32 protein-coding genes (1 of these 32 running past the window's edge) are annotated in these 57,671 nt (G+C 44.7%); 28 read left to right on the top strand and 4 right to left on the bottom strand.

What is annotated here, in order from left to right:
* From NLX73_RS24055 to NLX73_RS23985, 15 genes are all read left to right on the top strand, one after another.
* On the top strand, window positions 1–698 hold the end of the coding sequence (locus tag NLX73_RS24055; protein WP_254327561.1) for a sensor histidine kinase. Its footprint begins 1,111 nt before the window's first position; the window shows 698 of its 1,809 coding nt (coding positions 1,112–1,809); its start codon lies beyond the left edge, outside the window; it ends in the stop codon at window positions 696–698.
* Window positions 691–1,797 (top strand): response regulator transcription factor, encoded by a 1,107-nt coding sequence (locus tag NLX73_RS24050; RefSeq protein WP_254327560.1) that lies wholly within the window; start codon window positions 691–693, stop codon window positions 1,795–1,797. The genes NLX73_RS24055 and NLX73_RS24050 overlap by 8 nt, the downstream gene beginning before the upstream one ends.
* Window positions 1,798–1,995: 198 nt before the next feature.
* On the top strand, window positions 1,996–3,297 hold the full coding sequence (locus NLX73_RS24045) for an ABC transporter substrate-binding protein (protein ID WP_254327559.1): 1,302 nt from the start codon (window positions 1,996–1,998) through the stop codon (window positions 3,295–3,297).
* Between the two features lie 78 nt (window positions 3,298–3,375).
* Window positions 3,376–4,254: a carbohydrate ABC transporter permease gene (locus NLX73_RS24040; RefSeq protein WP_061830977.1), complete on the top strand. Its 879-nt coding sequence runs from the start codon at window positions 3,376–3,378 to the stop codon at window positions 4,252–4,254.
* A gap of 28 nt (window positions 4,255–4,282) precedes the next feature.
* On the top strand, window positions 4,283–5,125 hold the full coding sequence (locus NLX73_RS24035) for a carbohydrate ABC transporter permease (protein WP_165179850.1): 843 nt from the start codon (window positions 4,283–4,285) through the stop codon (window positions 5,123–5,125).
* 488 nt (window positions 5,126–5,613) lie between these two features.
* On the top strand, window positions 5,614–6,315 hold the full coding sequence (locus NLX73_RS24030) for a response regulator transcription factor (RefSeq protein ID WP_254327558.1): 702 nt from the start codon (window positions 5,614–5,616) through the stop codon (window positions 6,313–6,315).
* Window positions 6,312–7,298, top strand: coding sequence for a sensor histidine kinase (locus NLX73_RS24025; protein WP_254327557.1), 987 nt, complete (start codon window positions 6,312–6,314; stop codon window positions 7,296–7,298). The genes NLX73_RS24030 and NLX73_RS24025 overlap by 4 nt, the downstream gene beginning before the upstream one ends.
* A 100-nt stretch (window positions 7,299–7,398) precedes the next feature.
* Entirely contained in the window at window positions 7,399–8,178 is a 780-nt protein-coding gene (locus NLX73_RS24020) for an ABC transporter ATP-binding protein (protein WP_254327556.1), read from the top strand.
* A complete protein-coding gene (locus tag NLX73_RS24015) occupies window positions 8,144–10,156 on the top strand; it encodes an ABC transporter permease (protein ID WP_254327555.1) in 2,013 nt (670 codons plus the stop codon). The genes NLX73_RS24020 and NLX73_RS24015 overlap by 35 nt, the downstream gene beginning before the upstream one ends.
* A 210-nt stretch (window positions 10,157–10,366) precedes the next feature.
* Window positions 10,367–11,473, top strand: a complete 1,107-nt coding sequence (locus NLX73_RS24010) for a TolC family protein (protein WP_254327554.1) — start codon at window positions 10,367–10,369, stop codon at window positions 11,471–11,473.
* A 35-nt stretch (window positions 11,474–11,508) separates the two neighbouring features.
* Window positions 11,509–12,981 carry an efflux RND transporter periplasmic adaptor subunit gene (locus NLX73_RS24005; RefSeq protein WP_254327553.1) on the top strand — a complete coding sequence of 491 codons (1,473 nt, stop codon included), beginning with the start codon at window positions 11,509–11,511 and terminating at the stop codon, window positions 12,979–12,981.
* The gene (locus tag NLX73_RS24000; RefSeq protein WP_254327552.1) at window positions 12,978–13,715 is read left to right on the top strand and encodes an ABC transporter ATP-binding protein; all 738 of its coding nucleotides are present in this window, start codon (window positions 12,978–12,980) and stop codon (window positions 13,713–13,715) included. The genes NLX73_RS24005 and NLX73_RS24000 overlap by 4 nt, the downstream gene beginning before the upstream one ends.
* Window positions 13,712–14,926, top strand: coding sequence for an ABC transporter permease (locus tag NLX73_RS23995; protein WP_069291922.1), 1,215 nt, complete (start codon window positions 13,712–13,714; stop codon window positions 14,924–14,926). The genes NLX73_RS24000 and NLX73_RS23995 overlap by 4 nt, the downstream gene beginning before the upstream one ends.
* Before the next feature lie 74 nt (window positions 14,927–15,000).
* Window positions 15,001–15,477 carry an RNA polymerase sigma factor gene (locus NLX73_RS23990; protein ID WP_061830957.1) on the top strand — a complete coding sequence of 159 codons (477 nt, stop codon included), beginning with the start codon at window positions 15,001–15,003 and terminating at the stop codon, window positions 15,475–15,477.
* 178 nt (window positions 15,478–15,655) lie between these two features.
* Window positions 15,656–17,257, top strand: coding sequence for an alpha-amylase family glycosyl hydrolase (locus tag NLX73_RS23985; RefSeq protein ID WP_254327550.1), 1,602 nt, complete (start codon window positions 15,656–15,658; stop codon window positions 17,255–17,257).
* Window positions 17,258–17,620: 363 nt separating this feature from the next.
* On the opposite strand, the gene NLX73_RS23980 is transcribed toward NLX73_RS23985, so the two are convergent.
* The 4 genes from NLX73_RS23980 to NLX73_RS23965 all read right to left on the bottom strand — a co-directional run bounded on the left by NLX73_RS23980 (window position 17,621) and on the right by NLX73_RS23965 (window position 22,051).
* On the bottom strand, window positions 17,621–18,373 hold the full coding sequence (locus NLX73_RS23980) for an HAD family hydrolase (RefSeq protein WP_254327549.1): 753 nt from the start codon (window positions 18,371–18,373) through the stop codon (window positions 17,621–17,623).
* Window positions 18,374–18,403: 30 nt separating this feature from the next.
* Window positions 18,404–19,453, bottom strand: coding sequence for a 2-amino-2-deoxy-D-mannitol dehydrogenase GutB1 (gene gutB1 / locus NLX73_RS23975; RefSeq protein ID WP_069291925.1), 1,050 nt, complete (start codon window positions 19,451–19,453; stop codon window positions 18,404–18,406).
* Between the two features lie 34 nt (window positions 19,454–19,487).
* A complete protein-coding gene (locus NLX73_RS23970) occupies window positions 19,488–20,729 on the bottom strand; it encodes an aspartate aminotransferase family protein (protein ID WP_254327548.1) in 1,242 nt (413 codons plus the stop codon).
* A gap of 113 nt (window positions 20,730–20,842) precedes the next feature.
* Window positions 20,843–22,051 (bottom strand): MFS transporter, encoded by a 1,209-nt coding sequence (locus NLX73_RS23965; RefSeq protein WP_069291927.1) that lies wholly within the window; start codon window positions 22,049–22,051, stop codon window positions 20,843–20,845.
* Window positions 22,052–22,542: 491 nt separating this feature from the next.
* On the opposite strand from NLX73_RS23965, the gene NLX73_RS23960 reads away from it, so the two are divergent.
* From NLX73_RS23960 to NLX73_RS23900, 13 genes are all read left to right on the top strand, one after another.
* Window positions 22,543–23,451, top strand: a complete 909-nt coding sequence (locus NLX73_RS23960) for an AraC family transcriptional regulator (RefSeq protein WP_254327547.1) — start codon at window positions 22,543–22,545, stop codon at window positions 23,449–23,451.
* Window positions 23,452–23,568: 117 nt separating this feature from the next.
* Window positions 23,569–24,633, top strand: coding sequence for a Gfo/Idh/MocA family protein (locus NLX73_RS23955; RefSeq protein WP_069291929.1), 1,065 nt, complete (start codon window positions 23,569–23,571; stop codon window positions 24,631–24,633).
* Window positions 24,634–25,797: 1,164 nt separating this feature from the next.
* Window positions 25,798–26,826, top strand: a complete 1,029-nt coding sequence (locus NLX73_RS23950; protein WP_254327546.1) for a helix-turn-helix transcriptional regulator — start codon at window positions 25,798–25,800, stop codon at window positions 26,824–26,826.
* Window positions 26,827–26,963: 137 nt separating this feature from the next.
* Window positions 26,964–27,758, top strand: coding sequence for an SDR family NAD(P)-dependent oxidoreductase (locus tag NLX73_RS23945; RefSeq protein WP_254327545.1), 795 nt, complete (start codon window positions 26,964–26,966; stop codon window positions 27,756–27,758).
* Window positions 27,759–27,851: 93 nt separating this feature from the next.
* Window positions 27,852–28,154, top strand: a complete 303-nt coding sequence (locus NLX73_RS23940) for a putative quinol monooxygenase (protein WP_254327544.1) — start codon at window positions 27,852–27,854, stop codon at window positions 28,152–28,154.
* Between the two features lie 526 nt (window positions 28,155–28,680).
* Complete coding sequence (locus NLX73_RS23935) at window positions 28,681–29,208, top strand: GNAT family N-acetyltransferase (RefSeq protein ID WP_254327543.1); 528 nt, start codon at window positions 28,681–28,683, stop codon at window positions 29,206–29,208.
* Entirely contained in the window at window positions 29,205–29,600 is a 396-nt protein-coding gene (locus tag NLX73_RS23930; RefSeq protein ID WP_254327542.1) for an SAM-dependent methyltransferase, read from the top strand. Before NLX73_RS23935 ends, NLX73_RS23930 begins: the two co-directional genes overlap by 4 nt.
* A gap of 270 nt (window positions 29,601–29,870) precedes the next feature.
* On the top strand, window positions 29,871–30,656 hold the full coding sequence (locus tag NLX73_RS23925) for an S-layer homology domain-containing protein (RefSeq protein ID WP_254327541.1): 786 nt from the start codon (window positions 29,871–29,873) through the stop codon (window positions 30,654–30,656).
* Between the two features lie 627 nt (window positions 30,657–31,283).
* Window positions 31,284–32,504 (top strand): ACP S-malonyltransferase, encoded by a 1,221-nt coding sequence (gene fabD / locus NLX73_RS23920; protein ID WP_254327540.1) that lies wholly within the window; start codon window positions 31,284–31,286, stop codon window positions 32,502–32,504.
* Complete coding sequence (locus tag NLX73_RS23915; protein WP_254327539.1) at window positions 32,479–38,571, top strand: aminotransferase class III-fold pyridoxal phosphate-dependent enzyme; 6,093 nt, start codon at window positions 32,479–32,481, stop codon at window positions 38,569–38,571. Before fabD ends, NLX73_RS23915 begins: the two co-directional genes overlap by 26 nt.
* A gap of 704 nt (window positions 38,572–39,275) precedes the next feature.
* Entirely contained in the window at window positions 39,276–48,149 is an 8,874-nt protein-coding gene (locus NLX73_RS23910; RefSeq protein ID WP_483311713.1) for an amino acid adenylation domain-containing protein, read from the top strand.
* Between the two features lie 23 nt (window positions 48,150–48,172).
* A complete protein-coding gene (locus NLX73_RS23905; RefSeq protein WP_254327537.1) occupies window positions 48,173–52,798 on the top strand; it encodes a non-ribosomal peptide synthetase in 4,626 nt (1,541 codons plus the stop codon).
* 14 nt (window positions 52,799–52,812) lie between these two features.
* Window positions 52,813–57,671 (top strand): non-ribosomal peptide synthetase (locus NLX73_RS23900; RefSeq protein ID WP_254327536.1); only part of this gene is annotated, 4,859 nt, incomplete at its 3' end.

Genomic DNA, 57,671 nt, shown 5'->3' with positions numbered 1-57,671 from the left:
TGATAAGACGAGTTCGGGAGCTGCTGGATGAGGTAAGGCAGGAACAGAACCGTAAGCGTGAATATGAACTTGCACTGATAAGTGCCCAAATTAAACCGCATTTTCTGTACAACACTTTGGATACCATTTATGCACTCAATGAGTTAGATCGTAATGAGGAGGCTAGAGATACTACAAAAGCGCTGGCAGATTTTTATCGAATGGTGCTAAACAAGGGACGGGAATTAATCACTTTAGAAAAGGAAGCCCAGATTACTGATGATTACCTGACGATTCTGCAAATCCGTTATCCCGATGTGTTTCGCTATGAAGTGGATATCCCTCCCGAGCTTGCAGGTACACCGATCCCGAAGCTCTCGCTTCAGCCGCTTGTCGAGAATTCGATTTACCATGGTCTTAAGAAGAAAGAAACAAAAGGTTTTATCCGTATTTTTGCCTTTAAACAGGGTGATAAGGTGGTCGTTCGGGTGCAGGACAACGGTGTGGGGATGGACGAATTCCAAGTTCAGACTATCATGTCCAGACATTTACCGAAAGAAGGAATACGATCAATCGGTACCTACAGTGTTCAGCAACGACTGAGCCTCTATTTTGGCGAAGAGTATTTGATATCCGTGCATAGTGTGCTCACGGAGGGAACAACTGTTGACCTGTTGCTGCCGATGCTGCCAAAGGGGAGTGAACACCAAGATGTATAAAGTGATGATTGTCGATGATGAACCGCTGTTCCGAGACTTTCTGCGTATTAAGATAGATTGGGAAAGTCATGGCTTTAGGGTTTGCTGCGAAGCAAGGAACGGCCAGGAAGCACTTCAGGAAGCCGAGCGGCATCAGCCGCATCTCGCCCTCGTAGATATCAATATGCCCTTTATTGACGGAATTGAATTAGCCGAGAGGTTGAAAGTCAAGTTCGAACGCATCGTTATTGTATTCATATCCGGACATAACGAATTTGAATACCTACAGAAGGCGGTTCGAACCGGAGTACAGGATTATTTGTTGAAGCCGTTCAATGCAGAAGAAATGCTCTCGATGTTGGAACGTATTAAGCCGAAACTACCGGTGTTTCCACAAGAGAGCGAAAGTACCGAGTGGGGTAAGCATGGTAGCGAAGCGTTGCACGGCAGATCAGGTATGCCTGATTTGGGCCATCTGCGTGATGCGGTCGTGCTAGACCTCCGAATGAAAGACAGTGAAACGTTAGAGGAGATCCGTAAGGCAATCCGGCAGCTTAGTATATACAAGTGGGGGGATGAGTACGCAGATGCGATGCTTATGGGAATCGTATCTCTAGCACTTTCCTTTGCAAGTGAACGCGGCATTCCTTATGATCGGCTATGGGATGAAGGAGGGAACAAATCTCCTTACGACCGGCTGCGGGAGTTGGATTCCTGGGAGGCTGCTGAAGGTTGGATGCTCGCCCTATACCGCAAGCTGATCCAGCTGATGGAGAATATGCGTCCTACGAAGGCTTCCAATTTGTTTGCGGCGGCGATCAATTATATCGAGGAACATTATGCAGACACAGAGTTGTCTGCTGAGCAGGTTTCGTGCGGAGTTTTCGTCGATCCCAGCTATCTCCGCCGCGTTTTTCGCAAGGAGTCTGGCTTCTCCATAGTGGATCATATTACACACATCCGGATGAAGAAGGCCAAGGAGCTTTTGCTGTATGGAAATCGGAAGCTGTCAGAAATCGCTGAAAGTGTTGGATACAGTGACCCTAATTATTTTGGCAAATGCTTCAAGAAACGCTTTGGCATGACACCGACTGAATATGAGCAACTCAAAAAAAGGTAGCGCCTTTCCTAAGAGGCAGGACAAATCGATTTAAGCCTGGCGGTTTTCCTATATATGGAGAACCGCTACTCTATTTGTCCCGTTTTTTACTGATTAAGCCCGTTTTATTCCTTAATCAAAAAAAGAAGCGGCAGTATACTGTAGTCATGCAAATGAAAGCGTAATCATAAAACACACTGCATGAGGGGGATTAAACACATGAAAAAAACTTACAGAAGTTGGAGTGCAGCTTTGCTAGTACTCACCATGTCTATTGGATTGGTCGCTTGTGGCGAAGATACCTCGACCTCTTCCAAGAGCGAGGCAGGGGACAGTACGATCAAATTGAAGGTGTATGCGCAGCATTTTGATGACGATACCATAAAGCCGTTCGATTATGCGGTGGAAGAGCTCAAAAAGAAGATGCCAAACGTAGAGATTGAACTGGATCCTGCCGTGCAGGATGGAGGCCAGAAGCTGAAAACCTATGCGGCAACGGGAAACATGCCAGACATCTATTTAGCGGATTGGTCTGTCCTGCAAACTTTCGCAAAATCGAAAAATGTTGAGGTGCTGGACAACTATGACACAACGGCCGAATTCAAGAAGAATCTTAACCCGGGTGTTGAATCGCGTTTGGTAGCTCCAGACAATCATGTATATGCTTATCCCGAAACCGGTATAGAATTCCAAATGATCTATTATAACAAGTCAATTTTTGAGAAGGTCGGAATCAAAACACCGCTTAAGACGATTGACCAGATGGCCGATGCAGCGAAAAAGTTGAAAGCCGCAGGTTATGTACCTATGTCAATCTTTGCCAAGGAAAAATGGATAACGACCGCTTTTTATAATGGACTGGTTACAAGGGAGCAGCCACATGGATTCGGAGCACTTGATCAGAAAGGTGTAATAGCATTGCCGAAAGCATTTGTAACAGCGGCTCAGCAGATGAAGCAATTGCAGAGAGCCGGATTGTTCGATGCCAACGCCACGAATACCAATTATGATCAGGCATCGTCCTTATTTTATCAAGGGAAGGCTGCTATGTTTGTGAACGGACAATGGGAAATTTACAGTTCACAAGAAAAGCTGGGCGACCAGGTTGACTGGATGTACTGGCCTGCAAAGGATGAAGCAACCTACGAGAATTCCAAATATTTCATAGACGGCTCGGGTTCACCACAAGGTTACGCAGTATCACCGAGTAGCAAGAACAAGGAAACAGCTGTAAAGATAGCGGCCTTCCTTGCCACAAAGTCAGCCGAGTACAGATACACCCAACTTGGAAGTCCAATTGTTTCGCAGAAAGTGGATAAGCCAATGGCCTCTAATGTCCCAGCAATGATGCAGCGAGTCGTCAAAGAGTTGCTGCCAAACGCGCAGGAATATGCTCAACTTCTGAGCAATACAAAAATTCAGAACACCATTAATGACAATACTCAAAATTTAATGGTAGATAATTTCTCTGAACAGGATTTTGTGAACAATCTGAATAGTACATTGGAAAAAGAAAACTGAGAATTCAGGGATTCGGCAACCCTTGGCGGATAAGTCGCTGGGGGATGCTGTTCCAAAGATAAGGGGTGGAAGCAAGACATGAATAAATATTTGGGGAACAAATCGGCGCTCGCACTGTTTCTCCTCCCTGCTTTGATACTGTATAGCGTGATACTGATATATCCCGTTCTGCAAACTGTTCTTCGCAGCTTTTATGATTGGGATGGCCTGAGTACGCTGACCTTTTCGGGACTGAGTAATTATCGGGAACTGTTCTCCGATCCTCTACTTGCTACTTCGCTTAAGAACGGATTAATCTTTGCCATTGTGCTGGCGGTCTTTCAGATCGGACTGGGAACACTATTAGCGCTAATCTGTGCGGACCCGCGCACACGGGGGCGAAAAATACTGAAAACGTCTTATTTTATCCCAGTTGTCTTATCGGTAACCGTGGTGTGCCAGCTGTGGATCGCAATCTATGACCCAACTAACGGATTGATCAACCGGCTGTTTGATCTCTTGAACATCCCTTATCAGCAAAATTGGCTAAGCTCCCCGACAGCATCGATTATTGCCATCGCCTTCGTTAATGCCTGGCAGTTTATGGGGTATCAATTCGCGCTGCTATATGCAGGAGTTAAGTCAGTGCCCGAAGACTACTTTGAAGCCGCCACGATTGACGGCTGCAGCAAATGGAGAGCGCACTGGCATGTCACACTTCCTCTGATGAGGGAAACTTACAAATTCTGCTTTATTATTGCGATTACCTCTGGAATTGGGGCCTTTGTGCAGATGCTGATTATGACAAATGGTGGCCCCGGCACTACAAACTATACAATGACATTCATGATTTACCGCTATGCTTTCATGGAAAGCAACTATGGGTATGCATGTGCTGTATCCGTGCTGCTTGTACTAATTTCACTATTGGCAACTGTAGTCATCAATAAGCTGTTCGACCGCGGACAAACCGCCTGATAAGGCGTGTATCGAAAAGGAGAACGAAATGAGTAAAACCGCTTTGAGCAAGTTCAGACAAGCTGTTCTGCAGATACCGCTGTGGTTGTATTTTATTGTTTCGGTCTACCCGTTGTTCTGGATGGTTTCCTACTCGTTCAAGAACAACGATGAGATCTTTGTCTCTAATCCATTTGGACTGCCGACGCATTTTCGTTACGAAAATTACATTAATGCCTGGACGCAGTTTAATATTCCCCGTTACTTTCTGAACAGTCTGGTCGTATCAACGATTTCGACTCTGTTCATCCTTTTACTGGCTCTGATGTTTGCCTTCGCAGTGGCTCGTATGAGATGGAGGTTTCGTTCTGCCGTTCGGACTTATATGATCATAGGAATGTTTATGCCACTGCAGGTTATCATGATACCGCTGGCGATTCTGGTTCGCGATTTTCATCTTACCAATACGTATGGAGCTCTTATTCTTCCTTATATCGCAATTGGCCTTCCTTTCTCGTCCATGATTTTTTACGGGTTTCTTATAGCAATTCCTAAGGAGATTGAAGAGGCGGCATGCATGGATGGAGCTAATATTTATAGACTGTTCCTGAAAATCATTTTGCCACTTGCATTGCCCGCAATTGCGACGGTGGCCATTTTTCAATTCTTGAACAACTGGAATGAGTTCACTTTGGCCTATATTTTAATTTCTGATGAAAATATGAAGACATTGCCACTCGGCTTGCTTTTCTTCCAAGGCTCTTACAGCACAGATTGGGGAGCCATGGGGGCTGTTATGACTATGGCTTCCTTACCGATGGTACTCGTCTACCTGTTTTTGAGTGAACAAGTGGAGCGGGCGATGACGGTAGGTTCGGCTGTAAAAGGATAGAAAGGATAAACTGCCCGGGGTTGAGAATCAGAAAAAGATTCTCAACCCCGGGCAGTTTTGTTATGTACATACGTTAGTTCAATCCGACGATGGTCTGTAGGTAATCAGAAACCTTACAGCAAAGAAATGTTTTTGTAAGATTCAACTGTTGTTCGTTATGTAGAAACTAATTATGCTGGTAAATAGCTAGGTAAAGGAAAGAAGTGAGCAGACTTGAAAGATCCAATGCAAAGTTTCAATGAAATATTAAAAAATCGTAAAAAAACCATTATAACAGTAATAGTTGTCGTTACTATAATTATATTGTTAATCACTCTGGTATTTGGCACCATGCATATTATCCGGGGTTCTATATACACCACCACGAAAACCTCCTAAATCTACAACCAAAGGGGATTAGATTGTTGTTATTGCTTGAATGATCAAATAAAGGCATTATAGAGAAATCAGTTGTTAAAAATTCAAGCACTAAGAAGGTAGAAAACATAATGCAAAAGATATTAATAGTAGAGGATGACCCTCAAATCAGCTCCTTGCTCCAATCCTATCTTGAAAAATATGGTTATCAAGGAGTTATTATTTCAAATTTTGATCAAGTTTTAGTTGCCTTTCAAAAGGTGGAGCCTGATTTGGTACTACTTGATGTGAATCTTCCTCGTTTCGATGGATTTTATTGGTGTAGACAAATACGGACTCAATCTACATGTCCCATCCTTTTTGTGTCTGCACGCGATGATAAAATGGATCAGGTCATTGCTTTGCAAAATGGAGCAGATGATTACATTACGAAACCATTTTATCCCGAAGTACTGTTAGCCAAAGTAGAAAGTAATCTGCGACGTGCCTATGGTTCTTATGCCGTTGCTCCAAAATCACGTTCCTTAAAAGTGTCAGCTTTGACGCTATATCCCGATATTATGGAACTTGTGTTCCATGACAAGCAGGTCGAAATTAGCCAGAAAGAAGCAGCACTGCTAGAGCTATTAATGACGTATCCTAAACAGGTTGTGGGTAGAGTTCATCTCTTAGAGGCTTTATGGGATGATCACCAATATGTGGGTGAGAACACATTGAATGTTTATGTCACTCGTGTCCGTAAAAAGCTGAGCGAGCTGGGACTGGGGGATATCATAGAGACGGTTAGAGGGGCTGGCTATCGGCTTCACTTGACTGAGGAGGATGAACGGTGAAGCTTTTTTGGCGTGACCATTTTTCGCTGGTGATTTTTAATATCATCCAACTTTTTCTTGTGTTAAGTATCTATTGGTTGGATGGTTACCGTAACTGGTCGACGGCCCTGTATTCCGTCTTTTTTGGGGCTTCCATATTGCTGGTTTATTTGCTCTTCCGATATGTCCTGTACTCTGGTTTATATCGAATATTATCCACTGCAAACCTAAGAGATTTAGATGAGCTTATTCAGATGAAGGTACTTAATCCGTTAGCCTCTTCATTGCAACACTTGCTTTTACAATATTACCGATTGTATCAGTCTCGAATTCATCAGTTAGAGCATCAGCAGCGTGATCATATTACATTTATCAATCAGTGGGTTCACCAGATGAAAACTCCTCTTGCTGTTATTCATTTAATCCTCAAAGGAAAAATAGATCCTGAATCTGATCAGATTTACGATGAAATTGATCGAATGGGAAAAGGACTAGACATGATTTTATATATGTCACGGTTGGAATCCTTTGAACCTGATTTTCATGTGGAGCCTGTTGTATTACGAAAACTGGTTAGTGATGTGATCTATGATAACAAAAGACTATTGATTCGTAACGAAATTTATCCTTCCAATGAAGTGGACGAGCAGTTGTGTGTGATAACCGATGCCAAGTGGCTAAGATTCATAATTAACCAATTGATGACCAATGCGGTGAAGTATTCTTCAGGTCATGCCCACAGTCTGAAACTGATGTCTCACGTAAGAGATCATGTCATTGTGTTGGAAGTACAGGATGAGGGGATTGGTATCCCTAAAAAAGACGTAGAACGGGTATTTGAGGCTTATTACACAGGTGAAAATGGGCGGAAGTATCGTGAATCAACCGGGATGGGACTCTATTTGGTGTCTGAAATCTGCAAAAGACTGAATCATAACATTCAGTTAAAATCGACGGTTGGTGAAGGGACGACGGTTCAAATCCTGTTTCCAATTTGCAAATGAGAAACCTTACAACAGATTTAAGGTTTTTGTAATGTTAATCGATCGCTTCACTTGTCTGGATGGATTATGATCATGACATAGGAAAAGAAAGGAATGAATTATGGAGATTGTACGAATGGATCAAGTCACCAAAATATACTATGGCAAGGTTCCCTACCGAGCCCTTAACAACATCCATTTAACGATCAAACAAGGCGAGTTTGTTGGCATTATGGGGCCGTCTGGTAGTGGGAAGACTACATTATTAAACATGATTTCAACCATTGATATGCCGACTTCTGGCGAGGTTTGCATTAAAGGGGAAAATCCACATCAGCTCAAGAAGGATAAGCTGGCTTTATTTCGTCGTAAAGAGCTGGGACTTGTATTTCAGGACTATAATTTGCTGGAAACTCTCACTTTGGGAGAGAACATACTGTTTCCTCTGATGCTGAATAAAAAAGGATTAAAGGAAATGGAGCACAAACTGGAAGAGGTAGCGAAGAAACTGGATATTATTGATATTTTGGATAAACGACCTTATGAGGTGTCAGGGGGACAAAAGCAAAGGGCAGCTATAGGCAGGGCTATTATTCACTCTCCTTCACTCTTGCTCGCAGATGAGCCCACTGGAAATCTCGATTCCATGTCTTCACGTGTTGTGATGGAAATGCTGGGGCTTATCAGTCGTGTGGATCATTCAACAATCGTGCTGGTAACACACGGAGCCGTGGAAGCCAGTTATTGCGATCGGGTTATTTTTATAAAAGATGGTGAGTTATATAATGAAATCCATCGTAGTCATAGTCAGCAATTATTTTTTCAAGAAATTATAGATATACTCTCCTTTTTGGGGGGAAGTAGACATGCGCATGAGCTTTCGTCTGTTAGCATGGAATAATCTCAAGCACAATGTGCGTGCTTATGTACCTTACTATGTAAGCAGCTCATTGATGATTTCGATTTTTTTCGTATATGCGATATTTATTTTTCACCCGGATGTCTCAGATGCAATCACAGCAGCTAATGTAAAAAAGGGATTACAAGTTGCTGATCTGTTGATTTTTGTGTTTTCCTTTTTCTTCGTATTATACACAAACCATATTTTTGTTGCTGCACGAAAAAAAGAATTTGGTATACTGACCATTTTAGGGACACATCACAGACAAATTTATTTTTTGGTCGCATATGAAAATCTAATTATAGGCTTTTTATCCTTAATTACCGGGATTATCGGAGGATTTGTTTCATCGAAATTCTTTCTACTTTTGGGCTCCAATGTCATAGGAATGTATTTAACGTTTTATTTTCCTTGGAAAGCACTGGCTTTCACCGTGGTGGGCTTTATGTTTTTGTTTATATTGATCTCATTTGTGTCTGTTTTCTTCATACGCCATTTTAAATTACAGCAGCCTTTTAGCAAGGTTTCACAGCTAAAAAAGGATTTAAAAGCTTCATGGAGCCTGTCCTTTCTTGCCATAGTATTAATAGGAGCGGCTGTATATTTGATGAGGATTGATTTTCCACCCTACATTTATCTGGCACCGTATCGTTTGGGGACTCTTTCTTTTTATATATTACACTATTCAGTTGGAGACACATTTAAATATACAATTGTAATGGGATTTATTGGTGTTTACTTATTTTACACTCAATTATGTGTACTATTCATTCAATTACTTAGAGCTAACAGGAAATGGTCTTGGAGCGGAATACGCTTATTATGGTTATCTGAAATCACATACAAAATCAGGAATAATGCCGGGCTGTTTTCATTAATTACCCTAATTTCTATCATTTCCTGTGTAGGAGCAGCGTCAACGTTTGACTCCATGCAGCAGCAAAAAAGATTTCTTAAGGAGCAATCTTATTCATTTGCACTTACTTCTGATGTTGTAAGTTCTATAGAGCTTGAAAAAGAGATTGACCAAAATCTTCATACGGCTGGGGTAGATTATTCGAAAGGTGAAGTGTTGATCTTTCCCTTTCATGAACAGCTCGCGCCAGTGATGAAACAATCCAATTATGAGGCTCTTGCTTCCAGGTTTAAGGAGCTAAAACAGGCAGTAGCGCTTCGGGATCATCAAGGCTTTTTCATTTTTGATTCAAACGGGATGTCTTTAGAAGAACAGAAAACCTTTTTTGAAAAAAAGCTAACTTACAATCAAGGAAAATCTCAGATTATGAATATTCAGATTATGGATACTCAGAAGTTGGACCATAACTTAAAGTCTGATGAAAACATCATCTCTGAACTAGCACGGTTACTTGTTGTTCCAGATCGAACTTACGACCATTTAATTGAACAACGGTATTTCAATGATCCATTGGCATACAAATCTGTTTACTACTTTGTGCCAAAATGGAAGAATGGTCAACTTTCTTTAGATACTTCAGAAACTCAACAGGAGATATGGTTGTATTCCGTGTTGGCCCACAAGGTGAATAAAGGGGTGCTTAATTCTAGAGCAGTGGATTATTTGACATCGGAGATGGATCTGAATATTAGCGAATTTATTGGCGGATTTATCGCCATTATTATGTTGGCAAGCACTGTAAGTCTATTGTATTTCAGATTGTATGTAGATCTTCAACGGGATGAGGAAATATACCGAGCTTTATCGAAAATCGGACTAAACTCAAGAGAAATGAGACGAGCTGCCTCCAGACAAATTGCTTTCTTATTTCTTCTGCCATTAGTCGTATCATCCATAGGAATAGTGCTTTGTTTAGTTATGTCAGAACCATCTGGAATATATGTAGTACCCTTTCGCATTACGCTTATTCAGATTATGCTGTGCTTTTGGGCAATCCAATTCTTTTCCTTTCTTATTGTACGGTTCCTGTACCTTCGTCAATTGGATTTGAAGATGTTATAAGGAACGATAAGCTGTGTGTAAAAAAGTTGCAGAAGGGGAGGAGTGGTTCCTCCTTTCTGGAATCTCCGCGGATTATAGACGATGCAGCTCTCAATTCGCGATTTCCTTGATGGGGAGTCATACAAAGAAATTGTAGTGTAGAGGAAGAATTGTAATTCATATAACAACGTATTTATTAGACTTAATAAGCTTAGAAAGAGGGGGATATCTATGAAAAAAAGTGTGTTTATTTTATTGTTGTTGGCCTTATCAACCAGTTCTTTTTCAGGGTCCTTTGTTCAAGCAGAGGGGCAGCAATTGGCTTCCAATGCAAGTGTGAAACTAACATTGAGTCAAGCCCAGCAATGGGCACGGTCTAATAGCTTTAGTTTGAAAGAAGCCCAGCAAACGATAGATCGTAACCGCATTAACCTAAAAAATGCAGGTAAGAATCTGGATTTCATTCCAGCAGGTGCAGGCAACGGTGAAGAGGACGCGGCTAGTAGTTCTGCTTGGAAGGGGTATGCCTCATCGACGGTTTCTTATTTGGAATCCAAGAAGCAAATCGAACTTGCTCAAGATCAGACAGACTACACCACAATGAAGGACTATTACGACGTACTTTTGGCTGACAACAAAGTGAAGAGTAGTGAGGATGCACTTTCGCTTGCGTTATTGGAGGAAAAAGCTGCTGAGGCGAAAGCGAACCGTGGAAAAATTTCTCCAGGTGAACAAAGCACCATTATTCAGACTCGTTTAGAAGCAGAAAAGAATGTAGAGATTGTAAAATCTGCGCTGCAAAAAGCGTTAGAGGTGCTAAACACCCAAATGGGGCAACCGCAAGGTACGGTATATGAACTGGTTGATCGACCCGCTTACCGGAAAATGGATAACACGAATTTAGATACGCTTGTGACGCGTGCAATCTCGGCGAGTCCTTCGGTATGGAGACAGGAGGAGGCTGTCAAGCTGGCAAAAATGGAAGTTAAATATTACACATGGAACTCGGGAACGGACGATTATGAAATTAAACAGATTGATGTAGACTCAGCGGAAGGTGGACTCAAAAATACCAAGGATCAATTGGCAGAATCACTAAAGAGTATCTACTTTAACTTACAGCAAAATGATGAACAATACGAACAAATGCAAAGTAATTTACAGAACGCTATTAAAATGTTGGACATATCTCGTAAAAAAAGGGAACGTGGATTTGCCACAGGTACGGAGGTCGCCACGAATCAGTTAAAAGTAAAACAAATTGAACGAAATAAGGATGAACTCATTATTCAAATGACAATGCTGCAACATGCTTTAAACAAACCGTGGAGCGTATAGGTTTTAGAAAAAATACATTTTAAGGGGATATAACATTGTCGGAAACAGAAAAGAAAGATGCATTGCAAGTGTTAAGAAGGAAAAAAAGATTGAAAGGGATCATAGGTATTCTTGTCTTGATTATTATAGCGGGAATTGGCAGTACTGTTTATATGAATAGAAGTCAGGAAAAGCCCGTGGAGGGTCCTGCGAACCAGATCGTACAGGTACAGAAAACAAACATGACCGAATCGCTTAAAGTAACTGGAACCGTTCAGGCTTCTAAGGAAGTCAATATCAATTTTACAAATGTTGAGGGTGCCAAGCTCATTGCCGTCAATGTTAAAGCAGGAGATAGTGTCAAAGCGGGTCAGGTGTTGGCTCGTTTGGATGATTCGGATTCCAAGTTACAAATTAAAAATGCTGAATCCAATGTAGCGACTGCCCGAGCCAAGGTGGAGGAAGCCAAGCGTGGACCGAAGTCTAGTGATATTGAGCTCCAGAAGGCAAATGTCCTAAAGGCGCAGATGGCGATTAAAACAGCCAAGGATTCCATGGAGCTGGAAGAAGTTGCTGCACAAAAAGTGGCGGCCAAGATGATTTTGGATAAAGCCCAGAAGGATTATGATGACCAGACTTATCTAGTTCAGAATGATGCAGCTGCAGAAAGTGACCTGGCGACGGCCAAGCAAAACCTGGATAAGGCAAAATTGGATATGAATAATGTCGAACTTCAATACAAGAAGGCAAAGAATCGACAAGTTCAGGCGATTGAGGATGCGGAAATGGGCTATAAAACAGCTTTAATACAATTAAAGGCAGCACAGTCCCCGCCTGATGCTTCCAATATTCAATCCGCACAGGCTTCTTTACAACAGGCTGAAACGGAATTGGAACAGAAGAAAAGTGTTCTGAACAAATTACAGGTTACGGCACCGTGGGATGGAATTATTTTGAAGGTTAATGGCGATGTGGGTACCAGTCCTACAGCACCTTTCATTGTTATGAACAATTCTAATACAGGCGTTATGAAGGTTAGTGCCAAGGTTAACGAAAGTGACATTGCTAAAATGAGGACTGGGCTCCAGGCTACGTTACACACGAATTCATTCCCGGACAAACAATTTAAAGGCGAAGTCCTCTTTGTTTCTCCAGAGCCGGTTACGGAATCCAATGTGACTACATACAAAATTGAATTGTCTTTGGATAGTCAAAAGATAAGACTACAACCAGGGATGAACATGGATGTATCACTCCTCTTGGCTGAACATAAAGATGCGTTGTCTGTTCCATTGTTCGCATTGAGATCCGAAGGTGGAGTGGATGGAGTATATGTAGCGAAGAACCCGGCTAACCCTGCAGATTATGAATTCAGACCAGTGAAGCTGGGGGTCTATACAGCGGATCAGGCCGAAATCAAGTCCGGTGTCAAGGAAGGCGAAACCATAGTTATTCCGCCTCAGGGTGGTAGTGCTGGTCCGAATGGCAGTCAAGAGGGTCAGGACCCTGATGGAGGTCAGGCACAATGAACGAAGCTCGTTTGAATAAAAGCGTTATTGAAATTAAAGAACTTAAAAAAATATATGAGGTGGGCGGTCAGGAGATTCAGGCTCTACGTGGTGTTGATTTATCTATTAGCGAAGGTGAGTTTGTTGCCATAATGGGCCCCTCTGGTTCGGGTAAGTCCACTATGATGAATGTCATTGGTTGCCTCGATCATCCTGATACGGGGAAGTATTATTTGGATGGGTATTCCATTTTGGATGCTCGTGAGAACGAGCTTTCCGAGATTCGAAATCAGAAACTGGGTTTTGTATTTCAGAAATTTTATCTACTTCCCCGAACTACAGCATTAGCCAATGTAGAGCTACCTATGATGTATGCAGGTATACCTGCCAAGGAACGCCGGGAACGAGCTGTGGAGGCGCTTCGAAGCGTAGGGCTTGCAGAACGGATGTACAACAAGCCTAATGAGCTATCTGGTGGTCAGCAGCAACGTGTCTCCATTGCGCGTGCGTTGGTGAATAATCCTGTTATTCTGCTGGCGGATGAGCCTACGGGGGCACTAGATACAAAGACGAGTGTCGAGATTATGGAGCTGTTTCAAGGTTTGAATGAACAGGGGAGAACCATTGTCTTGGTTACTCATGAGCTGGAAATTGCCGAATATGCCAAGCGCCTGATCAGCTTTCGTGATGGGAATATTGAGCGGGATGAGAGCATTATGAATAGAAGAATTTCATCAAGGATGGCAAGCCTATGAATTTAATGGAAACGATCCGTGTATCAATTAACAGTTTAACAACCAATAAGCTACGCTCCTTTTTAACAATACTCGGTATTATTATCGGCGTGGCAGCGGTTATTGCCATTATGGCGATTGGAAACGGCTCTACAACCCGCATAAAGGCGGAAATTAATAAATTAGGGAATAACGTATTGATGGTTGCGCCAGCTATGACAATGGTCGATGGTGAAATAGATTATGACAACACTCCATCGTTTACTTGGGCTGATGTCGAGGCGTTGGAACAAAAGAATTCCATAGATGCATTGATGCCAAATATAACGAGCAATTCAAAAGCTACGTGGGGGCGATATAACTATAACGCCACTATTGTAGGGACTTCCGCTTCATTCTATAAAGTCAAAAAGTTTTCCTTTGCCGAGGGCAGAACATTTACCAACGATGAGATGGATAAACGCATGAATGTCGCCATTCTTGAAAGTCAGGCGGTTCAACGTCTTTTTGGTGGAGATACCCAAAATGTATTGGGACGAACGTTTCAAATTAAACAGATCCCTTTCAAGGTAATTGGAGTATTAAATACTCAGCCAGTAACGAAATTAAGCTACAGCACTAATGAACAAATTTACATCCCTGCTACAACCATAATGAACCGTCTGGGTGAGAAGAACATTACAGGATTGGACGTATCCGCCAAGTCACCAGCTTTGATGGATCAGGCACGTTCAGACATATTGGAAAGCTTGCGTTTAACGCACCAGCTAAAACCCTCGGAACCAGATCAATTTCAAATTATGAGTCTGTCAGAAGCAGCAGGTGCTGCTTCAGGTGTAGATAATATCATGACCAGCTTGCTAGGAGGTGTAGCCGCGATATCGCTCGTAGTAGGGGGAATCGGAATTATGAACATTATGATGGTGTCGGTTATAGAGCGTACAAGAGAAATCGGTATTCGAAAAGCTATTGGCGCCAAGCCGAGAGATATTATGATTCAATTCCTATCTGAAGCGGTCATCTTTGGTCTATTAGGAGGTACAATCGGGGTTGTAACAGGCATAGGGGCATCCAAAATACTTGAGGCAACTGCACATATGACCATTGAATTTACGATCTCGCCTATCATATATTCGTTTCTTAGCTCTGCGGGCACAGGCATCCTATTTGGAGTATACCCGGCTTATAAAGCAGCAAGTTTGAAGCCTATAGATGCATTGAGATACGAATAATAAGCAGGGATATGAATTTAAAACTATCAAGTAACGTACCGATTTCAATCAAAACAGAAGGGAAAAGCAATAATATGGATATTAAAGATGTGGAGGATCTATATTTATCTTGCAAATCAGATCTCTTGGGATATCTATTGAGGATATTGCAAAACAAACAGGATGCCGAAGATTTGTTGCATGAGTGCTTTATTCGGTTTATAAGAGCTTCACCTGACTTGCCTCAAGATCGTATTCGATTTTATCTTCTGAGAATTGCCAAAAATTTAGCTATAGATTTAATAAGAAAACGAAAAAAGATGGATGAATACAACTTACGTAAGGAGCTGCTTTACTACCACTGGGATACCGTCGATTTTGAAATTCAGGAGGAGGTCAATCGAATTCTTTTGATGGCAAGTAATACCGAGCAAAGGACGGTACTTGAATTGCGTGTAGTCCGAGGATACTCCATAAAAGAAACGGCTAGAATCTTAAACAAGAGTGAAAATTCAGTAAAGTCTTCGCTGCACAGAGCTTCAAAACGCATTAAATTAAGATATATTTCCTGAACTGATTTGGATGAAAAGCGGAGTAGACATAGAGTCTGCTCCTTTTTTTGCTTGATACAGAGATATAACAATAAGATCGATATTTTCCACCATAATAGATAATAAATATCCCCTTTTTTTGGATTGTTTCTATTTATAATGAAAGCGCACCCATAACAATCAAAGGAGCTGATTTGTTTTGACACGTAACAAACGCTTAAGAAGATTGTCCACTGCCATGTTAACGGTGCCTATGCTCACGATGTTCGCTTCAGGTGCAATGGCAGAGCAGGAATTGAACAGACATAAGCCTCCGGTTTCTACTGGAAGCGGTGTATTTTATGAAATTTATATCAATTCTTTTTATGATTCGAATGGAGACGGACACGGTGATATGAAAGGAATCACACAAAAATTTGATTACTTAAACGATGGCAAACCCCATTCGGGTAAGGATTTGCAGGTCAGCGGCCTCTGGCTTATGCCCCTAAATCCATCTCCAAGCTACCATAAATATGATGTAACTGATTACTATCAGGTGGACCCGCAGTATGGGAGTCTAAATGATTTTCGCACCTTGATGAAAGAAGCGGACCGAAAGGGCGTCAAGGTGATCATGGACCTTGTTATCAATCATTCGAGCAGCGAGCACCCATGGTTTAAGGAGGCCAGTGCCAACCCACAAAGCAAATACCACAACTATTACGTATGGGCGGATGAGAACACAGATCTGGATGAAAAGGGCTCGTGGGGTCAGCAGGTATGGCATAAGAATCCGAACGGCGAAGGATATTTCTACGGTACATTCTGGTCGGGCATGCCGGATCTGAACTTTGACAATCCCGAAGTCCGCAAAGAAATGATCAAAGTCGGCAAGTATTGGCTGCAGCAGGGTGCAGACGGGTTCCGGCTTGACGCGGCGATGCATATTTTTAGAGGACAGACGAAGGATGGTGCGGATAAGAACATCGCCTGGTGGAATGAATTCCGTTCCGAGATGGAGAAGGTGAATCCAAATGTATATCTGGCAGGAGAGGTATGGGACAAACCGGAGACCATAGCTCCTTATTTCGGACCACTCCACTCCCTATTTAATTTTGACCTGGGTGGAACGATTTTGAACTCCGTGAAAAACGGCCGAGATCAGGGTATCGCGACATTCGCCGAGAAAACGCTGCAACTGTACAAATCGTATAATAAGGCAGCACTCGATGCTCCGTTCTTGAGCAACCATGACCAGACCCGTGTCATGAGCGAACTGGGCGGGGATGTGCGAAAAGCCAAGCTGGCCGCTTCCATTCTTTTGACGCTTCCGGGTCAGCCTTTCCTGTATTACGGGGAAGAAATCGGCATGAAGGGAGAGAAGCCTGATGAGTATCTTCGTGAGCCTATGCGCTGGTACAAGGGAGATGGCCCTGGTCAAACGACGTGGGAGAAACCCAAATACAACACAGGCGAGGTATCGGTGGAAGCGCAGCTGAGGGACGATGATTCCTTACTGGAAAGCTATCGTACACTCATCCGTCTGAGGGAAGAACATGAAGCTTTACGCAGCGACAGTCTGCAACCTATACAAGCAGGTTCTGCCAGCGTGACCGCGTTTAAACGTACTTCAGGCAAAGAAACAATGTATGTATATCATAACCTGTCTGGAGAGCCGGTTACCTTGCAGATAAAAGATTTCGATAAGGGTAAATGGAAAGTGATCTTTTCCACCTCAAAGGATGTAAAGGTGAAGAAAGGAACAGTTACAATTCCGGCTTACAGTTCTCTAATTACCGAAGAAGACAGAAAGAGCTGAATATAGGGCAAAATTACCGTTCAGATGAAGCAGGATATATATCGATGAATCCAGTTTGGGGTGTTAACAGCACCCCATTTTTCTATATAAGTTTTGCTGCATACGAATAGAGGATTTAAAACCGTCAGGAGATCAGTTATATGTCAAAAAGACAGTTTTTACGACAGTTGTGTGTTGAACCGGGAAATTACTCGTTTCAACTAGACCACTTGGATACAAAGCACGCCCCTTAGAGTACACACAGGGAAGGATAAATGACATTCTCCCGTGTATATTCCAAGGGGCATTATTTAATACCCTCAATCATAGTAAAGATCGGACGATTCCATATGATTATAAAGGGGGTATACCTTCCGGTACCTTTCAGCTCTTGCTCTTAGCAAGCAACTGCTCATCGAACGGTAGATTCTCTTTGATCGCCCACAGGTCGTCATAGCTGAGAATCGAGCGATCGGCTCTGGACAGATCCTGCCGGCCGGAGCCGGGGTTGTGAAAGCCGATGCAGTGCATTCCTGCACTTTTGGCTGCCTGGACCCCGTTCTGTGAATCCTCAATAACGATGCAATGGGCCGGTGCAATGCCTAGCTGCTCGGCGGCGTATAAGAAGATGTCCGGTGCCGGCTTACCCTGCAATACCTCTTCACCGGTGATCCGAATGTCAAAGTAACGGCCAAGTCCTGTCTTTTCCATAATGAGATCAATCAGCGCCCGTGGAGAGGAAGAGGCCACCGCGACCGGAATCCCTTTCTCTTGCAGCCAGTTCAGCCACCGCTCCAGTCCGTCGATCGCCACAAGGCCCTCGTGTGCAATCATCGTCTGCATCACATTTTTTCGGTGATAGGACAAGGCCTCTTCCACCGTATTGGTGAGCTGATGCCTGTCCAGTACCTGACGCCACATAGATTCAAGTGTCACTCCAACATAGGTATGGTGCTCTTCTTCCGTCATGGACGCACCAAAATGGGCAAAGGAGCTGCGTTCGACCTCAAAGTAAATCGGTTCGCTGTCTACTAACACACCGTCCATGTCGAAAATGACCGCTTTGACCGGAACGGACGCTGATAGGTCTCCTGTGCATTCATTATTGGTCGGTGTAACATGAGGGATGCTCGTCATGTCCATTCTCTCCCTTGTTAGTAGCTAAATTTAGTTGCCGGAGCCATTAGATTGCAGTACAATCTTGATCGCCTGAGACGAAGGCTGAAGTGTCCGCTCGCTGATATTGCATCCAAGCGTCTTAAAGGCTTCATGGTAGTCATCAAGCGGATACGAGTGGGTTATGATTTTTTTGGCGGGAATGATTTGTTGCTCAATCAGGTAATGCGCCGTGGAAAACGTGCCCAGAGAATCAATCGAGCCGATGATTTTAAGGCTACGGTCAACTACCTCTTTCGGATTAAACGAACTTATCCCATCTCTCAGCCCCACCAGCATCAAATACCCGCCGCTCGCAAGCTGGCTTAGTACCTCAGTGCCGACCACTCCTGTGGTATCCACAATCATGTCCACCTGATTTTTTAACGGAGCCAGCTCATGAATGGCCGACTCCAGTGTGGCGTGCGCGGACCACCGTTCGGGAGCAATAGAATCCGCTATAGCGAGCCGTTCCTCCGAGATGTCAACAAGGCAACCAGTTATGCCTTTCGAAGCAAGAGCATAACTGTACAGAATCCCGATCGGACCTGCGCCTAAAATAACGGTTGTGAAGTTCGGCAGCAGGTGAATCTGGTTGATTCCGGTCAGCATACAGCTCAGCGGTTCGGTCAGCGTCGCTTCTTCGTAGCTGATATGGTCCTTCAGCTTGTACAAAAAACGGTCCTCAGTCACATAATAATCGGTGAACGTACCGTCGGCGCTGACTCCGGTCTCGGTTACGGATTTGTGTGTGCAATGATTCTGTCTTCCTGTCCGGCACATTTCGCATTGGCCGCAGTAGTATGTTGGATCAATCACCACCCGGTCCCCAGGCTGCAGTGAACTGACGGCTGATCCTACAGCGATCACATCCCCCGCTGATTCGTGGCCCAAGATAGTGGACGGAACGGCATGATATTTGCCACTAATGATACCTAGGTCCGTACCGCATACGCCTGTCGCCCGAATTCGGACGAGTACATCGTTATCTTTTTTTATCTCCGGGATAGGTCTTTCCTCAAGTGCGACATCCCAAGCCGATTTGTATACCAGTGCAAGCATGAATAATTCCTCCCTTTGCCTATTGGGCAGATCGTTAGTGAAGGGTAGCAAGAACGGCATCAAGCCGTTTAACAATTTCGACAATCTCATCTTCTGTAGCCGTGAGAGAAGGTCTCACTTTGACCACATTGCCATAACCGTAACGGGAGCCTCTGAGAATAAGCTGCTGTTCGGCAAAAGCGCGGTCGATAATCGCATTGCTCTTAACTGCGTCTGGGGCATCATCCTCGTCGACAATTTCCAGTCCCCACATCAAGCCGACGCCGCGAGCCTCACCAATGATGCAATCGTGCTTGTCGGCCATCTCCGTCAGCAGGGTTCCGAGCAGGCTTCCTTTGGACCGAACGGCTTCCAGAAAACCGGGTTCAGATACAACCTCTAGCGTGGCTTTGGCTGCCGTAACCGAGATTAGATTGCTACCTGAGGTAAAGGAGTGCTCGTGCTTCTCGAGGACATTAAGACGAGACTGCATCAATACCGCTGCTACTGGTACACCAATGCCACCGAGACCCTTAGCGAGAGTAATGATATCTGGTTGGATATCAAATAGCTCACTTGCGAACATGTAGCCTGTCCGCCCAATCCCGGTCTGAACCTCATCAGCGATTAGGATCAGCCCGTACTCGTTGCACAGCTGACGGAGACGCTTAAAATATCCTGCAGGTGGGATGATATTGCCTCCGTTGCCCAGGATGGGTTCAATAATCATGCAGGCCACAGAACCTGAGCTTGCATACTCAATGGCATCCGATATGGCTTCGACGCATTGATAGCCACACTTGTCAGGCGAAGAATTAAACGGGCAACGATAGCAGTAGGGAGCAGGTACATGCAGGGAATTTGCTGCAGCCGAGTTGGGAAACTTCCTCCGTCGGAAGGCGTTGCCGGATATGCCTGTTGCGAACTGGGTCTGCCCATGATGGGATAGATACAGGCTGATTATATCGAGCGCTCCCGTATATTTCTGGGCTAGCTTCACAGCGCATTCGTTCGCCGTAGAGCCGGTAATATCTCTCATCCATCCCGCGTCAATGCCGTTCGGCGTATACTGGATCAAATGATCCAGTACTTCCTCGACATAGGGCTCGGTAAAGGATGAGGACATGTGGGCAAGATTGGCGACTTGTTCCTGTACTTTGGTGACGACATGAGGGTGATTGTAACCGAGTGAGAGATTGAAGGTGCCAGATACGCCATCTAAATATTCCTTACCCGAATCGTCAATCAGAGTAATGCCTTTTCCGTATCTGAAGCGTTCTTTGGTTAAGGTATGCACGATGTTCCCCTCCATATCAGAATATACATTCTCATTAAGTACATCCTTAAAAAATGTACTGCCCTGCTACTACATAAAGCGGTGGGCCTCACCTCCCCCAAGAATAAAGAATCTCATCCTTCCTTGCCCTGATGGACAAGGGAGTCAACTACCCGTCTGCTCCTGCCATTCCACAGATGCGAGAAAATGACCGCTAGCAGCAAAATTAGGCTGAAAGCCGCCAAAATCCAAAGGGTAGCCGTCACCGACCATTCGCTCATGCTCCAGCCTGTTACATATTGAAGCACTGCTCCGCCAATTCCGCCTGACGCAATTAGAATGCTGGTCGTTCTCTCGGTCATTCCCGGAATCAGCACGTTCGCATAGACGAGGGCAATACAGAAGAGACCGGACATGAATAACCCTGCACCAAAAATCAGAAGGTATGTAGCCCACTGACTGGAGACAAACGCCATTGCGACCAGAAAGCAGAAAGTTCCGATTCCGCTCCAAAGCAGGAAAGGAATATATCCTGCGGACTCTGCAATCTTCCCTGAGAACATGCGGCCGATGATCATCGCAATCCATAGTATGCTAACACCCAACGAAGCTACGGATTCCCGAATCTGCAGGGTCTCGATCAGAATAGAGGGCAGGAAGTTCATGAGCCCCAGTTCAAGCCCCATGTAAACAAAGAAGAATACAATGAATATTCCCAGTAACACACGGTGCTGTACAGAGTACCGGGCTTGTTCGACCGATCGCTCAGAGGTTTGGAGATCTGCTTGGATAAGGTGGGAAGAGGAGGAAGTAGGCATGGTAATCCAGAATAGCCCCAGAATAAACGTCAGAAGGGAGATGGTGTAGAAGGTCAAATACCACATTCCAAGCCAGATATACAGGCTTACCACTGCGGGAATGAGCAGTGCACCAAGTGCAAAATAGACATCCAGCTTGGACATGGCTACGGCTTTCTGCTCTTCGGTGAACTCAATCGTGAACGCTCCGATGGATGACTCAATGATGCCTGAGCCGAAGCCAACCCAGATGGTCATCACGATAACCCAGGTCCATGAGGGGAGTACCCCCAAGATGGCATACCCTGCTACGATACTAACCAGGGCAATGGACAGCATAGACTTGCGACCGATGTGTAGAGCCATGAAGGGGGAGAACAGAACACCGACAAGAAATCCGAAAAACTGAAGGAACAACAATAATCCGCCATCGCTGTACCCCAGTCCATAGTAAGGCAGTAGGACCGGCAGTAATGCTCCAAGCACCACACTAGTAATGCCGATTAACAGATAGAAAGCACAACTTAAAGCGAATAGTCTCTTCAAGGTCCGTCCCTCCATAAGTCTATATTTTTTATATGGATTCTGTTGCTTTACTAGATTATACCTTTTTCTTGGAAATGTACATACGTATTTATATAAAAAATGTAAAAATAATCGTTCGATAATTTTACACGTATTTGCTTAATCCAGTTAAGGTGAAACCTGTTTATCTGAAGAAACTGCATGCGGAAGGGAGAAATAAGATCAGCCCAAATTGTTTTCGGGCGCCAAACCGCTCATAATTGAGGCATAACTTTGTGTTTGCAAAATTAGGTTAGTAAGGATACCTAATAGTTGTTTTACTTAATACAACTATGATTGATAGGGTAGGAAAAAGAATGTTAACCGCTTACAATTTAAAAGGGAGAGGGAATTTTATTGGAAAGTCGAGAAGGAGAAAAATGAAAAAGAGAAGAAGGAATGCAGTGCAGCATAATTATCAATAGTCATGTGTACGGCTTTTTTGAACTTTACAACAAAAGGAGTCTACCAAAATGAATTTTTATTTAGAAATCCCGGAGCTTGACCGACATTTTCCTTTCCGGAGTTTTATTAATAAAGGCGACGTGCTTTGCTATCCTCATTGGCATAAAGAAATTGAAATTATTTATGTGACCCAGGGAACCTTGGATCTGGGAATTAACGATATTTCGATACGTATGAAACAAGGTGAAGTTCAGTTTATAAATGGGGGTGATGTTCATTATTTCTTGGCTTCTCCCGACAGCGAACGGGTGGTTATTCAATTTGATCTGAGCTTTTTTCAAGAGGTTTCCACATTAAGTGATCAGAAACGCCCTCTTAGATATATATTTACGGAGATGGAGCAATCAAGCTGGAACTGGCCAGAAGAAACAGCAGCTAAAATGCTTCCTCTGATTCAAAGCATTTATGATGAGAACGTCAACCACCACGAAGGTCATGCCTATATGATCAAAGCGAAGTTGTTTGAGATGTTGACTCTTATTATGCGTGAAGTGCCGAGAAGCATGACGCCAAGGCTTCCTGAAATCTCTGAAAGACCCTTAACACAATCAAAGGACACCCTTTATAAACTGGAACGTATTTTTGAGTATGTGGAATGTCATTATCATGAAACCATTTCGCTGAAGAATGTCGCTGATTATATGGGGTTCAGTCCCTATTATTTCGCTAGGCTATTTAAGAAGAATACGGGGATGACCTTTGTAGCATTTTTGAATGATTACAGACTGAATAAGGCAAAATGGATTTTGTTGAATGAAAACAATCCGATCACTGAGGTCGCAGAGGCAGCAGGGTTCAGTAGTGTAAAGACGTTTCATCATCTCTTTAAAGAAGCAACAGGAACATCACCATTGAAATACCGCAGGACAATATTCGGGAATAAAACAGCAAGAAATGAGGAGGAAAGCTTTTCATGAGATTTGTATGATAGAGCTATCCGACGAAGTGAAGGGAGAGTTACGAGGACATTAAAATTTATTGATCTATGAGCAACCACTTGATATGCGGTGGGCTTAAATCAGGAGTGGAGGAAGATGAAAATGGGCAATCGTATATACAATGTAGTCATTATCGGTTATGGAGGCATGGGAAGCTACCATGTTCAATTGATCGAATCTAATCAGCAACTTGCCGTTGGCGGTGTATATGATATTGTCGATTACCGAATGGAACTGGCTGCGGCTGCCGGCTATAAAACTTATGCCAGCCTGGATGCCGTCCTTGCCGATCAGGCCGTGGATATTGTTTTGATAGCAACACCTAATGATGTTCATAAGGAAATCGCGATCCAGGCACTGCAAGCCGGAAAACATGTCATTTGTGAAAAGCCGGTTACGATAACGAGCGCGGATTTATTGGACATTGTTGAGGTGGCGAAGAAAGAAAATCGTGTGTTTACAGTACATCAGAACCGTAGATGGGATGAAGACTTCCGAATTATTAAAGATATAATTGGCAATAAGACCGTGGGTGATCTTTTCCACTTGGAATCGCGAGTTCAGGGGGCTAATGGCATCCCAGGTGACTGGCGGCAACTAAAGGCGTATGGAGGAGGAATGCTACTGGATTGGGGAGTACATCTGTTGGACCAGCTGCTTCAGATTACGGACAGCAAAATAGAAAGCGTAGCTGCTACCCTTAGCTATATTTTGGGGACTGAAGTGGATGACGGCTTTACCAGCTTTATTGAGTTCAAGGACGGTCTGACCGCAGTCATTGAAGTGGGTACAACCAATTACGTAAAGCTGCCGCGCTGGTATATTAAAGGAACTGAAGGAACCGCAATGATTAGAGATTGGGATTTGAGTGGAGAGATCGTCACCCGAAATCCAGATGTTGCTCACGTGGAACCCAAGCCGATTCAAGCAGGTCAAGGATTGACGAAAACGATGGCGCCGCCGTCTGAGGAATCCACCCTTAGGTTCCCGATTGAGAAAATACCTGCTGCTGCAGAAAGCTTTTATGAGAATTTTGTCTCTACCATCGAAGGAAAAGCGGAGATTGCGATCAAAAATGAAGAAGTACACCGTGTATTGGTGCTGATTGAGACGATTTTTGAGGCGGCAGCAACCAAAAGCGTGATTCGAAGAACTATTTAAATCCGCTCTATTTTTCGATCCGTCATAAGAGAGAGATATAGGATCCTGGAGAGAACCAAACAGTATTGATCTAATGAAATTTTGGGATGCATTTAAGTAATCAGTAAACCTTTGAAATGGTGAGCAAAATAATTTTGCCCACCATAAAACCAAGCGGGTATCGCTCCACAACCGAATTCTATTGCTTGATCATTTTTAAGTTGCTGAGATTTCGAATAGGTTTAATTTACACGTAAAGAGAAAAGAAGTTTTTACATAAAATCCGCTATTTCCTCCTTATAAATCAACATATTCTACTCTGAATTCTTCCATAAAAACATAAAATAATCCATGAGAGTGATAGAATAATCATTTTGTACGAGAAAAGAGGAAGGGAGAGATCGTTTAATGTAGTGTGCGACCAGAAGAATATAGATGAAGGGACGTAGAGAATGAGGAGTTATAAACGAAGATCCTGGAAACGCTAATTTTCACTCATGATTACGGGGATACTTGTATTAACATCTGTAATTGTTGTAACGCCGATCAATGCTGATCAATGCAAAAAACGTTGATGCGGACCCTTCGAACAACCGAGGTGGTGCGAATCATGTTTCAAGCGGCAATGCAGCCAACAGTGATCCAATGAGAGTCACCAGGTGCAACCTACCAGGATTTGATTAATGTTGCACACGATAAAGATATAAAATCATACAGGATGTTGTGTAACATCTACTCTAGCCGCTGGGGTGCAAAAGGTTTATTGTACTTGATCTCCCGGATAATCCTGCCTCCGGTAAGATCGGTGAAAACGGGCCTTTCTTGAAGCCTTAATTTTTAAATATAAGAAGCATGAAGGAATGACATTCCTAGGAGTGTCGTGATTTGGGGTTTTAAAAACACACTTTTAAAAACACACTCATAAACATATGGGTGTGTTTTTTGGTGTTGAGGATGAGTCGTTCATGCCATTAACAGAATTTTATTATGATTAAGTAATTCGCCATATTCCTCTTCATTGATTGAAAGTAGCACAGATAACAAGAAGATGTAGCATTTTCTGCAGCTTATTACGTTAATGTAGACACCTTAACATACTTAAGAGTATTCTTATGTGTACTTAAGAGGGACCCCATCGCAACCAAAACTAATGAATATGCAAGTAGATAAAGGAGGCCCTTATATATGAAGTCTCATACCTCTGACCGTATTAAAATCCCGCTAGGATTGTGGGCAGGATTATGTCAGTTAGGGTTTGGCGCCCACGACGTAGCTCGCAAAGCACGATTGCCGATCACCATTAGTACTGAAACAGTAGTCACCACCGCTCAATATTTCGCGATCTGGCAGGCATATTCTGATCTCATTGGTGACACTGCACAAGGAATCATCAAGCTTGCGACCGTCTTTGATACAGCGAAGTACCCACCGACTGTCTTAGCGACTTACCACGCTCGGGACTACCGCGACGCTCTAAACCGAATGGCTCGGTACAAACAACTGTGTCCCCCGGAAAACCTACACATCACTGAGAAGGGCGAGCACTGTACAATTGATCTGGAATGGCTGTCTCCCGAGCAATCTGGCCCGCCGATGCTGGTGGGTATTACGCTGGCTTGTCTTCTGGAGATTGGACGCCGGGGGACAGGTCAACCTTTGACAGCGCAGCTTGTTGAATTTTCGCACTCCATGGGCGATGTACAAGCCCTTGAAGCATACTTCGGCTGTCGCATTCGAATTGGTGCAAAATGTAACCGATTGACGCTACATCGAAGAGATCTGGATCGTCCCTTTGTCTCGTACAACAAAGAGTTGCTGGAAATCCTGACTCCTGCTCTGGACCGATCGTTGGATGAGCAGCAGCGCAGCCGCTCAATTACTGAGATGGTCAAATGGATCCTGAAACGTAGCCTTACAGGAGGGCGTCCTGACATTCAGGCTGTGGCGAAGGAGCTCAGTATGAGCGATCGTACCTTGCAGCGCCGGCTTACTGACGAAAATACGAGCTTCAAGTTTCTATTGACACAAGCTAGGCATGAGCAGGCACGAGAGTACTTGGCAGACCCCTCGCTCGATATTAAAGAGGTGGCATTTTTGATTGGATATGAAGACCAGAATTCGTTTTACCGCGCCTTCCGCCAATGGGAGGGTGATACACCTTCAAATTGGCGGACTGAACACTTAGGTACAAACTCGATATCAGGAGCACGTTAGGACTGCCTAATGAGTTTTATCATTTGGCGTGTTAAACAAGAACTTTGGCGCAATATGCTAGTTACTGGACAATCCAGACAAGATAATATAATCACTATCCAGAGCACAAGACTGTTTTAAAAAAGGAGAAGTGTATTATGGATATGGGATTAAAATATAAAATAGCTTTAATTACAGGATCAACGAAAGGCATAGGTAAAGCAATTGCCATTGAACTAGCCAAAGAAGGTGTTAATGTACTAATTAATGGACGAAATTATGAAGAGGTAGAACGAACTGTAAATGAAATTAAGTCAGATTTCCCAGCGACCTCCCCTCAAAATGCGACAGCCGATATTGTGGATATTGGACAAAGAGAAGCTTTATTTGAAAAATACCCTAGTATTGATATTTTGATTAACAATACGGGCATTTATGAAATTATGCAATATGAGGACATAGACGATGAAGTATGGGAAAAATACTTCCGTACTAACGTTCTTGCTGCAAATGGATTATCAAAATTTTATTTACCTAAAATGTTGAAAAATGATTATGGCCGCATTATTTTTATTGCGAGTGAAGAAGCAATTATGCCTTCAGGACAAATGCCGCAGTATTGTATGACAAAATCTATGTTGTTATCATTGTCAAAAAGCTTATCTAAATTAACAATAGGGACAGAAGTTACAGTCAATACGATCATGCCAGGACCAACACTCTCTGAGAATGTGCACCAAATCATTGAGAGTATGTATCCTCATGAAGATATGACTTTTTCAGAAAAAGAGAAAGATTTTATGGTTACAAACCTGCCTCAATCTGAAATACAGCGATTTATCAAGCCTATTGAAATAGGTAGACTAGCTACATTTGTATGTAGTCCTTATGCATCTGCATTTAAAGGTTCTCCAATCCGTATGGATGGGGGAATGGTACCGACTATTTTTTAGCACTTGTGGAGAAGCTTGCTGAAATTAGCGCTGACATTGCGGAACATTATAATAAGATGAAGTCAAATATCACTCGATGGTAGGATGAGGATCATGAACCATTTTGCTATGTATGGAAAGTTGACGGCACGTCCAGGGCAAAGGGACGATCTTGCAGACATCTTGCTAGAAGCGGCCGATCTGTTGAAGTCGAATAATGACTGCTATTTGTATATAGTCAATGTGTCAGACGACGACCCGAATGCGGTGTATGTGACCGAACTGTGGAAAGATGCAGATGCCCATGCAGCCAGCCTTAAGAACGAAGAGGTACTGGCGTCGATACAACGCGGCCGACCGTTGATTATTGGAGCGGAGCCCATTAAACTGCGTGCTCTAGGGGGAAAAGGCCTGTAGGGTCATGATGCAGTTGCTGCTACCACTGCAGCCGATCACTCGGTTGCTTTTAAGCTAACCAGCAGGATAGTCCTAATGAAACACTTTTGAAACATGTGAAAGGTTGGCAGATAAAATTGGCCCTGATATAATCAGGGTAATTCACTAAGGAGAGATTTTTTTGTCTGGAGCTGTTCTTTACTAATCCAATTCCATAAAAAGAGGTTTTCATGCACCTACTATTCGTCTGCCCAATTTTTGTATTACGGGAGGGGAGTTGAAAGCTTCGGAATTAGTTAAGAACAACGGATACTACCAGATCCTTAGGGATACCTGTTATAATGAGTCCAATCCGTGCTGGTTCAGCGCGGATTTTTTTGTGGCTAAATAGCAGGTGATATGAGGGTAGGAATGACGTATGTTCATTCCTGCCCTTTTCTAATTTTTAGCAAAGGGGGATAGAAGAGAATTACTCCAATTTGGTCCAATACAACCAGACTTCTTGAATGAAAGATTCAATCTAAGTAAATAGAAAGGTGGACAATACATGAAACTTCAAACGAATCGGCTCCTATTAAAAACACTTGATCTTAATTTAATTGAAGCAGCAGCCCGACGTGATATAGGTGCTATTGAAGCTTTGGGTTATAAAACCAGTGATGAATGGCCGGGTCCTGATTTCTTTGAAGCTTTACCTTATTTTCGAGAACTTTTGATAAAAAATAATGGCACTAGAGGTTTTGATTCTTGGATCATTGTGGAGAAGGATACCCAAGAAATTGTTGGAGGGATTGGCTTTTTAGGAGATCCTGATCAGAATGGTAAGATTGAGATCGGTTTTGCAACGAATGAAAGTCATCGCCGCAAAGGCTATTGCTATGAAGCCGCTCAAAAATTAATAGAATGGTCCTTAAATCATGAAGAAGTCCAAATCGTAACGGCAAGATGCGTACCTGACAATATCAGCTCTAAGAATTTGTTAATGAAGTTAGGATTCGAAATTGATCACAAAGATGAAGAATTGCTTTATTGGAAATATCAAATGAAGAAAGTAGGAGGGGGTCAGCAGAAATGATCCGTCGAGATCTAGATGACGTAGATTTCATAAGAGCAAATTTAATGGGGCCTAGTTCGATTACCATGCTCGAGGAGCTATCGAAAAATTTGACTTTGCAGAAAGGAATGAGAGTGCTGGATTTGGGCTGTGGGACCGGACTTACTTCTATCTATCTGGCGCAAAAGTTTGACATAACCATATTTGCTGTCGATTTATGGATTAGTGCAACTGAAAACTATAGAAGATTCAGAGAGTTTGGTTTGGAAAGCCAAATTATCCCCATCCATGCAGATGCCTGCCACTTGCCTTTTGCGGAACAATACTTCGATGCAGTTATAAGCGTAGATGCGTATCAATATTTTGGAGCGAATGAGCTTCCCAGTCCTATGGGGTGGAATTCGCTAAACTAACTAAAAATGATAGTTCAACGCTACCAAAAACAGCCGAGCACTCGGCTGTTTTTTAACTAACGGGCAGATTACACTAATGCAGATTCCTCATCGCATGAAGCGGTTAATCGATGCTAGGGTCGAACGTACAGGCTTAGGTCAAAAGAGTAAAAAGCGTTTAACAGTGCTTTTTTCTCTCTAATATCATCATTTTCTTTTGAAATGCCGATATAAAATTGAGTCTAGAGAACTATTTTATACATAAATTTTACCTAAAGGAAGTGGAAAGAGATGTTGAAAAAGAAATGGCTTATCACCCCGTTGGTTGCGACGACACTGTTTTTCGGTCAATCTGCATTCGCGGCAAACACGTTTCCTGATGTGGAAGGAACAAAATATGAATGGGCTGCCGAATCGATTCATTCCATGGTCGACAAGGGCGTTGTCAAGGGCTATGCAGATGGGACCTTCAAGCCAAGCAAAACCATAACGAAAGCGGAATTTGTACATATGTTTCACAAGCTTTTTCCAGAAATCGATCATTCTTCCGGCGAACCTTCCGACTTTGTGGATGCGCGTAAACACTGGGCGAATAAAGATTTTGCAGCAATATTCAACGGGGACTACGTTTGGCCGTATGCTGAAAGTGTTGGCGGGAAATATCCAAACTATCAATTCTATGTAAAACCTGACAAACCATTGACCCGCTGGGATGTGATGATGATCGCCTCTCTTCGGACGGATTATACCAATCAGACGCTTCATCCTGAGATTGAGGAAGTGATTTCCGCAGCTGCGCAGTACAAGGATATGAAAGTTCGTCAGGCCAATTACAATGACAATTTCTCGGCCTACTATCCGGTGCTGTACATCGACAAGACTGGAGAAGAGTACAGCTATGATGGAGATTCCCAGGATCAAAAGGCAGAAGCATTCTACACCCTAACCAAGATGGGAGTCCTTACTGCTAATAAAGGATACCTTCACCCAAAAGCGCTAGTCACACGGGCTGAAGCTGTTACCATTTTACAGCGTTTGTACGAAGCTACAACGAAGTCAGTGGAGGATCGACACTAGCCGCTTGCGCATTGTAGCCATCAAGGACTGTATAAGGAGATAAACCGCTTTGGAGTTTTCTACTTAATTAGTTACGTATCTATGACGACGCCTAACCGTCGATTACTGTCGAATGAAACAATGTATAAAAGTCGCGAAATTGGCGGCTTTTTTGTTTTAACGATAGATGCCAGTCAATAGTTTAGAATATGAAATTTTCATGTAAATTCATTAAAAAGCTGAAAACAATTCCTTTTTTTAAACAAAAGAGGGTATTGTTTTGTTTATAAAATATATGTATTATATATCACTGTACTTTAATTCATTTTAATGTTTATAATAAATTAATAGCCTTAATCTATGTTTTACTACACTCATCTATGATGCTGAAGTTTCTAAGTATCAAGCCTGAACTTCCAGCACTCTCCATTTTTTTTACACTTCCAAGTCTACTTACACACTTTTTATTTCTAACTACATCATGAAACTCAAAAACGATTTACTTTAACATGTCGATTACTGTTTGTTTGTGGCAAGACATTTTGTTGTTTTTGCTGTATCTATTTTAAATACATAGGAATGTGAACATCTGGATCCCATAAAACATTTGTTTTACCGCTTTTTTTATGGTGAGGAAAGGGGTTGGACATGAACCGCATGACTTTGCTTTTTTCGGGACAAGGGTCTCAATATGTCGGGATGGGAGCGACATGGCATGATGGTTTTTCAGAGGCAGGTCACATTTTTGAAGAGGCTGCTGATATTTTGGGGTATGATTTGAAAACTTTATGTATGGAAGGACCCATCTCTCAATTATCGAGAACATCCTACACCCAGCCGGCACTTCTCACGATCAGTGTAATCGCATTCAGACGTTACATGCACGATGTTGGGATTATTCCCGAATTTTCGGCAGGGCATAGTTTGGGTGAGTATTCTGCATTGGTAAGCAGCGAAGTCTTGTCGTTTGGCGATGCTTTGCGGGTGGTGCAAGAACGAGGACGCTTTATGGAAGAAGCCTCAGAGGCCGGAGTGGGTTGCATGGTTGCTGTTCGTGGGGCTGATTTAAATCTGCTAGAAGAACTGTGCGATCATTATGCCGTTACCAGTCAGCCTATTACCATCGCATGTTATAACTCTTCCTATCAATACGTCGTTTCTGGTCATCATTCCTCTGTTGCTGCGGTGGCGGAACAATTAGAGCAACGCGGGTTCCAAATTACCCGTTTGCAGGTAAGCGGCCCTTTTCACAGCCCGCTTATGCAGCATGCTGCTGACCGATTAGCATTGGAACTGCAAAAATATACGTTTCATGAACCACTGTGGCCTGTCATTTCTAATGTTACAGCACTACCATATACGGATGCCAACAGCATTCGTCAAGGTTTGCATTTGCAAATGATCCGTCCAGTGCGGTGGATACAAACGATGCAGTATATGGAGAAACAGGGGGTGCAGCAGGGGATTGAATTAGGACCGCGAACGGTGCTGAAAAACTTGGCAAAGGAAACAAACACCGCTTTTGAGGTGCTTTCCTTGGACAGAGACTTGGATCGGATTGAACTGGAACGTCGTTTTTCGATCCGTGATTGGTTGGTCAAACCGCTGGCGGTGGCGGTGTCTACACCCAATGCCAATTGGAATGAGGATGAGTATCATAAGGGGGTTATTTTACCTATTCGCAGGTTGGAAGAGTTACTCAAAAGCATAGAATCGGGCAACTCTTCTTCTGCTTATGAACTAAGACGCGAAGCGCTGGAGTGTATTCGCCTGATATTGCAAACCAAACAAGTATCTGCAGGAGAGCAGGAGGAAGTTTTAGACCTTTTGAGGAGGGACCAGGATGGAACAGTTTCAAACTTTAATTGAAATCATACAGGACCGAGCCAGTAGAGCTGAAAATGGGATTATTTTCATTTCGGGTGATACACAGGAGGAGTATGTAAGCTACAGTCAACTTCTGGAGCAAGCACTGCAGGTGCTTCATCAATTGCAGGAAAAAGGAGTACAGCCTGGTAATAAACTAATTATGCAAATTGAAGACAATCATACCTTTGTGAATGTGTTTTGGGGCTGTCTGCTCGGAGGAATCGTCCCGGTACCTGTAAGTATCGGGAATAATGATGAACATAAAATGAAGCTGTTTAAAATCTGGAGTACCCTTACTTGCCCTTATATGATTGCGGATCATAAAGTACTAGAGCAGCTAGAAAAGTATTCTCACCAGCATGAGATGCTGGATTTCTTTGATTCTGTAAAAAAAGCGACCTTTTCTAGTCATGATTTTGATTATTCCGATCAGAACAAAGGGGCCATACATGAATCCAGACCGGAGGATTTGGCGTTTATTCAATTTTCCTCTGGTTCGACAGGTGATCCTAAGGGAGTCATGCTGACGCATGAGAATCTCGTATACAATATTCGGGATATCGCCAGTCAAACGGGAATGACTTCAAGTGATGCGTATCTGGGCTGGATGCCACTCACACATGATTTGGGGTTGATCGCTTTTCATTTAACTTGTGTCATCGCCCATGCCAAGCAACTCATTATGCCAACAGCTCTTTTTATAAGACGTCCTTCATTATGGCTAAAAAAGGTGTCGGAGCATAAGGTGACTCAAATCTGTTCTCCTAACTTCGGCTATAAATTTTTCCTTGATCAATATAAATCCAAAACAGCGGATAACTGGGATTTGTCAAGTGTTCGTATGATTTTAAATGGGGCTGAGCCCATATCGGTGGAGCTTTGCCATGTATTTATGGAAGCCATGAGTGTACATGGATTAAATAAAAATATCATGTATCCTGTATACGGCTTGGCAGAGGCCAGCGTAGGTGTTTCCACTCCACCTTTGGATAAAGATAATTTTGTTACCATTCATTTAAATCGGCAGCAGTTGCATGTAGGTGAACCTATAGAAGAAGTAGATTCATCCGATAAGCGTTGTCTTACGTTTGCGGATTTGGGCTACCCCATGGCCAGCACTTCCGTTCGCATTTGTGATGAGCAAAATCAGGTGCTAAAGGACAATGTAATCGGATACACCCAAATTCGCGGCAAAAATGTGACTGCCGGGTACTATAACAATCCCGAGGCTACCGCAAAGGTCAAGACAGAGGATGGCTGGCTTATTACCGGAGATTTGGGTTTTATGAGAAACGGACGACTGGTGATTACAGGCAGAGCCAAGGATATTATTTTCGTGAACGGCCAGAACATTTATCCGCATGATATTGAAAGGATTGCAGAGGAACTGGACGGGGTGGATCTGGGGAAAGTAGCTGTCTGCGGTGTACATGATGCACAAACTAGACAGGACCGTATTGTTGTTTTTGTGATGCACACGAAAAAAATAGAGTTATTTTTGCCACTAGTCCAAAGGCTGAAAAGCCATTTGAATTATCGGGGAGGATGGCATATTCAAGATGTAGTTCCAATCCGCCGTATTCCCAAAACTACTAGTGGAAAGGTTCAGCGCTACAAGCTGGCTCAGAGCTACGAGCAGGGAGAATTTGATGTAGTTTTGGCATCCCTGACCGAGGCCGCTCGAAATATACAGGAAGCGAACCATGCCCCTGTGCCTCAAGGTGAGATCGAGCAAAAACTGATTGGGATTTGCCAAGCTATTTTAAATGTACAGTCAATTGGGACGGAAGACAGCTACTTTGATATCGGCGTAACTTCCTTACAACTCGTTCAGATCGTGGACCAATTAGAGGAACAGCTCGGGATTCATATTGAGGTAACGGACTTTTTCTCTTATCCGACTATCGCCAAGCTAGCTGGTTATATATCCAGCCAGGATTTAGGTCATAAGGTGATTACAGCACCACAACTGGAATCCAAAGAGGAGGTAGAGGACCTGGATATTGCTATCATTGGCATGTCCGGCAAGTTTCCTCATGCGGATACACTGGAGCAGTTTTGGGCGAATGTGGCATCAGGCGCTGACAATATCGGCCCGTACAGCGACGAAAGAAGAAAAGATGCCGAAGATTTCATTTCTCATCTGAATACGGAAGGACGGAATATGCAAATCGCCGAAGGTGGCTATCTGGATGAAGTGGACAAATTTGACTACACCTTCTTCAAGTTGACTCCACGGGAAGCTTCTCTGATGGACCCAAATCAACGTTTATTTCTGCAAACTGCTTGGAGCACGATTGAGGATGGAGGCTATGGAGGGAAGCAGCTGGCTGGCAAAAAGGTCGGTGTGTATGTCGGTTTTTCCAAAACCAGCTTTGAATACGAGCGTTTGTTGTCCGAGGTGGAACCAGGCGCGCTGCCGAACTTTGCCATTGGTAATTTATCGTCCATTATTTCCAGCCGGATTGCGTATTTGCTTGATTTAAAAGGCCCGGCACTGACCATTGATACGGCATGCTCCTCGTCACTCGTGGCGGTACATCTGGCGTGTAAGTCGATTTTGAATGGAGACTGCGAGATGGCTTTGGCCGGTGGAGTGAAGACCATTTTGCTGCCGTTGAAAGCTGGCATTGGTATGGAATCCTCCGATGACCGGGCACGAGCATTCGACGATCAGTCGGACGGCACAGGCTGGGGCGAAGGAATTGGAGCCGTTCTCTTAAAGCCGCTTCGCCAAGCGGAAAAAGACGGAGATCACATTCTGGGTGTGATTAAAGGAAGCGCGATTAATCAGGACGGCAGTACGATTGGAATTTCTGCGCCTAATGCGCTGGCTCAATCAGAAGTCATTTCGCAGGCGTGGCGTGATGCACGGATCGATCCCGAGACGGTAAGCTATATTGAAGCCCATGGTACTGGCACCAAGCTGGGTGACCCCGTTGAAATTAAGGGCATTACCCAAGCATTCCGCAAATTTACACAGCGCAAGCAGTTTGTGGCGATAAGCACGGTCAAAACGAATATTGGGCATTTATACGAAGCTGCTGGGATTGCGGGATTGATCAAATGCGTGCTGTCAATGAAACATCAGCAGATTGCACCGCTCGTTCATTTTCGCACGCCCAACCGGAACATCCATTTTGAAGAATCTCCGGTGTATGCCAACACTAGACTGAGGGAATGGAAGACAGACGGATTCCCGAGAAGATGCGGGGTGAGTTCCTTTGGCTTCAGCGGGACAAACTGTCACGTGGTGCTGGAAGAATATATAGCGAAAAAGGGTGCGGGCCAAGAAACCACCGACCGAAAAAATGGATCATCGCCATTGCTGCTGACACTATCGGCGCGAACTGAAGGAGCTTTAAGCGAGTTGATTGCACGGTACGTGGATCGCTTTGAATGTGAGGAAGAATTGCCGATGGAGGATGTCTGCTATACGGCTAACACAGGCAGAAGTCACTTAACATATCGAGTGGCTGTGATAGCCGAAGGAGCGGAGGCCCTGAAAGCGAAATTACATCAGCTTCATGAGCAGGGCAAGGCCATTGAAGGTGTATACATTGGGAAAGTAGATAGTAATGTTGGTACAGAAACAGCCGTCGGAAGCTCAGACACTTTGCAAGCACTGGAGCAAGTAGCAGTGAAGTACGTACAGGGGGCACAGATAGACTGGGACACGCTATACGCAGGTCACCCGTACAAAAGGGTTTCTCTGCCCACGTATCCGTTTGAAAGGAAAAGGTGCTGGATTCATGTTCCAGAACAGGTGCGAGCGGAGCAGACTGCACCCGTTTATAAAAATACAATAGTAAGGGAGTCTGAAATTATGGGGAATGAGTATTCGACGTCAACGTTGTTTACTGAACAGCATAAATCTTCCATTCAACAAAAATTAGCGAAAATGATCGGTAATGTGTCACAACTTAGTCTTGAGGAACTGGAACCGCAAACACATTTTCTAGAACTAGGGCTGGACTCCATTAATTTGTCCCAGGTCCGCCACAGCATCAAGGATACATTCGACTTGGATGTCCCAATGAATGAATTTTTTGAATCGCTGACCACGCTCGAACTGTTGACTAGCTACGTCGCAGAACAGGTGAGTATTTCCGTTTCTGACGAGGCAGCAGTTGGTGCTCCTGAAAGCCAACCGAAAATACCCCTTAATCGGGTAGATGCTACTACAGTATCAACCTGGACAGGGCAGGATTCCAGCGCAATTGGTACATCGACTCATGGAATAGTTACGTCCGGGCAAGAGCCATTTCAAAGCACAACAGTTATAGCGACTTCTGCTGGTATCGAGCAGATTTTGCAGCAGCAGCTGCACGTGATGTCACAGCAGCTTGATGTGCTCCGAACTCAACCGACTCCTCCGACATCCGTTTCTCAATCATTTCAACCGGAAAGGGATTTGTCGTCAGCAAATAGAGGAAGCGCAGAGATCATTGAAACCAAACAGGAAGTCGCAACTGCATTAGCTACTGTTTCACCGGTACTAGCTGTTCCGAAGAAGGCAGGCCATGAAGCAAAACTGTTTACGCCTTATAAAAAGCTGGAGGTCAAAGCCCATGAATTGCTTTCACACCGACAAGAACAACATCTGCAAGAGCTGATTGAGCGCTATACTGCTCGGACGCGAAGCACCAAGCAGTACACTCAGCAGTATCGGTCTGTCTACGCGAATAACCGTAATGTAGCTGGCTTCCGGCCTATTTTAAAGGAAATGGTCTATCAAATTGTATCTCAACGTGCAGACGGGTCCAAAATTTGGGATTTGGATGGGAATGAATATGTAGATTTGACCATGGGCTTTGGTGTTAATCTGTTTGGACACAATCCAGCCTTTATCCGTGAAAAAATTGAGGCAGAGCTAAAGAACGGCATGTGTGTCGGACCTATGTCCAACATGGCAGGACAAGTCGCCGAGAAGATTTGCAAGCTGACCGGTGTAGAACGGATCGCTTTGTACAATTCCGGCACTGAGGCGGTTATGGTTGCTCTTCGTTTGGCGCGTGCTGCCACCGGGCGAGCCAAAGTAGCCATTTTTGCCGGCTCCTATCACGGTACATTCGATGGGGTGCTTGCGTTGGGTAGCGCTGGCAACAATAAGGAGCATTCCACACCTCTTGCGCCTGGCATTTTGCAGCACATGGTGGACGATATCGTTGTACTTAACTATGGAACGGATGAATCGCTGGATTATATACGCACACATGGGCAGGAGCTGGCTGCTGTGCTTGTGGAGCCGGTGCAAAGTCGTCGTCCTGATTTTCAGCCGAAGGCCTTTTTACAAGAGGTTCGTCAGATCACGGAACAATCCGGTACAGCTTTTATTTTTGATGAAGTGATTACAGGCTTCCGAATTCAACCGGGAGGCGCTCAAGCGTGGTTTGGTGTACAAGCTGACCTTGTGACCTACGGTAAAGTTATTGGCGGAGGGATGCCAATCGGTATCGTAGCAGGGAAAGCCGCCTTTATGGATGGGATTGACGGTGGCACCTGGAGCTTCGGAGATAATTCCTATCCTCAGAATGAGCATCGGCGAACCTTTGTAGCCGGTACGTTCTGTCATCACCCGCTGGCGATGGCGGCATCCCTAGCAGTGTTGGATTATTTGGAGAGCCACGGCGAACAGCTGCAAAATCAGTTGAACAGCCGTACTTCGGCGTTGGCAGCAGAGTTAAATAGTTACTTTACCCATGAGCAGATACCCATGAAGATTGTTCACTTTGGTTCACTATTTCGCTTCGTACTCAAGGGTGATCTGGAGCTTTTCTTCTATCACATGCTGGAAAAGGGTATTTACATCTGGGAAGGGCGGAACTGCTTCTTGTCGACCGCTCATACGGAGGAAGATATTGCGCGGATCATACAAGCTGTCAAGGACAGTGTAGATGAGCTGCGTAAAGGGGGCTTCTTGCCTGATCTGACCCCGATCGGGAAAGGCCCAGGTCCAGGTAAGCGAAGTGTGTCTATAGCTGACCCTTCAGAAGTATCGACAGTGGATGTGGATGAAACGGTCATTCCACTAACCCCGGATCAAAGGCAGTTCTGGTTCGCTTAATGTCAAGAAACGAAGTGACTTCTTAACATGCGAACTTATATTAATGTGAGACGTTAAGTGAATTGGCCAATCCCGTATTATTTTGCCGAAAAATTAAGTAAAGTGCACCTCGGCGTCTTTACGCTCCAAATTTGATAAAATGTCAGGTTCTATTCTTAGGACTTGGCATTTTTAGTAGTGCGGATACCAATTATAAAAAAAGCCAGTGGAAGAAAATCGCAATTGGGCTGTGAGGCTGCGCTGAATCGACAGGAGTCAACAAAGGTCATATTTTGCAAGTGGTTGTAATCGCTCGTAAAGGGCAGAGCAACCATATTAAAGCCTTTGAGTCTTTAATTTGAGCTTTGAGTGTCGTGAATTTTAAAGTTTATGAGGACGCATGTCAGCGGGTAAAAGAAAAGATTTGAGTTTTTAAGAATCAATACTGGAAAAAAACTATATCCTGCATAATAAGTTGAATAAAAGAATTTAGCCATTAATGGTTTAATAAAACAAATTAGATCCTCGCTTTAACAGATGGATAATTATATTTTATTAGTATGAAGATGGTTTTCTTATACAGTGGACCGTTCATATTTACCTTCCTATGAGAACTCTATCTCTACCCCTAGCTAGGTTGTATCGTGCTTTTTAGGCTAGCGTCACAGTTGGAAAGGATAAAATTAATCCTTGAATACCCCATAGTAAAGGAGTCTGAAAAGATGGTGAATGAGTATTTCTCGACGGAATCTACTTCCAATCCGCAAAAATCTACGATTACTAATAAACTGTCAAAAATAATCGAAAGTGTATCCCAACTCAGTCCAGACGAATTAGAGCCGCAAAAACATTTTTTAGAACTGGGTTTAGACTCTATTCTTCTATCTCAGGTTAGACACAGCATTAAAAGTACGTTTGGCTTGGATATCCCAATGAACGAGTTTTTTGAATCACTGACTACGCTGGAGTTGCTGACAAACTATATTGATGATAGGGTAACCTCGACCTCTGAAGAATTGACCCGGAATTCGGAGGAGCTTCAGTTGACTGCGTCGTCCAGTGTCACCTCTTCGGTGCCTTCCGTCTTGCCGGACTGGAGTCAAAAATCCACTATCCCTATAGAAGATCCTGCATCCCATGAAAGCAAGCTATCAAATAAGGATGTATTTGCGGGGAGAGAACGAATTTTAGAAATGCAACTTCAACTCATGTCGCAGCAGATGGAAATACTGTGTCAATCTCGGCTTGCACCAGTGGCAATGCCTGAATCGCATTCACTACAAATTGCTGTCGAGCCTCAGACATCCGCGATGAAGGAGGTAGCTGCCACAGTTACTTCTGTTTCCCCCGTACAGGCTTCCATGTCAGCTGTTTTGCCAGACAGAAAAAAAACGAAAGCATTTGTTCCCTATCAAAAAATAAATGTACAAACCCATAATTCACTTTCACTTAGGCAGGAAAAGCATCTGCAAAAGCTGATTGAACATTACACGATGCGCACACGAAAAACCAAAGAATATACTCAGCAATACAGATCTGTATACGCCAATAACCGGAATGTGGCCGGATTTAGGCTTGCTCTCAAGGAAATGGTGTATCAGATTATATCCCAACGTGCAGAGGGTTCTAAAATTTGGGATTTGGATGGTAATGAATATATTGATTTGACGATGGGGTTTGGGGTCAATTTGTTTGGTCACAACCCATCCTTTATTCGTGAATCGATAGTAAAGGAAATACATAACGGGATGTGCCTTGGACCGATGTCTAATATGGCCGGGCAGATTGCCGAAAAAATTTGCAAAATGACAGGCATGGAACGAATTGCGCTATATAACTCGGGGACAGAGGCGATTATGGTCGCTCTTCGGTTAGCACGGGCTGCCACCGGGCGGGATAAAGTGGTGATTTTTTCTGGTTCCTATCACGGTACCTTTGATGGAATATTGGCATTGGGGGGAGCAACGGATGACAGGGAACAACATTCCACTCCTCTGGCACCTGGTGTACTACAGCACATGGTGGACGATGTCGTTGTGCTCAGCTATGGAACGGACGAGTCACTCCAATATATCCGCTCCCATGCCCATGCACTGGCTGCTGTTCTCATAGAGCCAGTGCAGAGTCGCCGCCCTGATTTCCAGCCCGCAGCTTTTCTGAAGGAAGTACGCCAGATTACGGAGCAATCCGGGACCGCGTTCATTTTTGATGAGGTAATTACGGGCTTCCGTATTCAGCCGGGGGGTGCGCAGGCGTGGTACGGCATTGAAGCCGACCTTGTAACTTACGGTAAAATCATTGGCGGCGGTCTTCCGATCGGTATCGTGGCAGGGAAAGCATCGTTCATGGATGGAATTGATGGAGGAATGTGGAGCTTCGGAGATGACTCTTATCCACCGCATGAGCAACAGCGAACGTTTGTAGCGGGAACTTTTTGCCATCACCCCCTGGCTATGGCAGCTTCGCTGGCCGTACTAGAGCGGTTGGAGAAGGACAAGGGGCAACTGAATAACGAGCTGAATAGTCGTACGAAGGCGCTCGCAGCAGAACTGAACCACTATTTTACGGAGGAACAGATACCTATAAAGGTCGTTTACTTCGGTTCCTTGTTCCGCTTCGTCCTTAAAGGTGACTTGGAACTATTCTTCTATCACATGCTGGATAAAGGAATTTATATATGGGAAGGCCGTAACTGTTTTTTGTCAACGGCTCATACTTCGGAAGATATGGAGCGAATTGTACAGGCAATTAAAGAGAGCGTTAATGAGCTGCGTAAAGGAGGATTTCTGCCGGATCTGCACCCTCATGAAAGCGATCTAAACAAGGCTTTTTTTCCTGAAACTGCAACTGCAGACCTTAAGGAATCGACGATTAAGCTGACTCCGGATCAGAAGCAGTTATGGTTCGCCTCAGTCTCGGATTCAAAGGGGTCGGAGTCGCTTCATGAGACTGTTTTACTGCGTTTCCGGGGCCCGCTACATGTTAAGGAATTTAATGAGGCTGTCCATCACATCGTTGAGCGCCACGAAGCCTTACGCACCTTTATGGGGGAGGACGGAGAAACGCAGATCATCGCCCCGGCAATGACCGTTAGCATCCCGCTGCATGATATCAGCAGTCTTTCTGGAGAGGAGCAGAAACACGATATCCGTGCTTGGATGGAGAAGGACAGGGAGACCGTATTCCCAATAAGTGCGGGGGAACCTTTATTCCGTATCCAGCTTTTAAAAACGTCGAATGAGAAGCACATCGCTGCATTTACATTTCATCATCTGATTGCAGATGGCTGGTCCATCGGTGTGTTTTTCCATGAACTGGAACAACTTTATTCCGCTTGTGTACGGGGCGAACGCTGCACGCTTCCCGATCCTGTTCCGTTCCGAGTTTTCGCAGCATGGCAGCAAAACCAGTTAGAGGCAGGTGGAGCAGCTGCCCTTGCTTTTTGGTCGGATGTACTTGCGAAGCCATTGCCAGTTCTTGACTTGCCGTCTCTCCAACGCAACATCAGCTCTCCTTCTTCGCGCGGAGCACGGCACACCATTGTGGTGGATGCGCCTCTGGTGAAGCAACTGAAATCAGTCAGTATTCGGCTTGGCAACAGCTTGTTTGTGACTTTATTGTCTGCTTTTCAGCTTTTCTTGCACAGACTGACAGGCCAAAATCAAATAATAGTAGGTATTCCAACCGCAGGGCAATCTCATATGGGTGTGTCCCCGCTAATTGGCCACTGCGTTAACTTGCTTCCAGTGATTTGTGAGGTAGACTCTGGAGCAACGTTCACGGAATTCACGCAGACGGTCAAGCGAGTAATGCATACGCTGGATGCTTATCAGAAATACAGCTTTGCCGGACTTGCCCAGTTAGGATTAAGCCATTTGCCCATTCTTAAGGTGTTGTTCAATATGGATAGGCCCATTCCGGAGTTTCACTATTACGGACTGGAAACAGAATTGTTGGAGCATGAAATATTGTCCTGTCAGTATGAGTTGTTTCTGAATGTTACGGAGTCTGGTCAGCAGTTGCGGCTTGATTTTGACTATGCTGCGAGTCTTTTTCAACAAGACACTATAGAGGTATGGGCGCAATACTTTTTACATCTGCTGAGCTCGATTGTGCAGGAAGACGGAATGCGTGTATCTGCGCTGTCTTTGCTTAGAAGTACGCAAAGGGAGCGGCTTCTGGAAGTGTGGGCGACATACGCGGATTCTAAAGGGAATTATCCTTGTATCTTGGACAAATATAAACATCCGTCTCCTACGGGTACCATCGGACAAGTATATTTGGCCACATCCGCTGGTTTACTGGGAACGACGCTGGAATGGGCTTATGTCGAGGTTGGAGGGAGAATTCGACATATTGGTGCAGTTAACCGAGATGTTCTTATTCGCGGGCATCAAGTGAATCTTGAGCAGATAGAGAAACATATTTTGCGAGCACTGGATTTGGATGCCTGTGTTTTGACGGCACGGAAAGACGGCGAGAGCAGTAACTCATCGTATCTAGTGGCTTATATAGTGGACAATAATTCTAATTCGTGGGATATAGCGAAGCTGAAAGAGAGTGTAAGCTCAATACTTCCTGATTATGGGCAACCTCGCTTTTGGGTTTTGATGGATAGCATCCCTCTTTTGGCTGATGGGAAGCCGGATTTTCAATCATTACCGAAACCAGAAGATATCAGGATAGAGGACTCGCAGAAGCAGGTTTCTGACGGTAATATGATTGAGGACAAACTGATATCCATATGTAAGGAAGTTTTGAATGTATCTAATATCGGATACAACGATAATTTTTTTCAAATGGGTGGAGACTCCTTAAAAGCGACTGTTATTCTAAGCAGAATTAACAAGGAATTCGAAGTATATATTCCGCTGGTACAAATTTTACATTTGCAAACGATTGCACAACTGGCGGCACATGTAAGAGGAGGACAAAAGCGAAAGTTTGAGCCGCTTGTTCCGGCAGATTTACAGCCCTTTTATCCGGTATCTCCCGCTCAAAAAAGAATGTATGTGCTGGATCAACTGGGTGGAGGTGCAGCGTATCATGTATCGGGTCAACTGCATATAGAGGGAGAGTTACACGTTTCCAGGTTCATTGATGCAGTGAAGGAGGTTTTTTCACGGCATGAATCCTTTCGGACGTATTTTGAGTTAGTAGACGGGGAAACCGTGCAGAAGGTACAGGATATGCTTTCACTGGACATTCCTGTTACTCCAATTTCCGAAGAGGATGCTAATCACGCCCATGAACTGTTTATTCAGCCTTTTGACCTGAGTAAGGCTCCTTTAATTCGTGCTGAGCTGTTCGCAATCCATCGTGACCAGTTTATGTTGCTGGTCGATATGCACCATATCATTTCAGACGGCTTCTCAATGGCAGTATTAATGGATGAGATCAGCACGCGGTATCAGGGTATGCCACTTGCCCCCATTGACGTGCACTACAAAGACTATGTCGTTTGGCAAAAACAACATTATGCCGGAAACAGCCAAGCAAAGGATGAAGCATTTTGGTTAGACACGTTGGACGGCGAGCTCCCTGTATTAGACCTGCCAACTGACTTTGCTCGTCCGCCAAGTCAGAGCTTCGCAGGGGACAGTCTTATCGTCAATGTGCAACCCAAGCTGACGGAAAGACTAAATCAATTGGGAAGAGATACGGGAGCAACGCTCTTTATGGTGCTTTTAGCAGCTTATAATGTGCTGTTAAGTAAATACTCTGGGCAAGAGGACATCCTCGTAGGTACGCCGGCAGCGGGTAGAGGACATGCGGATACGGAAGCGATGATCGGCATGTTTGTGAATACTTTAGTTCTCCGTAATCGACCGCTAGCGTCCCAGCCATTCAGTGCTTTCCTGGAGGACGTCAAACATAACACTCTGCTTGCGTTGGAGCACCAGGAATATCCATTTGAACAACTGGTCGACCAACTGGATCGAGTACGCGATGTAAGCCGCAATCCCATCTTTGATACGATGTTCAGTCTGCAAAATAAGGGAACAGAGGTCATTGAATTCGAGGGACTTCGTTTGCAACCGAATGAGTTTAATGCAGGTGTATCGAAGTTCGATCTTTCATTACATGTAACGGAAACTCAAGACCATTTAACTTTCACCTGGGAGTATTCGACCAGCCTGTTTAAGTTGGAGACGATTGAGCGAATTGCCCTCCATTATATAAAAGTGTTGGAAATCGCAACTCAAGATGTCGGAATTCGCTTGGCTGACATGGATATGCTGACAGAAGAAGATAAGCACTTATTACTATATGAGTTCAACAACACCTCTGCCTATTTTCCGCGGGATGCAACGATTCATGGAAGGTTTGAGCAGCAGGTTAGCAGGACTCCAGATGACATGGCAATCATATTTGGAGATAAGTGTATGACTTACCAAGAGTTGAATGAGCTGGCGAATCGTTTAGCGCGAACGCTGCGGGCGGAAGGAGTGGGACCGGATCAGCCGGTGGGGATTATCGCTCAGCGTTCACCTGAGATGATGATTGGCATCTATGCAATTCTAAAAGCGGGTGGAGCTTATGTACCCATTGACCCGGGATACCCACAAGAAAGAATTCAATATATGCTTGAAGATTCAAGAACACAACTGGTGCTGACACAACCACAGTTTGCAGAACAGCTGAAGCAATATGCGGACTGCAAGGTAATGGTGCTGGATTATGCTTCCACGATCATGGCTTTGCAAGCGTCGAGGTCGACGGAGCCTATGACAGACTGCATGAGTAGCTGGCATGAAGATGCCTCCAACCTTGCGCCTCTAGCAGAACCAAACCATGCGGCCTATATCATCTATACATCCGGTTCCACAGGGAAACCGAAAGGGGTTATTGTTGAGCACCGCTCCGTCGTGAATCGGCTCTGCTGGATGCACAATAGATATGGGCTGAACGTAGAAGATACGATTTTGCAAAAAACTGCCTTTACTTTTGACGTATCCGTATGGGAGTTGTTCTGGTGGTCGATGGTGGGCTCTAAAGTAAGCTTGTTGCCAATCGGCGGAGAAAAGTCTCCCGAACAGATCCTGAACACGATTAATGAAGACAAGGTAAGCACCCTTCATTTTGTACCCGCGATGCTGCATATTTTTCTGGAATATCTGGAGCAGCAACCAAGGGAAGTCGTGCAAGCCAAATTGAAAACGCTAAAGCATGTATTTGCCAGCGGCGAAGCATTGCCTCCTCAGCAGGTGGCGCGTTTCTATCGAATTATGTCAGGGATTGGAAGCGCAAAACTAATTAACTTGTATGGTCCAACAGAAGCTACTGTAGACGTTTCATTCTTTGAATGCGAGCCTGTGGAAGAGCACTCGGTGATCCCGATCGGTAAACCGATTGATAATATTCATTTGTACGTTGTACAGGAAGGCACGGAGCGATTGCAACCGATTGGAGCGGTGGGAGAACTTTGTATCAGTGGTATAGGAGTAGCCCGGGGCTATCTTAATCGACCGGAATTGACAAAGGAGAAGTTCGCTACCAATCCGTTTAACAGTGGAGCGGAGGGTTATGAGCGGATGTACCGCACAGGAGATTTGGCGCGTTGGATGCCTGACGGCAACATTGAATATCTGGGGCGGATCGATCAACAGGTTAAAGTAAGAGGATACCGCATTGAACTGGGTGAGATTGAAGCGCAGTTGCTGTCCGTAGACGGAATCCAGTCAGCAGTGGTCGTAGCGCGGAAAAACAAAGACGGCTACAAGGATTTGTGTGCATACTTTGTGGCTTCTGAGCCATTAAGTCCGCTAGACGTGCAAAATGCGCTCAAGCAGAAGCTGCCGTTTTATATGATTCCAGCATATGTGGTGCCTCTGCAGCAGCTTCCTCTTACGGCCAATGGAAAAACTGACCGAAAAGCTTTACCTGAGCCGGACCGAGATGACTCTTTACAAACGGAATATGTTTCCCCGAGAAATGATGTGGAAAAGGCGCTGGTCATGGTATGGCAAGACGTTTTGGGATGTGATCATATAGGCGTTCGAGATCATTTTTTTCTGCTTGGCGGCGATTCTATTAAGGCCGTTCAGGTGGCCTCACGTCTGCGTCAGCATGGTTATTCCCTTGACATTTCTCTTTTGATGGAGCACCCGTTCATTGAGGATCTCAGCAAGCTTGTGACAACTTTGTTCCGCTACACAGACCAGAATTCGATACATGGAGAGATTCCAATAACATCGATTCAGCGGCAGTTGAATGAACTGGGTACATTTTACACCTTGCGTACGACAACATCCATGCTATTTGCGGGTAACCCGGACTTCGATGAGGATCTGTTACGGTCTGTGCTGCAAACATTGACTACTCATCACGAGGGACTACGGCTTGGTCTGGCGTCGATCGATGAGCCGAATATCCTTATGTACCGAGATGAAAATGAAGAACTGTTCACACTTGATGTGTTCTCACTTGCAGATGATGACCATCAAGCTAGCAAGCAATTACAGACCGAATGCTTCCGAATTCAAAACAGTTATAGAATGTTTGAGGGACCCAGAGTGCGCGCAGGCTTATTCCGGATGTCGGGCTCCGACCAGTTCTTCCTTTCTGTAGATCCGCTAGTGGCTGATCCCACATCTTGGCGTATCCTGCTTGAGGATTTCACAACTGCCTATGAACAAGCTCTCAACGGGGAACCGATAGTGCTTCCTGACAAAACAGATTCTTACCGCTCCTGGATGCGGTGGCTAGAAGACTATGCAGACAGCAAAAAGCTGGCCAAAGAGAAACTCTATTGGCTGGATAAGGTTCATTTCAATGGCGAATTTATACCGAAGGACCATAAGGCACCTGCACATTCAGAAACACTTCGTCCAGTAGAACATTGCATCATACAGCTTTCGGACGAGAAAACAAGCCAGCTGTTAACACGGGCTAACCAAACCTATAATACGGTGACCGCTGAGTTACTGCTTGCTGCATTGGGACTGACTATAGTGGAATGGTCTGGGCAGTCTAAGATCGCCATTGGATTTGAACATTATGATCGGGAGCAACAAACGGTGACTTTGGACAAACCGGACCTTTCAAGAACCGTAGGTCAATTCGGTTCCATATATCCGCTTGTCCTGGATATGGAGCCTGGGAAAGACAGTTCTCTTTTGCTCAGAAACGTTAAAGAGACAGTCCGGCAAGTACCCAACCAGGGTTTAGGATATGGATTACTAAAATATGGATCTGCAACCTCCGGTAAATCGGAACTTAATGCTAAGTATTACCCGGAAATTGGCTTCCGCTTGATTCATTCTGAATCGGTTAGTTCCTCTCACTTTCATACATCACCTATGGATGTTGAATTATGGTCCGACCAGAATTGTAGCGTTTCAGATTTAGCCTATCACCTCTATCTGGATGGGCGGCTGAAAGACGGTAAGCTTTCCATCTGCATGCTTTATAACCGTCAAGCGTATGAAGCAGATACTATCCGAATGCTTCTGTTGCGTTTTGAACATCATTTGTCGGGCATTATTCAGCATTGTCTGGACCAATCCGGACGGCAACTAACACCATCGGATGTGGGAGCACGTGGTTTGGATCTGGATGAGTTTGAAGACATGAAGCAGTTTTATGAGAATCTATAACGATTCGTACGAGGAGGATATCCATGATCAAAGGACTTGAAATTGAAAAAGTGGTCAACTTGACTCCCTTACAGGAAGGAATGCTCGTCCATGCGCTGATGGAACCAGAATCACAGGCTTATTACGAGCAATTACGTATTTCTATTCGAGGAGATCTGGATTGGAATGCCCTACAAAAAAGCTTTCAGTTACTGGTTCAGCGTCATGAAACGCTGCGCTCGAACATTTATCATAAATCCGCTTCTCGTTCGCGGCTGATTGTCTTTAAAAAGCGAAACACGGCGATTACTTACGAAAATATGACAGAGCTGACCGGAAAGGAGCAAGCCGACGCTATTCGTAGATTTATGGATGTGGACCGTAACACCCATTACGATTTGAGCAGGGATATGCTCATCCGGATGGCTGTACTTCAGACGGATAAAGATGCTTATACGTTGCTTTTAAGTTTTCACCATATTATTATGGACGGCTGGTGTCTTGGCATCATAATGGACGAGTTGTTAACGGCCTATGAGGCCTATCGTACAGGCCGTTCCGTTCAATTGCCTGAACCACGACCTTACACCGGGTATGCCGACTGGCTTGAAGAACAGGATCAGGAGGCGGCCAAGGACTACTGGCGTTCTGAATTACAAGGTTACGAACAAACGGCCGGACTTCCGATGCTAAAAACTCCAGCTACAACTCCTGAAAAAGGCGGCTATCTGCTGCAGGAATATAGAACGACGCTGACGGAAACAGAGACCAGCACTTTGCGTACGATTGCTGAATGCAATGGGACCACGCTTAGCAGTCTTTTTCTGGCCGCCTGGGGAATTGTACTTGGTCGTTACAACGGAAGCAAGGACGTAGTTTTTGGCACGGTGGTATCTGGCCGCCCGTCGGAATTGGATGAAGTAGAGCGAATTGTGGGATTGTTTATTAATACCATTCCATTACGAATTAGATTAAATGAAGAAAAGAGTTTTGTTGAATTATTGCGCGATGTCCAGAGAGCCTCTGTCCAAGGAAGGATGAACGGATACTGTTCACTTGCTGAAATCCAGTCGCAATCTGCACTCAAGCAACGCTTGCTCGATCATATCGTTGTATTCGAGAACTATCCGCTGGAAAACATGGTCGGGAGACGGGACTGGCAAGACAAACTCGGATTCATTATTGAAGACGCCCGGTTATTCGAAGAAATACCGTATGACTTTAATATTGAAGTTGAAGACAAGAAGGCAATGAGTTTCATATTGTCCTATAACGGCAAGGTCTATAGCAGTGAAGCGATGAAGCATCTGGCCCATCATTTGAAGCATGTCTTCCTCCAAATTGCCAGCAATCCAGATGTTTGCCTCCGTGATGTTCGGCTGTTAACAACCGAAGAAGAGGCTAATATGACGAAAATATGGAGCGGACCCATTGTCCAGTTTCCTGCACTTACTTTTCACGGGATATTCGAAGCGCAGACGGAGCGTACACCAGAACGAGCGGCCGTCATATATGAAGATACGATGCTCACTTACAGACAACTTAATGATAGGGCAGACGCTCTTGCCCATCTTTTGCAGAAGCGTGGAATTACACGGGAGAGTCTGGTCGCTGTCATGGTTGACAGGTCTGTTGAGATGATAGTGGCGGTGCTGGGAATTATGAAAGCAGGAGCTGCCTATGTGCCAGTAGATCCCGTGTATCCAGAAGAACGTATTGAATATATGCTGCGTGACTGCGGAACGACGATTGTGCTTACGCAATCTCACCTGACGGGCTGGCTGAAAACAATTGATTTCATGGGCGAGGTAGTCGATCTCGCTACGTTGCCACTCCAGCCCGAGAAGGATTTGGACAAGCAGTATATCTCCACATATGAGCCTGGCTCTTTGGCGTATGTCATTTATACATCGGGTACCACAGGTAAGCCCAAAGGCGTTATGGTTGAACATCAACAATATGTCAACACTGCACTCGGCTACAGACACAGCCAAGGATTCAAAGATTTCCCAGTTAAGCTACTGCAAATTGCCAGCATGTCGTTTGATGTGTTTGCATGCGATTTGGCCAAGGCATTTGTCAATGGAGGTACCTTAGTCATTTGTCCTGAAAACGTGAGAAATGATCCAGCTGCCCTGGCTACACTGTTGGAGCAGCAGAAGATTACTACGTTTGAGACGCCTCCTGTGCTTTTAGCTCTGCTATTGAATTACATCTATGAGCACGGTACAAATATCAGTTCACTAAAGCTGCTTACTACTGGAGCAGATAGCTTGGCTGTTGCAGATTACCGTAAGATGTTGACCCGTTTTGGCAGCAAGATGCGAATTATTAATACGTATGGAGTTACCGAAGCCGCAATCGAGTCTAGCTTTTATGAGAACGAGCTGGAAAAATTGCCGCTGTCCGGTATTGTGCCTATCGGCAGAGCTCTACCGAATCATAAGTTATACATTGTTGATGACAGGATGCGTCCGGTCCCTGTCGGTGTAACGGGCGAGCTGTGTATTGGTGGGGCTTCTGTAGCGCGGGGATATCTGAACAGACCGGAGCTTACAGCGGAGAAATTCGTGTCTGATCCTTTCTCGCCCGGTGGACGCTTGTATCGTACGGGGGATCTGGCACGCTGGCAGCCAGATGGAAATATAGATTTTATCGGGCGAGCTGACTACCAATATAAAATTCGCGGATACCGGATTGAGCCTGGAGAAATTGAATCTATTTTGCTCGAAACGGAAGGAGTACGCCAGGCGGTTGTTGTTGATCGACTGGACACGGCGGGACAAAAGTACTTATGTGCCTATGTTGCAGGTGCAGCTGAGAAAGACATGCTGCGAGATAAACTGGCTCAGCAGTTACCAGTCTACATGGTTCCAGCTCAAATCATTGTATTGGAACAGTTGCCATTGACCCATAACGGGAAAATAGACCGATCCAATCTGCCCGAACCGGATGAAATAGCATCGGTGGATAGCATATATGAGGCACCACAGGATGAATTGGAAAAAACAATCGCTTTGATCTGGGAAGAAGTGATTGGCGTTAAACCAATTGGATTACACAACAACTTTTTCGAGCTTGGCGGGGACTCGATTAAAGCATTGCAAATTGCAATCCGCTTAAATGCCAAAGGCCTGAAAATGGAAGTAAAGGACTTATTCCGTTACCCTGAAATTCACTTGATAGCACCGTTTATAAAAAAAATCACCCGTATCATTCCCCAGGGGATTGTAGAAGGTGAGGTAGAATTGACACCTATTCAACTCGATTTTTTTCAGCATCATCGGAGAGATCGTCACCATTATAATCAGGCAGTCATGCTGCAAAATGATAGAGGATGGAATGAATTATGGCTGAAAAACGCTATGGACAAGCTGGTAGCTCATCACGATGTATTACGCATCATTTTTGTGAAAGAGGAAAAGGGAACCACCGCCTATAACAGGGGAGTGAACGAAGGTGAGTTCTTTACATTAACGAGCTATGATTTGACACAATCAAGCCAGCCTGAAGAAGAAATCCGACACATTGGTGATGAGCTGCAAAGCAGTTTGGATCTGCAACGAGGTCCTCTCATACGTTTGGCTTTATTCCATTTATCCGGTGAAGATCATCTGATGATCGTTATCCACCATCTTATTGTAGACGGTGTGTCTTGGAGAATTTTGCTGGAAGATTTGGGCACCGCCTATGATCAGGTAGCTCGGGGTGAGATGCCGAATCTGCCCGCCAAGACTGATGCTTACAAAGAGTGGGCTTCAGGACTGACCACTTACGCCGAAAGTGTACAGGTACGCCAAGAAATCAGCTACTGGAACAATGTAGATTCACGCAGGATACGTCGGTTGCCAAGAGATCATGAAATCGCGGTTAGCCTGATGCAAGATCGACGCCAAGCGGAGGTGGTACTCAGCAGGGATGAGACGGAAAAGCTATTGAAGCATGTACATCATGCCTATCATACGGAAATGAATGATCTGTTGCTTACAGCCTTGGGCCTGGCTTTTTATGAATGGAGCGGTTACAACGAAATCCCGATTTTGCTGGAGGGACACGGCAGGGAGGAGATCATTAAAGATTTGGACATCTCTCGTACAGTCGGCTGGTTTACCTCCCTGTATCCCTTTGTAATCGAGGTCAACAGACCCGAGAACTTGGCCTATCAGATCAAAATGGTTAAAGATAAGCTGCGGCGGGTGCCTAATAAGGGCGTCGGTTATGGTATTTTACGTTATTTGACCAAGGACCAGACTAAAGCCGCTTCTCTAGTAGCTGCACCATTCCCGGAAATCAGCTTCAATTATTTGGGACAATTCGACGAAGAAAACAAGACAGACATGCCTTGGCGTATTTCCCGATTAGCAAACTTAGCCAATGGTGAGAGAAGCCCGCGTGCGGAAAAGACGAATACATTTGATATTAACGGCATGATCACGAACGGAATCCTTCGGTTTGAATTTGAATATAACGGGCTTGAATATGGTGTAGCGACGGTAGATCGATTAACGATCGGCTTTAAAAAACATCTATTGAATATTATCCATCATTGTTGCACTAAAGATCAGGCGGAGCGCAGCCCTACGGATTTTACATATAATCAATTGTCTATGGGGCAATTTGAACAAATATCAAGCCGATTATCGGATAAGTTGGGAAATCTGTTGAAATAAAGGATATCAGCAAGTTGAAACTCAAATTCTGCATGGATAAAGGAAAGGTGAATGATTTGGCACAGGTAAATATTAAAGATATCTATCCGCTATCCCCGATGCAGGAGGGAATGTTGTTTCATTCCATCCTCGACGCAAAATCAGAAGCTTACTTTGAGCAGACCGTTATTACCTTTAATGAAGTGCTAGATGTTCATTTGGTTCAGCAAAGCTTGCAGCAGCTCATGAATCGATATGATATATTCCGTACCATTTTTATGTATAAAGAAACAGAACGTCCGCTTCAAATTGTCCTGGAAGAACGTGAAGCGTTGCCTGTTCATTTCGAAAATATCAGTGTTTTTCCTGAAGCTGAGAAAAGGGGGCATTTTACTGACTTTTTAAAGACAGAGCGTCAAGTGGGTTTTGACTTGGAAAAAGATGTTCCGATTCGGCTTGCCCTGTTTCAATGGGATGATGACTCTTGCAGGCTTGTCTGGAGTGTCCATCACATTATAATGGATGGTTGGTGCATGGGAACGGTAGCCCAGGAATTTTTTACCATGTATACTTCCCTTCGGTCCGGAATGCCTGCACAATTGGATACGGTATATCCGTACAGCAGTTTTATTCAGTGGCTAGAGCAACAGGACAAGGAAGAAGCGACAGCCTATTGGCGGGGATATTTAAATGGGCTTGAAAATGAAACAATTTTGCCGGGTTATAACCGTCCATTGAATCCAATCTTCGAAGCAGAACGTTACACATGCAAGCTGGGTAAAGAACTGACTCAAGGAATGGAGAGAATAGCTAAACACTACCACACGACAGTCAGCACTGTATTTCAGACGGTATGGGGATTATTGCTTCAAATGTACAACCACAGCCGGGATGTTGTGTTCGGGTCCGTAGTATCCGGCAGACCAGATGAAGTTCCGGGAATTGAAAATATGGTTGGATTGTTCATTAACACAATACCAACACGCATAACCAGTGATGCGGACCAGAGATTCTCAGATCTGCTGATATCTGTGCAAAACTCCAACATCGAGTCTACTCAGTACTCTTATTCTTCCTTAGCAGATATTCAGAATCACACGGATTTGAAACAAAATTTAGTCCGTCATATTGTTGTTTTTGAGAACTATCCTTATTCAGAGGAGCTTATTCATGCTGAAAAAGGGCCTGATACACTTCAGGTTACCGACGTAGAGGATATTGTACAGACCAACTATGATTTTAATGTGATTGTCGTTCCTGGATCACAGTATGAAGTTACATTTAGTTATAATCGGCTGGTTTACGATGAAAATTGGATTAAGCTAATTGCAGCTCATCTTAAACAGGGACTGGAGCAGATTGTTCAACAGCCGGATCTACCGATTTCCGATTTGGAATTTCTGACAACAGAAGAGAAAAGTCAGGTTTTATCCGAATTTAGCGGAGTACAGATCTCATATCCTTCTAGTGATACCATCCATCTTTGTTTTGAAAAACAAGTAGAAAAGACACCGAAGGCAACAGCAATTGTCTGTGAGAACTCCAGTCTGACTTATGCTGAGCTGAATGAACGTGCTAACCGACTGGCTCGTACCCTGCGTAGTTACGGCACCACAACTGATCGGCTAGTTGGACTCATGACTGATCGTTCTATAGATATGGTGATTGGCATTCTTGCTATTCTTAAAGCAGGAGGGGCATATGTACCCATCGATCCGTCATATCCAGAGGAACGTATCCGTTATATATTTGACGATTCCGGTGCAGACCTGCTTTTAACACAAACCCATCTTGTGGAAAAGGTCAAAGAAGCCGCCTTTGGAGGAAAAGTTCTGGTATTGGATGGAGATCCAACTGTATATCACATGGAAGGATCAAATCTGGAAGCCGTATCAGGGGCAAACGACCTAGCCTATGTTATATATACTTCAGGTACTACAGGACAGCCTAAAGGTGTAATGCTGGAGCACCATGGATTGTGTAACCTGAAAACGTATTTTGATGAAACATTGCAGATAAGTCCGTCAGATCATGCCCTACTGTTTGCGAGCTACGCATTTGATGCTGCATGCTGGGAAATATTTCAGGCGCTATTTTGTGGTGCGACACTTTACGTGCCTACTTCGGAAATCATTCTGAACTACAACCAGTTTGAACAGTATATGGCGGAACATAAAATTACGGTAGCGGCATTACCTCCTACCTACGCCGTGTATCTAAACCCAGAACGAATGCCGAATCTGCGTATTCTGTTCACCGCTGGTTCCGCTTCCTCGATGGAGCTTGTAAACAAGTGGAAGGATCAGGTTGCCTATTTTAATGGCTATGGCCCGACAGAAAACTCGGTAGCAACGTCCATTTGGCCGGTGTCGGAACACCCCGGAGCAATCGATACCATTTCTATAGGACGTCCCGTACCCAACCACCGGGTGTACATGATCGATGCTCTTGGTCATCTTTTACCTGCTGGAGTAGCAGGAGAGTTATGTGTATCCGGTCCAGGATTGGCACGCGGTTACTTGCACCGCCCAGAATTAACGGCTGAGCAATTTGTGGTTAATCCGTTTGTAGATGGGGAAGCGGGCTATGAACGCATGTATCGGACAGGCGACCTGGCAAGATGGTTGCCTGACGGTAACATTGAGTACCTGGGCCGGATTGACCATCAGGTCAAAATTCGCGGTTACCGGATTGAACTGGGCGAAGTTGAGGCGGCTATGCTGAAGGCAGATCGCATGCAAGAGGTCATCGTACTGGCACATGCAAACAGCCAAAACCAACACGAACTGGTTGCCTACTACGTGGCGGAACGCGAAGTGACGGGGAGCGAACTTCGCAAGCAGCTGAGTGAAGAACTCCCGAATTATATGGTTCCCTCGCACTTTGTTCAGATGGAGCAAATGCCGCTCACACCTAACGGCAAAATCGACCGTAAGGCATTGCCGGCACCGGAGCAGATTTCCCGTTCCACGCAGGAATATAGGACTCCGCAGACAGCAGAGGAGCAGGCGCTGGCCCATGTGTGGGAGGCTGTACTGGGCGGCGGTCCTGTCGGATTGACGGATCAATTTTTTGATCGGGGCGGGGATTCGATCAAGGCAATTCAGGTATCCTCACGCCTGCTGCAGGCAGGGTATAAGCTGGATATTAAAGACTTGTTTAAGTACCCTGAGGTTGCCGAGCTAGCTACACACCTGCGTGTGTCGGATACCCAATTAGCTGATCAGGAAGAGGTCGACGGAGCTGTGCTGCTGACACCGATTCAGCAGTGGTTTGTGGAACAAGGACAGCCTGTGCCGGACCACTTTAATCAGGCGGTTATGCTTCACCGGGAGCAGGGATTCGAGGAAGAGCCGCTACAACAGGCATTGACGCAATTGGCGGTGCATCATGATGCGTTACGGATGGTATTCCGCAAGGCGGAGCAAGGCTGGGAAGCGTGGAACCGCGGAGTGGAGGAAGGGGCGCTGTATGATCTGGAAGTGGCCGATTTCAAAGACGTGCCGATCGGTCCCGTATTGGGTCAAGCTATAGAAGCCCGGGCCAGTACTATTCAGAGTAGCATCCGACTGGATGAAGGGCCTTTGCTGAAAGCAGGCCTGTTCCACTGCGCTGATGGCGACCATCTGCTACTGGCTATTCATCATATGGTGGTAGACGGCGTATCGTGGCGGATACTGTTGGAGGATTTGTCGAATGCCTATGAGCAGGCTGTACGTGGAGAAGCCATACAGCTCCCGGCCAAAACAGACTCTTTCCAGGTCTGGTCGGAGCGGTTATTAGCCTATGCTGACAGTCCTGAGATGGAAAGTGAGCACGCATACTGGGAGCAAGTGAATAAATTGGCGGCATCCGAGTCTTTAAGACTTACAGAATTGTTGGATTCTAAAAAAACATTGACCATAAATAACACAGCTACTTTGAGCTTGAAATTCACGAAAGAAGAGACTGATCAACTGCTAAAGCAGGCTCATCGCGCGTACAACACAGAAGTGAACGATCTGTTGCTGACGGCGCTCGGCATGACGTTAAGCACTTGGACTGGCAGTGAGCAGGTTGCAATTCTTCTGGAAGGCCATGGCCGGGAAGATATCATGAAGGATACGGATATATCACGAACGGTTGGCTGGTTCACGAGCCAGTACCCGATACTGCTGCGGATTAACGGGGAAGATCATATCTCCGGGCACATCAAACGGATGAAGGAGATGCTACGCGGCATCCCGCATAAAGGGATTGGATACGGCATCTGGAGATATCTCAGCCAGAACGGACCGTCCGAGGCAACATACGCCGAGCCACAGATCAGCTTTAATTATTTGGGCGAATTTGATCAGACGCTGCGGCACAGCGAAACGCACATGTCCCCGTACTCCAGTGGAGCAGATGTTAACGAACTGACCAGAATGCCGTGTTCCCTGGATGTGGGGGGCATTGTAACGGATGAAATGCTTGAGCTGGATATTAGTTATAACACAAAAGTGTTACAGGAAGATAATGTGATAAAACTAGCCAGGGAGCTCAAGCAGAACGTGTTGGAAGTGATCCACCACTGTGTATCACAGGAGCATTCTGAATTGACGCCGAGTGATGTGCTGCTTCCGGGTTTAAGCCTGGAAGCACTGGACCGGATGGTGGAGCAGATTCAGCCTGACGGAGAACTGGAGAATATATATCCCATGACGCCGATGCAAAAAGGAATGCTGTTCCACAACATGCTGGATTCCCAGTCGAGCGCCTATGTAGAGCAGTCCAACTTTGAACTGAAGGGAACGCTGGATCTCGCTGCATTCTCTGCCAGTCTGGACTTGTTGGTGCAGCGTCATTCAGCACTGCGTACCAACTTCCGGAGCGATTTGCAGGACGAGCCGTTGCAAGTGGTGTACCGGAATAA

The organism is Paenibacillus sp. CH40, from assembly GCF_024213605.1.
Lineage (GTDB): Bacteria > Bacillota > Bacilli > Paenibacillales > Paenibacillaceae > Paenibacillus > Paenibacillus polymyxa_B.
The sequence above is the reverse complement of the archived record's forward strand: the minus strand, read 5'-3'. Positions and strand labels throughout refer to the sequence as shown.

Bases quoted from the DNA above. Each gene is read 5' to 3' on its own strand.
- NLX73_RS24050 (WP_254327560.1), top strand. From the start codon at position 691: ATGTATAAAGTGATGATTGTCGATGATGAACCGCTGTTCCGAGACTTT.
- NLX73_RS24045 (WP_254327559.1), top strand. From the start codon at position 1,996: ATGAAAAAAACTTACAGAAGTTGGAGTGCAGCTTTGCTAGTACTCACC.
- NLX73_RS24040 (WP_061830977.1), top strand. From the start codon at position 3,376: ATGAATAAATATTTGGGGAACAAATCGGCGCTCGCACTGTTTCTCCTC.
- NLX73_RS24035 (WP_165179850.1), top strand. From the start codon at position 4,283: ATGAGTAAAACCGCTTTGAGCAAGTTCAGACAAGCTGTTCTGCAGATA.
- NLX73_RS24030 (WP_254327558.1), top strand. From the start codon at position 5,614: ATGCAAAAGATATTAATAGTAGAGGATGACCCTCAAATCAGCTCCTTG.
- NLX73_RS24020 (WP_254327556.1), top strand. From the start codon at position 7,399: ATGGAGATTGTACGAATGGATCAAGTCACCAAAATATACTATGGCAAG.
- NLX73_RS24015 (WP_254327555.1), top strand. From the start codon at position 8,144: ATGCGCATGAGCTTTCGTCTGTTAGCATGGAATAATCTCAAGCACAAT.
- NLX73_RS24010 (WP_254327554.1), top strand. From the start codon at position 10,367: ATGAAAAAAAGTGTGTTTATTTTATTGTTGTTGGCCTTATCAACCAGT.
- NLX73_RS24000 (WP_254327552.1), top strand. From the start codon at position 12,978: ATGAACGAAGCTCGTTTGAATAAAAGCGTTATTGAAATTAAAGAACTT.
- NLX73_RS23995 (WP_069291922.1), top strand. From the start codon at position 13,712: ATGAATTTAATGGAAACGATCCGTGTATCAATTAACAGTTTAACAACC.
- NLX73_RS23990 (WP_061830957.1), top strand. From the start codon at position 15,001: ATGGATATTAAAGATGTGGAGGATCTATATTTATCTTGCAAATCAGAT.
- NLX73_RS23980 (WP_254327549.1), bottom strand. From the start codon at position 18,373: ATGACGAGCATCCCTCATGTTACACCGACCAATAATGAATGCACAGGA.
- gutB1 (WP_069291925.1), bottom strand. From the start codon at position 19,453: ATGCTTGCACTGGTATACAAATCGGCTTGGGATGTCGCACTTGAGGAA.
- NLX73_RS23960 (WP_254327547.1), top strand. From the start codon at position 22,543: ATGAATTTTTATTTAGAAATCCCGGAGCTTGACCGACATTTTCCTTTC.
- NLX73_RS23955 (WP_069291929.1), top strand. From the start codon at position 23,569: ATGAAAATGGGCAATCGTATATACAATGTAGTCATTATCGGTTATGGA.
- NLX73_RS23950 (WP_254327546.1), top strand. From the start codon at position 25,798: ATGAAGTCTCATACCTCTGACCGTATTAAAATCCCGCTAGGATTGTGG.
- NLX73_RS23945 (WP_254327545.1), top strand. From the start codon at position 26,964: ATGGATATGGGATTAAAATATAAAATAGCTTTAATTACAGGATCAACG.
- NLX73_RS23940 (WP_254327544.1), top strand. From the start codon at position 27,852: ATGAACCATTTTGCTATGTATGGAAAGTTGACGGCACGTCCAGGGCAA.
- NLX73_RS23935 (WP_254327543.1), top strand. From the start codon at position 28,681: ATGAAACTTCAAACGAATCGGCTCCTATTAAAAACACTTGATCTTAAT.
- NLX73_RS23930 (WP_254327542.1), top strand. From the start codon at position 29,205: ATGATCCGTCGAGATCTAGATGACGTAGATTTCATAAGAGCAAATTTA.
- NLX73_RS23925 (WP_254327541.1), top strand. From the start codon at position 29,871: ATGTTGAAAAAGAAATGGCTTATCACCCCGTTGGTTGCGACGACACTG.
- fabD (WP_254327540.1), top strand. From the start codon at position 31,284: ATGAACCGCATGACTTTGCTTTTTTCGGGACAAGGGTCTCAATATGTC.
- NLX73_RS23915 (WP_254327539.1), top strand. From the start codon at position 32,479: ATGGAACAGTTTCAAACTTTAATTGAAATCATACAGGACCGAGCCAGT.
- NLX73_RS23905 (WP_254327537.1), top strand. From the start codon at position 48,173: ATGATCAAAGGACTTGAAATTGAAAAAGTGGTCAACTTGACTCCCTTA.